Raw genomic sequence first — 57671 nt, forward strand, 5'->3', positions numbered from 1 at the left:
GCCCCGTACGCCAGCAGCGGCGCGATGTCGGGCAGCCCGCGCAGAGGTACGGCCGGCGCGCGGTGAATCACGGCTCAGTCGTCGTGGATCAGCGTGGCGAGCTCGGCGCGGCTGCTGGTGCCAAGTTTCGCGCCGGCTCGATAGAGATGGCCTTCCACGGTCCGCACGGAGACGACCAGCCGATCGGCGATCTCCCGGTTGGGCAGGCCGTGCGCCGCCATCGTGACGATCTCGCGCTCGCGAGGGGTGAGCGGCAATGGCCGAGCCGCGGCGGCCAGCGCGGGCGTGCGGGCGCCGCCGCACAGGTGCGCGAGCCGATGGGCGCGGGCCGCCGCGGACTTGGCCAGGCTGGTCCGGTGGTGTCGGGTGTAGGCCGCCGCCGCCTGCGCGGCGCTGTCCGCGGCGGCCAGCAGATCGCCGAGCTGTTCGAGGTGAGCCGAGGAGGCAAGGAGGCCATCACCGTCGTCGACGGCGAGCGCAGCGGCCTGCGCCGCGGCGGCCGACGCCCGGGGGCCGCCCACGCGGGTGGCCAGGTCGGCGAGCCGGTCGGCGACCGAACCGTCGCCGAGGCAGACCGCGGTGTGCAGCGCCAGAACCTCGTGTGCCGGCTGCCCCTGGGCCGCGGCGACCTCGGCCGCCTCGTGCACGAGGGCGAGGGCCTCGCTCACCGCGCCCTCGGCGGCGGCAACCCACGCTCGGGTCAACAGCATCTCCGGTCGCAGTACCAGCAGTGCCGGATGCTGCCGTTCCCGCAGCTCCGCGAGGGACCGTCGGGCAGCGACCAGATCACCGGAAACGGCAAGCCCTCGCGTCATCGTCAGCAGGCAGAGATACAGAAAGCCACCGGCGTTACCGGCACCTTCCAGGCCGGCGCGGGCTTCGCGGAGCAGACGCAGCGCGGTGGCCACCTGGCCCCGGGAGAGTTCCGCCTCTGCCAGCACGATGTTGGTGAGTTCGACGGCCAACGCGACGTCCCTGGTCGTCTCTTGGCACTCGAGAGCGACCGCGAGCGCCTCGTGCAGGCAACCGGCCAGGCGCAGCCCGTGCACCTGCCAGCCGGCCAGCGGGACGCGGAGGAACGTGAGTTCGGGCGATCGGTCAGCCGCTGCCCGGCCGTCGGCGGCGGCCGGGCCGAGCTCGTCGACGCGGCCCAGTGCGGCGAGCGCGGCGACGAGCCCGCAGCTGGCGAGCGTTGCCGACTCCGCGGGAAGCCCGGGCCAGGCGAGTGCCGTGGCAGCGGCCTGTGCCGCCCGTGCCGGGTGGCCCAGGCCGGCCTCCAGGTAGGCCCGCACCGCGACCAGTTGCAGCCGGGCCACGTCGTCCCGGACCCGGTCCTCCGCGGTGTCCAGGACTGCCGCGGCCTCCGCCGGCCGCTCGGCGAGCCACATCAAGTGGTGTACCTGGGCCACTGTCGCCCTGACCTGCTCGGCGTCGGTGCCGGCCAGCGCGGTGAGCGCGGTGAGCTCAGCCTCGACCTCGGCGTAGCGGCACAGCCCGCTGAGGGCCGCCACGACGGTCATCTGTGCCTGGAACCCGCCGCCCGCGGCCACCGCGGCCCGGCCGATCCGCTCCGCCAGCCGCAGATCGAAGAGCTGAACGGCGTACCCGGCGGCCGCGGTGAACAGCGCCGGGTCGGGTTCGAGGTCCGAGTCGAGGCTGAGCACGGCACGGCGCAACAGGTCGTCGGGGCTGTCCGCGCCGGTCTGGGCCAATGCCGTGGCGATCTGGCCGCGCAGTCGGCGGGCCCGCAGCGTACCGATGCCCGCGCGCCGTACCTCGCCGTAGAGCGGGTGCGCCAGCCGGGTCCGCAGCTCCCGGCCGTCCCGTTCGACGCTCACCAGCCCCCGCACCTCGGCCTCTTCCACGGCTGCCGCGGCGGTGAGCTGAGTCAACAGGCCGGCATCCAGCGGCTCGCCGAGGGCGAGCACGTCCACCACGTCCCGCACCCGTCTGGACAGCCGACCCATCCGGGCCTCCACCAGGTCCGCCAGCTTCGGGGTGACCGTCACCTCCCCCGACCAGCGCCACACCCCGCCGACGGCTCGTAGCCGGCCGGCTTCCAGCTCTCCACCGACCAGATGCCGGAGGAAGAGTGCGTTGCCTCTGGTCAGCGCCGACATGCGCGCCACGGTGGCCCTGTCCACCGGAGCGCCCAACACCGCCGTCAGCAGCGCCCCGGTTTCCGGCTCGGACAGCGGCGGGATATCCAGCCGGGTCAGGTACCCGTCCTTCCACAGGGCACTCACCGCGTCCGCGACCGGCTCTCCCGTGCGGATCGTGACGACCAGGGTGACCGCCTGGTGCAACGCCAGCTGGTGCACCAGCAGTGCCGAGAGCTCGTCAAGAAGGTGGGCGTCGTCCACCGCCACCAGGACCTCGCCGCCCCCCGCCCCGGCGAGCAGCGAGTCGACCGCGTGGCGCAGCACCTGGCCGGGGTCGTCACCGGCGGTGGCGACCAGCCCCGCGAACGCCCCCAACGGCAGGCCGCGCGCGGAGGCGGTGGCGACCACCCATCGGGTCGCGGCTCCTTGCTCGGCGGCCTTGGCCAGGACTTCTTGAGCCAACCGGGTCTTGCCGACCCCGGGCGCCCCGGCCAGGATCACGCCTTTCGGCCCGCCGGGCCGTCTAGCTGCCCGGTCGATCGCCCGGAGCTCCTCGACGCGGCCGGTCAACGGCCAGTCCTGGCCCGCGCCCGGACCGTACAAGCGACACCTAGACCTTCCCCGAGCCGGGCAGCAGGTGTGGGCGGGTCGCCCGGTTGCTGTGGCTCCGGAACCGACCGGAGGATCCTTCACCAGAAGGATGCGGCCTCTCGAGGACACCTGCAAGCATCACCGCACCCGACCGCTTGCTCCTACGTTGACAGGAACAGGTAGTCGACTACTCGTGACGGCGGGGCCTCGATCATGTTGGAGTCCAGCCGTGGGCCGAGAGCGAGCCCGTGGCGAAGGGACGATCAATGAAAATGCTCAGGAAGCTCGGACCGGTCGCGGTCGTCGGCCTTGCGCTCGCCCTGGTGGTGGGGTGCGGAAGTGACGGCGGTTCGAGTTCTCCCGAGTCGGCACAGAGCGCGGGTACGGACGACTCCGCCACCACCCAGGCGAAGGGCGACGAATGCGGACGCCTCACCAAGAGCGAGGTCACCGAGGCGATCGGCCCGAACGATGGCGGCCAGCATGACTACCAGCTCGGCGGATGCGTCTGGACGGCGACCTCGGGCGCCAAGGACGGCATCGTCGAGGCGATCTCCGCGACGGTGCTGACCAAGCCCGAGTACGAGGCCGTCGCCGAGGTGGGGGAGCAGGTGAACGGATCCGCCGAGGGCGCCACCTACGACACCATGCACGGCGAGCTGTGGTTCCCGTGCCGCAGCGGCGACTTCTGCGGGATCAAGGTGAACATCAGCGACCCGGACAAGCGCAGGGAAGTCGCGCTGCGACTGGGCAAGAGCCTGCAGGGCCGCGTGTAGGCCTACCCGACCGCTGCTTCCGGACGGCAGCGAGGACTGCGAGCAGAACGCGCAGGATGCGGAGGCCGCGCCGGCACGGCGTGAGTCTGCACGGTGAGCGCGACGGGGCCCGTGAGGACGGCGGCGGGGCTGCCAGCGCCCCGATGCGCCGGGGGCCGGTCGTAAGTAATCCGCTCGAGAGCGATATGCCTCAGAGGCATAAATATGACTCTGAGGCATATCGGGCTCGGACCAACATCCGGCCGACAGCCCTTCGAGGCATCCGAGCAAGCCCCGACGGTGGGGTGATCTCAGCCGCCCGGCGGGCGGATGGGCACCCGCCACCCGGACGGCGGCGGGGGCGGCTGCTGCTGCGCGCGGCGCGCTGACCGCACCACCGTCCACAGCCAGAGCAGCCCGATGAGCGCCACGATCGCGAGCCCCACCCACTCCAGCACCGTGAACAGCACCACCTGCCCGCCGGTGGGGTGAACGAGTCTGCCGTGGGACACCACTCCCCCGGTGAACAGCAGCGTCAGGATCAGCGCGATCACCCGCATGCCGTCCCAGAAGGCGTGCAGCAGGGACACGCCGAGGTATGCGAGGACGAGCCGGCCGGTGATCGTGAAGTGTTCCCGGGTGCTGGACGCGAAGAGCACCCCGCCGAGAATCGCCGTCCACAGGCCGTGGCCGAACGGCGAGATCACGCTGCGCAGCACCTCGGTCTCCACCAGCTGGGGCACCGACAGCCCGTGGGCGGTGAACAGCGCGGTGAAGGCGTAGCCGGCCGTTTCGAAGGCCGCGAAGCCGAACCCGACGGAGGCGCCGAGGATGATCCCGTCGCGTACCGCCTTGTGGTGCAGGTGCCGGGTCAGGAACGCCAGCACGGCGAGCTTCACGGCCTCCTCGATGAGCCCCACGCCGAGGAACAGCCACCACGACGGGCGCAGCAGGTAGGACTCCAGCAGCGACGCGGCCAGCACGCCGAGCACCCCGCCGGCCAGGAACGTGTTCAGGATCAGGCCCGGGGTGAGTTCGCCGGTCTCCCGCCGCTCGAAGGCCCAGGCCACGAACGTCACGGGGACCAGGAAGCTGCCCAGCAGCACGAGGGTCGGCACGAGGTTGGGGTTGCCGGTCGCGAAGATGACCAGGACGGTGGCCAGCCACAGCACCAGGCCGACCCAGAAGATCCGCAGCCAGGCGCGCCGCCGCACCACTGGGGGCGGCGGCTGGGGGTACGGCTGTGCCAACGCCGCCTCCTCGGAGCTCGTCCGCGGCCTCCGGCACCGCAGGGAATCTGAGAACTCATCGTAAAAGGTACTCAGCGGATAAAAGGCGCGTTAGGAAAGACCGGTCGGAACAGCGGCCGGTACAGCGCGGCGGGCGAGCGTGCCGAACACCAGGGCGGGTGTTGCCGCCGATATCGCCGGAACCGGCCGCTGGCGGGCGCGGACATCCATAGCCTGGCAGGTGGGAGCACGTCGGGAAGCTGTCGGGAGGGCATCGTGGCCAACGCGATCAGGGACGCTCTCGAGGGCGTCAACGAAATCGAGCTCACCACGACCGGGCGGAAGACCGGCCGGCAGATCTCCCACCCGGTGTGGTTCGTGCAGGAGGAAGACAGCGTGTTCCTGGTCCCGGTGACCGGCTCGAACAGCGACTGGTACAAGAACGTGCGGCGCACGCCGATGATCCAGCTGGCCGCCAACGGTACGGCGTTGAGCTCGAGCGCCACCCCGATCACCGACTCGGACCGGGTCCGGCACATCGTGCAGCTGTTCCGCGACAAGTACGGCTCGAACAAGGTGGAGGCGTACTACCCGAAGCGGGACGTCGCCGTCCAGGTGCCCCTCGGGTGACCCGGGCTGGGAGGGCCCGGCGGTGTCGCCGGCCCCTCCCGTGTGCACCTACTCGTTGCGGGCCGTCTCCGGGCCGGTGATCCGGCGCAGCAGCGGCAGCGTGGAGGCGATGATGCCCAGCGACACGGCCAGCCCGCCGGCGACCAGGAGGCAGAACGACCAGCCGGGAGCCAGCAGCGCGTAGTCCAGCTGCGCCCGCAGGAACAGGTGCGCGGCCAGGAAGCCCATCCCGATCGCCACCGCGGCGACCACCAGCAGGGGTACGACGGTCTCCAGCGCGACCACCCGGCGCAGGGTGCGCAGCTGCACCCCGGTGAGTCGCAGCATGCTGAACGGTCGCTTCCGGTCGCTCAGCCCACCGGCCACGCTCACCGCCAGGCTGCAGCCGGCGATCGGCAGGCTGGCCAGCATGACCACGTTGGCCAGCTGCTGGAACTGCACCAGCTGCCGGGCGCCGTTCCCCTCCCAGTCGCCCACGCTGAGCGGGAATCGCCCCTGTGGGAACACGTTGATCAGCATCGTGCGGGCCTGTTCGAGCGCGGAGCGGCTGGTGGTGTTGACGACCACCGACAGGATCGGCTGCTTGTCGACCTCGGTGGCGGGGAGGCCGGCGTCGTCCCAGACGTACGTGTCCTTGGCCAGGTCGTCGAGGGCGCGGGTGCCGATCAGATCGGCGGGCACGGCCGCGACCTGCGCCCCGGCGGGGCAGCTGCCGAACACCGCCAGGCGGTCCAGCTCGGCGCAGGTGACCAGGCCCTGCCACCCGTCCGGGTGGGGGTTGCGGCGCACCAGGGTCACGCTGTGCACCCCGGGGATCGCCGTGAGCCCGGGCGGGATCTGGTCCACCCTCGGCGCGGGACCCTCCTCGGGCCAGAACATCTTCGACAGTGAGGTGGCGGCGATCGAGTCGGTGCGCGGTGCACCGCGGTTGGCGACGAAGGTGGTGATCGTGCCGGTGGCCACGCTGGTCACGAAGAGCGCCACGATCAGCCCGCTGACCGACCGGAAGCCGGCCTGCGGGTTGTCCGCGAGGCGACGCCCCGCGATGAGCGTGGCGGGTCGGCTCGCCCGCCCGGCCAGCAGCCGAGCGCCGACCATGGTCAGCCACGGCCCGGCCAGCAGCAGCCCGGTCAGGATCAGCAGGAACCCGGAGATGAACGCGGTGATCTGGCCGTTGGTCGTCTCGGGGCGCCGGCCGATGAAGTACGTCAGCTCGGTGAGGCCGGCGACCAGCGGGATCAGCCGCCAGGAGCGCGGCGGCTTCGGGGTCACCCGCCGGCTCACGCCCAGCGGCGAGATCTGCACCCGGCGCAACGCCAGCCAGGAGGCGACGACGGCGCCGAGCGGGATGCCGAGCGCGACGGCCAGGACGTCGACGACGGTGAGCGACAGGTCCCCCGCGAAGAACGGTTCACCGGTGAACGGGATCGTGGCCAGGCCCGGCCGGAACGCGAAGAACAGGCCGAACCCGACGGCGGTGCCCACCACGGCGGCCATGGTGGACTCCACGGCCGAGATGACGGAGATCTGCCGTGGGGTGGCGCCGACCAGCCGCATCGCGGCGAACCGCTGCTCCCGGCGGGCCGCGGCCAGCCGGGTCGCGGTGCCGATGAAGACGAGCACCGGGAACAGCAGCGCGGCCGCCACGACGGAGAGGGTGAGCGTCACGGCGTTCGCGTTGAGCCCGACGTAGCAGCCGTCGCAGTGGCTCGGCGAGGTGGTCATGATCTGCGTGACCTGCTGGGCCCCCAGTTGTTCCAGCTCGGCCGGGGTACGGCCGATGACGATCAGCAGCGAGTCCGGGGAGGGTAGCGCCGACCGGCCGATCGTGCCGATCTGGTGGCCGGGGAAGCGGTCACCGAGCTCCGCGGCGGGGGTAGCCCGCAGCAGCTCGCCGAGGGCGGGCGAGACGTAGTACTCCCCCGGCCCGGGCAGGTGCGGGATGCCCGGCGGGACGGGCGCGTCCGGGCCCGCCGCCGCGACCTCGACCCGGCCGATGGACCGACCGTGGTGGTAGTCCTCGCGGATCAGCCACCACAGCGGGTCGACCGACGCCTCGGCGGAGGACGCGGGAGCGACGGCGGTGTTGAGCCAGGCGTACCGCTGGTTCTGCGCGCCGACCGCGTTCAAGCCGGCGAGCGTGGTCAGGAGCATGCCGACGCCGAGCGCCACCGCGGCGGCGATGATGACGAGCCGGGTGGCGGCCTCCCGCCCGCCGGCCACGCACAGCCGTACCGCGAACCGGATCATGAGGCCACCAGCGCGTTCACCCGGCCGTCGCGCACGATGACCTGCCGGTCGGCGTACGCGGCGACGCGGGCGTCGTGGGTGACCAGCACGACGGTCGTACCCTCCTCGCGGGCCGAGGTGACCAGCAGGTCCATCACCTGCTCGCCGGTGAGCGAGTCGAGCGCCCCGGTCGGCTCGTCGGCGAAGAGCGCTCCCGGCCGGGCGACCAGGCCCCGGGCCAGCGCGACCCGCTGCGCCTGGCCGCCGGAGAGCTCACCGGAACGGCGCTGCTCCAACCCGGCCAGGCCGAGCCGCTCGAACCAGGGCCGCGCCGCCTTGAGCGCGGCGGCCCGCTTGACGCCGCCGAGCAGCAGCGGCAGCGCCACGTTCTCCTGCGCGGTCAACTCGGGTACGAGCTGCCCGAACTGGAACACGAACCCGAACTGGTCGCGGCGCAAAAGGCTGCGCTCGTGCTCGTTCAGGGTGTCGATCCGGCGGCCGTCGAAGTGGATCTCGCCCGCGTCGGGCACCAGGATCCCGGCCAGGCAGTGCAGCAGCGTCGACTTTCCGGAACCGCTCGGGCCCATGATGGCGACGATCTCGCCGGGGGCCACCGCGACGCTGGCCCCGCGCAGCGCCGGGGTCTCGCCGAAGGAGAGCTCGACGTCGAGCGCCTCGATCGCCTTCATCCCCGGACCACCTTGCGCAGGGCGTCCAGCCGGGCGACCGTGGTGTCGATCCAGTGCAGGTCGGCGTCCAGGTGGAACAGGCCGTGGTCGGCCAGCATGGTGTCGACCAGGTCGCCGTTGCGTCGCAGCTCGGTCAGCTCCTGCATCCGCCGCAGGTGCGCGGCGCGCTGCCGGTCGAGGTACTCCTCGGCGGGGCGGTCGAGCATGAGGGCCAGCACGACCTTGGTGAAGAGCACCGACTGCAGGTTGGGCTCGGCCTCGACCGGCTCGGTGAGCCACGAGTCGAACTCGGTCGCGCCCCGATCGGTGATGACGTAGCGCTTGCGCTCAGGGCCGACGCCCGGCTCGACGTCGCCGACCACGATCTTGCCGTCGCGGGTGAGCCGGCCGAGGGTCGCGTAGACCTGGCCGAACGGCAGGGGCTTGCCCCGGCTGAAGAAGGAGTCGTAGTCGCGCTTCAGGTCGTAGCCGTGGCAGGGCTCGCGCTCGAGCAGTCCGAGCAGGGTCATGGGAACGCTCATGCCGGCACCATACCCCGAGCGTATACCTCGCGTATATATCCCCGGCGCATATCGGCGCGTATGGCTGACCCGAATGTGCGCGGCAAGAGATGGGGGGCTGCCTACGAGATGCCGCCGAGCACCGCGTTGTCGACCTCGTCGCTCGGATCCGCCCGGCACAGCCGCACGACGGTGCCGTCGCGCTCGGTGAGCACCCACCCTTGGCCGGCGATCTCGTACCCCGCGACCTCTTTGCCCTCCACCACCGTGGACCGCCGGTACGGCCGCAGGAAGACAACCATCTCCTGCGGCGGCTTCAGCGGGCTGCCGAGGGCGGGCCAGACATACACGGTCGGCGTGGCGGCCGCGCCCTTGAGCGTCTCCCGCACCTCAAGCCGCCACACGGTGCCGTCGGTCTGCCCGTCCGTGCCGCTCGCCTCGCCGAGGTAACGGGCTCGGGCGACCAGGGTCGCCTGGCCGGACGCCTCCCGCAGCTCCTGGGTGGTGGGTGGCGCACACGTATCGGTCGCCGTCGGGCTGCCGCAGCCGGCGGTGACGCCCATCAGGAGCGCCACCGCCAGCAACGGCACCGCCTGCCGCGCCCTGACCAGCTCCGCAGCGTCCACCATCTCCCCCGCCTCGTCGCGGCGCCCGCCTGGTCCGTGCCTGGCGGCGCATCACGGTCGGAACATCCTGCCAGGCCTGACCCCGAACGAGGAAGCCGTTCCCGGCCGGCTGCCAAAACGCGGGCAGCGGCTGTTACGGCGCCGGCCGTCCCGGCGATACACCGGCTAAGACCTGGATCCCCGCCGGTCACACCCCCACCGAAAGGATCTCTGCGTGTCAAAGACGACACGGGGCACAATCGCGGCGGCTGGCGCCGCGATGCTGTCCTTACTTCTCACCGGCCCACCGGCCGCCGCCGCCGCTACGCCAGCCTCGGCCACGATCAAGATCAACACTGTCGACGGCAAGCCGGTACGGCAGGGCAAGATTTCCACACCGCTGTCCGGCGCGGTGACCGTCGCCGGAACGGCTGATCCCTCGGCCACGCCCCCGGCACCGGCGCCGCTGATCGCCGACGCCGGTGACAGCGCATTCGTCGCCGCCGGCGATCGGGCCGTTCTGCTCGGCTCCGGCTACGGCGGCACCGCCCCCTACCAGTTCTCGTGGTCGAGCCAGTACGGCAAGCTGCTCAGCGCCGACGCGGCCAGCACGGAGTTGGACACCACCAACCTGGCCGCGGGCAGCTACCAGGTGACGCTGACCGTGCGGGATGCCGCCGGGAAGTCCGCCTCGGACACGGCCCGGGTCGTGGTGTACCAGCCGAGCCAAGCCACGTTGCTCGACCAGACCCGGAGCGACCTCACCCCGGGTACGACGGTGACGGGGGATCGGCTGGAATTCGGCTTCACCGTGCCCGCCGGGACCCGGCGAATCACCACCGACCTCTCCTTCACCAGCCCCGTCAACGACTACGACCTGGAACTGTACGACCCGACCGGCGCTCGGGTGGCGTCGTCGGGGGCGTCGGCCGGGCAGCCGGAGCAGGCCGTGGTGACCTCGCCCCGATCCGGTGCCTGGCGAGCGGTCGCGGTCAAGTTCGCCACCGTGCCGCCCGAGCAGGTGCGCATGGTGGTCACCGGCCTGACCGGAAGCGCCGATCCCCGGCCGGTAGTGAGTTCCGGCGGGCCGTACGCGTTCGCGACGGGCGCCGAGCAGAAGCTCAAGGGCTCGGTCAGTGGTGGCACCGCGCCAGTCACCACCGCCTGGGACCTCGACGGCGACGGGGTGTTCGAGACCGGCGGCGCCTCGGTGACCGGGCACCTGCCGGAGGGGCGGCACCTGGTGACGTTGAAGGCCACGGACGCGGCTGGGCTGGAGCGCCGGGAGACGACGAGTGTCCTGGTCGCCGACCCCTCGGTCATCGCCACGAAGACCGCCCCGCTGACCGTGATCGGCATCGCCGACACCGGCATCAACCCATACCACCTCGAGTTTTCCGCGCAGACCTACCCGGACCCGGACGTCCTCGCGCTGACCAGGAACTTCACCCGGCATCCGAGCGAGTACATTCCCGGCTACCCCAAGGACGCCAAGTCGCTCGACGTCACGCTCGGCCAGGGCTACTTCCCGGCGGCGGACACCAAGCTCTGGTCGGGGAACACCACGATCCAACCCGGGGCGATGTACTGGATCCCGGGCACGAAGATCATCGGAGCGGTGGACGCCGGTGGCTCCACCGGGACCACCTCGGCGGACGACCCGCATCCGATCCTGGACGACAACGGGCACGGATCGGGCTCGGCCTCGGTGTCCACCGGCAACCGGTACGGTTACTGCCCGACCTGCCTCCTGGTCGTGGTCGAGGGGCTGGACGAGTCGGTCGTGGCCCAGTTGCCGTGGGTCGACATCTCCAGCAACTCGTTCGGCTACGTCGGCGGTGCACCCGTCGGTCCGATCACCAACGGCCAGGGAGTCACCAAGCGAGCGGCCGAACGCGGCCAGACCACCCTGTTCGCCGCCGGCAACGGGGTCGGCAACGCATTCGACGTACCCGTCAGCACCTGGCACTCCGACCAGACCGGCCCGGACTGGAACATCACCGTCGGAGCGATCCGGCGCGACAATCAGCGGGCGGTCGTCGGCGACGGCATCCCGGTGCACCTCTCCTCCTGGGGTGACGGCAACCTGCCCTCGGCCTGCCGGACCGGCACCGTGGGCCAGTGCGCCTTCGGCGGCACCTCCGCCGCGACGCCGTACACCGCCGGGGTCTTCGGCACCGTGCTCGGCCAGGTACGTGCGGCCCTCGGCGACGGCGCCGCGGGGCAGCGCCCCGGCCAGGCGGTGGCGGTGGGCGTGCCGCGCGCGGAGAGCGTCTACCTGGCTGACGGCGCCATGACCCGCGACGAACTGCGGCAGGCCGTGCTCAAGAGCGCGCTGCCACTGGGGCACGGCAACACCGGGGCGCCCTACGCGTACCCGCTGACCGCGCCGTACACCGGCGAGCCGAACGTGTTGTTCGAGGGGTACGGCGCGGCCACCCCCGGGGCCGCCGAACGGGCGGTCGCCGTCCTGCTCGGCGAGGCTCAACTGCCCGAGCGGCCGTTCGAGGACCAGTTCTTCGCCTACGACCGGGCGGTGCGGGACACCCTGTGGGGTGGTTTCGACCGGACCGGTGACGGCAAGCCGGACTCCGAGGCGCTCACCGGTGAACTCGACGTCCGCCTCGCCGACGTGGCCACGCCCACCGGCGCGCTGAACGTCCTGCGGAAGGTCGCGGCAGCCGCATCGCCCGCGGCACAGTCCACGCTCCGGCCGCTCGGCAAGAACACGCTGTCGTACTGGCTGCACCGGCGCACGGCGTCGGCTCCCGGCGTGAGCGGCTGCGCCGCGACCGACAACGAGCAGTACCTGGACCGCACCGACAGCGCCGGTGACCTGGAGCCCTGCTTCGAGTCCCGGGTCACCTCGGTGGTCGCCGCGTACCGGCCGGTGGGCATCTTCCCCAGCACCGACAACCTCGATGCCCCGCTGCCCGCCGGATCGGCGGTCAACGTGGAGCTGTACATCGCCGGGGAGACTCCCACCGTCATCCGGCCGGTCGGCGTACTCGTGGCCACCGACCGGGAGATCGGCCAGGGCGAGGGCCTGGCCCAGCCGGTGGTCGGCAGCGGGCCAGCGGGCGCGGTCTGCGCCACCCTGGGCGAAGGCTGCTGGACCCGGTACGCGTTCTCGTTCCGTACCACGCGTCCGGCCTTCACCGGGGAGCAGCTCACCGTGCAGGTGCAGCTGCTCGGGGCGCGCTCGTGGGCGTTCGGGTTCGAGGGCGGGCACGCCTCCCGCGTACAGATCGAGCCCGCGCCGCTGCCACCCACGGGGCTGGACTTCGGCGTCACGATCGACTCGCCGGCCGACCGGGCCTCGGTGTCCGAGCGCGAGTCGGTGCTCGCCGGCGGGCGGTACACGTTCCCGGACCTGGGCGAGGATCCGACCGCTGCGGGCGACCACCCGAGTACGCGCCGGGTCGAGGTGTCGCTCGACGACCCGTCGTTCGCGCAACCGGTGGAGGCGGTGCTCAGCTCGGCCACCGGCACGTGGCGGGTGTCGCTCGGCACCCTGCCGGTCGGTCGGCACACCGTCTACGCCAGAGCACGGCTGAACAGCACGACCTCGGCGGTGACCGCCAGCTCGTTCACGGTGGCGCCGGAGGCGGTCGTGCAGTGGCAGGTGGTGGACCGCAACGGCCAGGCGGACCCGGCTGGGTGGCGGCCGGCATCTGGCCTGGCGGCGTGGACTTTCACCGTCGACACGGATGAGTACGGCCCGGGCCCCAGGATGATCCTGGTCCGCCTTGTCGAGCGGGGGATCGAAACGTCGCGGGACGCCGTGCGGGTCACGATCCATTAGCCGAACGCTGGTTGCCGGCCGATTGCCCGTCCGGCCGGCAACCAGCGGTCATCCCTTACAAACGCCCGATCACGAAGCGCCGGACAGCCAGGCGTCCAAATCACCATCTTGTTGCTACTCATCCCTTGGAGTTCGCATTGCTCACTTCTCGTCGTGGCCGAACAGCGCGCCACATCGTGGCGTCCGGATTCCTCGCGGCCGTCATCCTCGGTACGGCCAGCCCGGCGGCGGCCCACAACGGTCACGGGACCAGCGAGGCATGGAAGGTCAAGCGCCGGCAGTATGTCGAGGGTGTTTCCGTACCGCTGGTCTCGTCCCCGAACGTCCGGTTGGTGACCAACGTTCCTGACGCCTCTGCCATCTCCGGCTGTTTCGCAAAGTCAGCACCGTACTTCTATGTCTCCGGCATGGACGCGATCAGCGTCTTCGACGTCAGCGACCCGGTGGCGCCGAAGCTGGCTGGAGTGCTGGACAACATCCTCTTCGAGAACGAGGCGATGAACTGCGGCGAGCGTACGGCGAACCGGGCCACCACCCGGTTCGTGCTCGCCGGCGTCGACGGTGTTCAGGCGTCGTCGGATGACATCGACCACGTCGGGACGTCCAAGCAGTTCCTGATCGTGGATGTCACCGACCCGGCCAACCCGTTCATCCGGTCCCGGGTCAAGACCACCTCGTCCACGCACACGGTGACCTGCGTGCGGGACACCGCCTGCAACTACGTGTACACCGCCGGCAGCGGTGGTCACTTCTCCATCGTCGACATCACAGATCTGGACGCGCCCCGAGAGGTCGCCACGGCGAAGTCGCCGGCCCTGGACTACAACGCCCAGTTCGGCGGCGGGGCCGGGCACAAGTGGAACTTCGACGACGCCGGGTACGGCATCCACACCGGTTCGGGTGGGGCCGCGATCTTCGATGTCCGCGACCCCGCGAAGCCCCGGCTGATCACGTCGACCGACGCCAACGGCACCGCAGCCGGCTGGAACGACTTCATCCACCACAACTCGATGCGCCCGAACGCGTCGACGTTCAAGCCCGGCGCCCCGCCCCGGGTCGACAACGGCAACGTGCTGTTGGTGACGGAAGAGGACTACCTGAACACCGACTGCGCCAAGGCCGGTTCCTTCCAGACGTGGTACGTGGAGAAGCTCGACGGGACCCCGCGCGCCATCCACCCACTGGACCGGATCAATCCCGTTGACCCCGGCGAGGGTGTCGCATTGCCGAGCATGGCGTTCTGCTCCGCGCACTGGTTCGACTACCACCAGAGCGGCATCGTCGCGCAGGCCTACTACGAGGGTGGCCTCCGCCTGATCGACGTACGCGATCCCGCCAACCTCGTCGAGTGGGGCTACTTCGCGTCCGGGCTGTCGGAGGTCTGGGACGCCTACTGGGTCCCGCAGCGCAACCCGAACGGGGTGGCCACCGGCCGTAAGACCAACATCGTCTACACCACCGACCTGATCCGGGGCCTCGACGTGTTCACCGTCGACCTCCCCAACACCGACAGCACCTCGAACCCGCTGCCCACCCTTCCGGCCACCGTCATGTCCAGCACGAAGACCCAGGCCCCATCGCCGTACCGGGTGGCGGCCGGCGGGCTGATGGTCATCCTGCTGATGTCCGGCCTGCTGCTGGTCGGCCGGCGGTTCCGCGCCCGGAGGCGCTGAGTCTCGGCAACGCCAAATCCCCGCCGCACATCCACGGAGGAAATCCATGTTCCGAACCCGACAGACAAGACTGGCGGCGCTGTGCTGCGCCGCCACCCTGGCCATCGGCACCCTGGGAACGCCGACCGCCACCGCGGCCGGCGTCCTCGACAACAACACCCTGAGCCTCGACGCCGGTACGGCCCTGCCGGTCGGGCTGTCCCGACTGCTCGCCTCGGCCAACCCGACCGGTCGGGGGATCGCGACCTTCGGCACCGTCCCGACCAGCCTGCAGGTGCAGGCGCTGAACTCGCTCGGGCTGACCGTGCAGCCGATGCGCCACCTACCGCTGGCACTGGTCAGCGGCCCGGTGGACGCCATGCGCGCTGCTGTGGCCACCCGGGTGGCCGCCGACGTGTATCCCGACGAGCCGATCCGCCTGCTCGACACCGCCTCGACCGACGCCATGGGCGCCGCGCAACTGCGCGCGGCCGGGCTGACCGGCAAGGGGGTGACGGTCGCGGTCGTCGACTCGGGCTGCGACGCCACCCACCCGGACCTCGCCGATCACGTCGAGCACAACGTGTCGCTGGTGAGCGCGGAGTACGCGAACATCCCGCCGGACTCGTCCAACACGGTCGTCGTACCGATGGACAAAGGTCCCTACAGCAACACCGACATCGGCGGTGGCCACGGAACCCACGTCGCCGGAATCGTCGCCGCCGATTCCAGCAGCGTGACCGACGGCAGCAGGTACGGGGTGGCACCGGACGCCACTCTGGTGTGCTTCGCGATCGGGGAGGTCCTGTTCACGACCGCCGTGGTGACGGCGTACGACTACCTGCTCGATCAGGACGGCATGTGGGGCGTCGACGTCATCAACAACTCGTGGGGCAACAGCTACCGGCAGTTCGACCCGCGCGACCCGGTGGCGGTGGCGACCAAGGCCGTCGCCGACCAGGGCGTGACCGTCGTCTTCGCCGCCGGCAACTCGGGCGGCGACAACGCGGAGATGAGCCTCAACCCGTTCTCGCAGTCGCCCTGGGTCATCTCCGTCGCCGCCGGCACGCTCGACCGCAAGCGCGGCGACTTCTCCTCCAACGGGCTGGTCCACGACAACTCCCAGCCGACGGGGATAACCGCAGGCGGCCACACCGTCTACACCGGCGACCGGATCGGCGTCGTGCACCCGGACGTGACCGCACCCGGCGTCGGCATCTCCTCGACCTGCGACTCCCTCGGCACCGTGATCGGCCCCTGCGCGCCGGGCAGCAACGCCACCGCGTCGGGCACCTCGATGGCGTCTCCGCACGTGGCGGGTGCCGCGGCCATCCTCAAGCAGGCCAACCCCGCGCTCACCCCGGATCAGGTACGCCTCGCTCTCCAGGCCACCGCGTCCGCGGTCGCCACGGATGACGGCGCCGGGCGGCTACCGTTCTGGCAGGTCGGCTACGGATACGTCAACCTCGACCAGGCGGTCACCCTGGTGACCGGGAAGAACTGGGCCAAGAACCTGGCCACGGCCGCGGCCAAGGCTGACGCCAGGGTCCTCGCCGAGGACGGCCGCCAGGTTCCTCGGGCCGACTTCTGGACCTACGACGCGCCCCGGGCGACCGTGGCCGGCACCGACACCCACACCTACGTCGCCCCGGTCGGCACCGGGGTGAGTGCGCTCAAGGTGACCCTCTCCCACCCGTCGCTGGGCACCGTGGGGATCAGCGGCACCAGCTACGTCGTCACGGTCACCGATCCGCAGGGCCGGGTCGTGGGCACGACGACGGAGGCCTTCACCCAGGGCTCGGGCACGGCGACCGCGCTCATCGACCTCGCCGCGGCCGGCGCGGGAGCCGGTGACTACACCTTCACCGTGTCCGGCCGGTACGCCGCGTCCGACCCGGACACGCTGGACAGCGACTCGGCGCTCGGGCGGATGGTGACCCTCCACGTCGCCCAGCTGCGCGTCGGCTGACCGCCTGCACCGGGTCGGGCTCGCTGCCCCCGATGGCCGGCCACCTGTCCAGGTGGCCGGCCATCGACTCCTTGACCCGTGGGTAGGCCTCGTCCCAGCATCTGATGTGCTTGTCCCCTAGCAGGTCGCGGTTCACGGCCGCGTGTCTTAGGGAGAAGGGCGGTGGCGCGGTGCGGACCAACCGGCTGGAGGCGTTCAGTGACGGCGTGCTCGCCATCATCATCACGATCATGGTGCTGGAGCTCAAGGTCCCGACCGGCCACCACCTCTCCGACCTCGTCCACACGAGCGGCGTCGGGCTGCTGACCTATCTCCTCAGCTTCGTCTATGTCGGGATCTACTGGAACAACCACCACCACATGTTCCAACTGGTGCGGCAGGTCCGCGGCGGAGTGCTGTGGGCGAACCTGGCGCTGCTGTTCTGCCTGTCCCTCTTCCCGTTCACCACGGCCTGGGTCGACGATTCACGATTCGAACGGACCCCGGTCGTCATCTACGGCCTGAACCTGCTCAGCGCGGCCATCGCGTACTTCGTGCTGCAGGGGATCATCATCCGGCAGCAGGGGCCGGAGTCGCTGCTGCGGCAGGCCGTCGGCGCCGACATCAAGGGCAAGGTCTCCCCCGTCCTCTACCTCACCGGGATCCTCAGCGCCCTGCTGATCGACGGGCCGGTCGGCGTCGGACTCGCCGAGGCGTGTTACGTCGCCGTGGCGATCATGTGGGTCGTCCCCGACCGCCGCATCGACCGGGTGCTCCGCCAGCACGCGACGCCCGACTAGGGCGCCACCGCGGTCAGCTCGAAATGCACCGTACGTCCGAACCGGCGCCGCCCGAGCCGGTGCATCAACGGCACGAGCATCCGCTGCAGCACCGGATGCTTCCGCGCGAGCGCGCGGGCCGCCGCCCGGTCCTCCACCCCGGTCAACCGTCGGGCCACCGCCGCCACCGCCGGCCCGGTCGGCTTGCCCAGCGCGGTCGACGGCGCCACGGTCACCTGCGGGTTGTTGCGGATGCGCCTGGTCTTCCACGCCTTCTCCCAGCTACGCACGTACGCCCGCGCCCCGACCACCGCGACGCTCACCGCCGTCGGCACGGCCGTCCCGTCCCGCTTGTACGTGGTCAGCACGACCGTCTTCTGCCGCGCCAGCGGCGCCCAGGCCGAATCGGGGGCAGGGTCGACGTACCCGACCACCCAACCGAGCTGCCGCAACCGGGCCACCAGCGCGACCACGGCCAGGGCGCCGGACAGCCCGACGGCCCAGGTCTGCGCCGCGCTGCCGCCGAGGTCCGCGTCGAGCACGTGCGACACCGTGTGCGCCACCCCGCCGACGACATAACCCGCCACGGCCACGGCGAACGCGTCCGCCCAGATCAGCGCCAGCAGCACGGTCGCCCCGATGCCGAGCTGGAACGCCCCGATGTCGTGCGCGAAGTGCTCGTGCGGCGGGAAGTTCACCGCCGAGCTGAACGAATCCGGGCGGGTGAACGCCCACACCCCGACCACCAGCGCCACCGTGCCGAGCAGCGCGGCCACCCCACGTACCAGTGCTCTCATGTGGTTGGGACGGGCCGGCGGCCGGCGACGTGACGGAACGCCGGCCCGCGCTCGATCAGCGACGGCCGGATCAGCGGGGCGTCCTCGTCGGCCGTCCAGCGGACCACTTCGGCCGATCCACCATGAACGGTGGCTCAACGCCCGACAGCAGCTCGTAAGATCAGGTGTTTCCCCAGCTGACCGGCCGTCTGCTGCCGCACAGCGTCGCCCGCCGGCTGGCAGCAGCCAGCCGCGCCGGTACCGGCCGCCCGCAAGCGCCCCGCCTGGCTGATCCCCACCCTCCAAGGTCAGCGTGACCGTCAAGAACGTCACCAAGCGCGCACACACCTTCCACGCCGACGGCACCGTCACCGCTCAGGACGGCTCCGGCCGGGAGTTCGACGTCGACGGCGAAGCCGGGATCTACGGCAACACCGACGGGCAGGGCTTCCTCGACGAGATCAACCCGGGCAACTCGGTGAAGGCGAACGTCTACTTCGATGTGCCGAAGGGCACGAAGCTGAAGACGATCACGTTCGACGCCGGCCTGTTCACCTTCGCCGAGGACGCCGTCGTCACCCTCTGATCGCTCTACGGCGGGCGGGGTGGTGTGCGGCGGGCGAACACCGGCCCGCGGCGGGTTGCGTCCGGGTCCGGGCCCGGTGCGTCAGTGAAGGAAGTCGGTGATGAGAGCGGCGAGTTCCCGCGGGCGTTCCGCGACCATCGCGTGGCTGGCACCGGCGAGGGGCATCACCCGCAGCGACGGATTGTCCAGCGCGGCGAGCCGCTGGGCGGTGGCTCGGCGGTAGGCGGCGTACAACTCGTGGAACGCCTGCTGCTCGGGCAGGTCCTCGGTGGCGAGGACGAGCAGCAGGGGGCAGCGGATGTCCCGGTAGGCGGGGATCAGGTCGAGCGACTCCATCGCCTCCCGCAGCTGCCCGGTCAGCTCCGGGCCGGGGCGCAGCCGGCTACGGCCGTCGTCGGACGGCACGAGGTTGCGCTCGAACGCCGCCACCCAGTCCTCCGGCGCGGCGCCATACCGCTCGGCCATCGCCCGCTGCCCGGCCAGCGCGGCCGCCAACTGGTCGGCGCTGAGCGGCTCGGCCAGCATCGCGGCCATCCCGTCGAAGGCGGCCCGCAGCTTGGCAAGTTCGGTCGCCGCCTGCTCGGGGTCCATCCCGGCGAGCTGCTCCGGGCGGCCCAGCGTCGGGTTGCCGTCCAGGCTGACCGCGCCGGGGCACTCCGGGTGGCGCTGCGCCCACAGCGTCGCCAGCATCCCACCGAGGGAGACGCCGACCACCGCGGGCCGGTCGAGTCCGAGGCCTTCGGCGACAGTGGCCAGGTCGTCCAGCACGTCGTCCCACCGCCACGGGCCGTCTCCGGACCGCCCGTGCCCACGCAGGTCCACGGTGACCACCCGGTACGCCGGCCGCAGCTGCTCGGCCAGGGTGGTCATCTGGGCCAGGTTGCCGCCGGCGCCGTGCAGGAGCAGCAGGGGACGGCTCGAGCCGCCGAAGTCGCGGTAGGCGATCGGCACGGCGCCGGAGCTGATGAAGGTGTCAGGCACGTCGGATTCCCTCCTGGAGCAGTCGGTCGCGGACGGCGGCGGACCGCACCCCGCCCTGGGGGTGGCGGGCGAGCTTGCCGCGCGAGGCCAGGTCGTGGACGCCCTGGCGGGTGATGCCGAGTATGGCGCCGGCCACCGCGTACGACACCGACTCGGCCGTGGGGTGGCCCACCCGTCGCGCGACGATCCGGCCGAGCGGGCTGCGCCACCAGTCGAGGGGCGGGTCGAACGGGCCGTCGCCGGGATAGAGCGTGGAGATCGCTCGCACGATCACCCCGTAGGCCGTCTGATCGTCGCCGTCGATCATGGCGCTGGCCCAGGATCGTGCGCGCTCACGGACGACCGTCCGCAGCGGGTCGATCGCGTCATGGCCGTCGAGCAGGATCTCGAGCGGGTCGAGCAGCCGGATGTCGATCAACCTGATGAGCTGTTCGACCAGTTCTTCCTGACCCGGAGCCATGCCGCCTCCCTCGTTGCTTGACACCCATCGTCAAGCACTTGACGCATGGTGTCAAGCGGCGGCGGATGAGCGTCGGAGTGTCGTAGCCGTCGCATAACCTCGCGCGGTCATCACGGATCGCAGGGAGACGAACATGCTCGACCATTTCTCCGTCATGGTGCGCGACCTGCCGGCCAGCGCCGCCTTCTACGACACGGTGCTCGCCCCGCTGGGCGGTCGCCGGATCATGGAGCCCGGCCCGATCGGCTACGGCGTCGACAGCCCCGACTTCTGGCTGGTGCCCGGGCCGGCCGGGGCCGCGCCGCTGGAGGCGCACATCGCCTTCACCGCCCCCGACCGAGCCGCGGTGCAGGCGTTCCACGACGCCGCGGTCGCGGCCGGCGCGGAGGTGCTGCACGCGCCCCGGGTCTGGCCGGAATACCACCCGACGTACTTCGGCGCGTTCGTCCGGGACCCCGACGGCAACAACGTCGAGGCCGTCTGCCACCGCCCGGAGTAGTCGACGGCAAGCGGTCAGGGCAGCGGGTCGTGGGTGCCGCGCGGCACGTGCGGCCTGCACCGGCGTACCCGGTCGGCGGCCATCCGGCCGCCCACCGCGAGGCCGTGCTTCTCCACCGCCGCGAGCCCGTAGGCGCTGCACGTGGGCGTGTATCGGCACTGGCCGGGCCAGCGGTGCGACAGCCACCGCCGGTAGCCGAGGATGGCGGCGCGGCCAGCCCGGTCCACGATGGGCGTACGGGTGGCGGTGGCGGCGACCGAGCCGAGGGTCAACAGGAACGAGAACAGGCCGAAGTCGCAGCAGTCCGGCCCGTCGCAGGCACAGACGTCGCAGTCGCAGGTGCCCGTGTCGCGCTTCTTCTTCTGGCGCCGCTTGCGCCGCAGGTTGAACACGCCGCCATGATGCGACACCCACGCCACCCCGGTTTCACCTCAGCCGTCACCCGGCGTCGTAGGCGGCCCGGACTCGTTTGGACCTTCGTGAGGTCGACCCGGAGGCCGACAAAGGTTCTCCTCCCGGCCGAACGCCAGGCTTCCTCGTGGGTGGCGTCATCAGCGACGGCAGTCGCCGCCTCCTGCTGGCCGACCGAGAACACCGCCGTCGCCGTGGGCGGTGACCCCGGCGGGCGGAATCGCCGGCGGATTGTCAGGCCGCGTCGGCGGCCGGCGAGAATCGAACGTCGAGCCGCATGTGCAGCGCACGGGCCAACCGCTCGAGGACGACCAACGTGGGGACGGTGCCGCCGGCCTCGAACCGGGCCACCGCGGGCTGGGTCATGCCGGCCGCCCGCGCCAGCTGGCTCTGACTCCAGCCGTTCCGCTCCCGCAGCTCGCGTACGGTCTGCCCGAGCTCGAACGCGATCCGCGCGGCCTCGTACGCCTCATCCGCCCCCGGCTCGGCCATCCGGCGCTCGCGCAGGTCCCGCCAGTCGACTCGTTCCGTCATCGCTCAGCCCCCCTCAACCACGGTGTGCCGCTCCGCCACGCATCGCTCGAGAGCCCGGCGCGCCCGCTCGACCTCGCGGTCTTCCCGCATCCGCGTCTTACGAAAGACCGTCAGCAGGATGCTTTTGCGCTCGGAGGCGATCCCGTACGTAACCGGGTCGCCCCGCTACCCCAGGGGATAACATCCGTGTTATAGGCCCGCCGGCGACTCCCCGCGCAACGCACGCCCGTGTCGCCGATTCCTCACAACAGGCCGCTATGACGGGCCGTTGGTGGTCGACTCATTCGGGGCGGCGACAACCCGATTCACCAGCGCCTGCATACGTGTCCGGTCGGCCGGCGCCGCAGACACCTGCGTAAGGCCAGTCGCGCCGCGAATTCCGAAGAAGCGATGCAGGATGCTCGCGGCAGCGCGGCCGGTAACGCTGGTCGGCCAGGTTTCCGCCGTCAGTCCTGCCGCATGAGCGGCATGGAGGAGGCGCCAGAGGTCGACCGCATCCTTCGCGGCAAAGCGGCCCCGGTAGGCCAGCGCCTTGAGACAGAGCGCCGAGGTTACGTCAGGCAAGGCAACCTGCATCCTGAGCGTGTCGGCATTCGTCAGGCGAACCTCCAAGTGGAGCACCCTCGCTGGGCGATGAAGCGCGAGGATGAGTCCGGGTACTTCATCCACGATCAGATCGCCGTGGCGTTGGTTCGGCACCAACCTGCTCTCGAAGGATGGGGCGAGGATGTCGACGACCAGGTCCAGCGATCCACGGTTGTCGTGATGGCTGCGGATGAAGCGGTTGGCCGCATCCCCGCGTTGGTAACCGCGCTCGGCTAGTGCGCGAGGCAGGCGGGGGTCGGCGATGACAGCAGGCAGCGCCGCGAAGTCGGCGTCAAGCGTCTCCCGCACCGGCACCTGTCCGGCGACACCGTGCGCCGCGATGAGCAGCGTGACCATGTGTCCACCAACGATCCGATGATCCAGGACCAGCGCTGCCGCGATCGAGGACAGATCGGCGAGTGCCAGGAAGCCGGCATCGGCAGCTCGGCTTGTGGAGGCCAGACTCAGGACGCCGGACGGAATCGAACCAGGTGATGCCGGCCCGGTCATGCCGCCTGACTCCCAGTCGCTCGCTGACGACGGTCACGAAGTGCTTTCCGGAGGCGTTGCGTTGCCTCATCAGCATCAGGGCCCGGGGCACGTGTCGCGTCCCAGAGGATCTGCAACGGGTCCGCCAGTGGCCTGCGGCCCAGTGCCTCCTCCGCAGTCGGGCCCGGCCAGACTCCGGGGTCCTTGGGCACGATGAGTTCGACGGTCGCTTCCTCGTCGCCGGCTGGGGTGAAGCCTGCGCTGGCCAGGTCAACGCCGGTCTGGGCGTAGATGACAGCGCGGCGTGGGCTTCGCCACGGCGCGATGAGATCGGCCGCCACATCGCCCGAGATCGCGATCCGCCCAGCGTCGCTGCTTGTCAACACATCAACAACCGCCTCCGCCTGTTTCACCGGCGGCTCCAAGCCGTACCAAAAGCTTCTTATCCCGCCCGGTCCAGGGTACGAGCGCAGCCACCAGTCGAAGACCGAATCAATGTTGGTGACGTCCCACCCGGCCGGCGTGCGCTGCACGAGACCTTGTTCGGCCAACGCGGCGAGGGCCTGTGACACGCGAGGCTGGGAGACGCCAGCTACCGCTGCCAGTTGCTGCTGCCCGGGCCAGGGTTGCCCGGCCAACCGGCGCACCAGCGTGAGGGTGCCCCACGGCACGCGACCCGGCCGGGCCCGTTGAGCGGGCGCAGCGGCCTCGCGTGAATCGATGGGGATCGGCTGCCCTGCCAGCTGAAGGAGACCTGTAACATGCCGCCCGTTGTCGATCAGCCAGGACCAGCCGGCGGCTTCGATCGTGGTTCGAACGGCAGACGTGGCGGACGGCACAGCGAGCAGAATCTTGTCCCGATGCCGGCTTTTCAGGGCGGCGATGTCGCTGGGATTCAGCACAGCCGGCGACGTGACGACTTTCAGCACGCCCCGGTGAGCGCCGCACCGTAGCTCCACGTGGTCGGCATCGAGCGGGACGACCAGGACTCCGGCATCGATCAGAGCGCGCCAAGCTGCCGTCGATATAAGCATCATCCGCTCCCCTCAACTAATACTTATAACACGGTGCTTCCCCTGGCCGCTCGCGTCCACGCAGATACACCTCATGATCCATCGCGGGGCTGACTGAACCTGGCTCGATGAGATCGGGTCGAGCACAGCAGCGGCCCCAGCGTCGGTGGTGGGAAGAGGAAGGAGCGCTGGGTGCTGGAGCGGCTCAATCAGGCCGTGGACCATCTCGAACGGCATCTCGACCAGCCCCTCGACGCAGCCGGGCCGGCTCAGGGATGGCGGGCACGTCGAGCTTCGCTTCGGCGGCGGCCCGGTCGAGGCAGGCGGGCACGTCGGCCGCGTGGTAGGGGTGCTCGCTCGGTTCGATGCCGGCGAGGAACATCGCGTACACGGCGGCCATCCGCAGCGGCGCGACCGGCCGGAGCAGGTCGACGGCGCGTTCCGGGTGGCTGCCGGGCATGTCGGCCCGCCAGCGGGCGGCCCAGGCGCCGAGCAGCGGCGCCGCGGCGGCCGGGTCGAGGGTCTCGGTGAGTCGGAGGATGTCGAAGGCGGGATGCCCGACGAAGGCGTCGCCCCAGTCGATGACGGCCCGCCGCCGGCCGTCGCCGCGCACGTTGCCGGGGTGCAGGTCGCCGTGGACGAGGGTGTCGGGCAGGCCGCAGTCGCGTACCCGGTCGAGCCGGTCGTCGAGCCCGGCGAGCAGGTCGGCGACGGCGGAGAGGTCGTGCGGGGCGAGCCGGTCGCGGATCCAGGCCGTGAGCCCCGGCCCGCGCAGATCCGGTACGCCGGCGGCGACCAGGGCGTCGGCGTAGTCGGCGGCGCGCAGCTGGAGGGTGTGGTGGTCGGCGGCGATGGCGGCGCGTTCGGTGCCGTCGGCGGTGTAACGGTCCTCGCCGGGCACGTGGTCGAGCAGGATCCGGCCGGTGTCGTCGGCGGCGAGCAGGGTCGGCCCGGTGCCGGGCGCGGCGGTGGCGAGCCAGCGCAGCACGGCGGCCTCGTGCCGGAAGAATCGTGGCACCTGCTTGAGCCAGGCGCTGCCGTGCGGGCCGTCGAGCCGCCAGATCGCCGACAGGTTCCAGGTGCGGTGCTGGGCGACGCCGGTCACCGGCCGGCCGAGGCGGTGCAGCTCGGCGGTGGCCCAGGCGAGGCTGCGGGCCGGGCCGCCGGGTTGCGCCCAGGGGGCGCGCAGCGGGTGCGGCGCCAGGTCCACCGCCACCGGTTCCAGAGGTACGGCCGGGGGTGTGGTGACCTGGCCGAGGTAGGTGAGGTGGCCGCCGGGCGGCTCGGGGCGGTCGGCGGCGAGCAGCCGCAGCACGGCCACGTCGAGCCCGTGCCGGCGGCGGGCCTCGGCGACGATCCTCTCGACCTGCTGCCACCAGGGCTCGGGCACCTCGAACCGGGGCAGGGCGCCGAGCGGCCGGCCGGCCTGGTCGACCAGGACGAGGGTGATCACGCGGGTCACGCCCGCGAACGTAGCGCCCCTGCCACCAGGCGGCGAACGGTTATCGAGGGCACCGCGCCGCCTGGAGGGGTGCCGGCCTCACCGGCGTGCCGAGTTCCACGCAGGCCCCGTCGTGCCCTACGACGACGGAGTGGATGGGCGTTCGGAATGCCGCCCATGTTCTTCCCCTTTTGTCCGGGATCAATGGTGGTGTGACGCGGCGGCCGGCAGGGCGGTTCCGCCCGGCGGCCGCCGCGCCACCACGATCAGGACGAGGTGAGGATGCTCGCTCCGTAGAAGGCCAGCGACTGGGTCACGTCCGCGTAGACGAACCGCCAGCTGCAGACCCGGCCGGCCCACACCTCACCGGTGCACGCCACGAACGTGCCGTCGACGCCGCCGGTGATGGTGCCCTTGGCGATGACCCGCCCGTCGTCCGGCGAGGGCAGTTCGAACACGGGGCCGCCGCTGTCGCCCTGACCCGCCGCGCTGAGCCGGTCGATCTGGTCGGCGTACACCATCGGGAAGCGACCGCCCCAGCTCGCGTTGTTGGCGGTGACGCGGATGTTGCAGCGCACGCCTGAGCGGGAGCCCGACGTGCACAGCCAGTTGCCGACGTTGCTGAACGTCGCGCCGCGGACCGCCTTGGTGTAGCTGGTCTCGGTCCACGGGCCGTCCCAGACCCGGCCGTGCCCGCGTACGTCGATCATGTGGGTGTCGCGGGTGTCGTTGTCGTTGATGACGGTGCCCATGAAGTCCCCGCCACCGTCGTAGATGTAGTCGCCGTTGTTGCCGCAGTGGCCGGCGGAGAGGATGCGCGAGTTGCCGTTCCACCAGATCGCGAAGCCGGTGGTGCAGTTCTGCGTGCGGGCGCCACCCCAGTACGGGGACGAGTCGTTCTGCCGGGTGAACAGGATCCCGTCGCCCGCGGTCGTACCCTCGGCGATGACGGCGACCTTCGAGGCCTGGGTGGCCAGCCGGGCGGAGCGACCGGCGGCCTGCTTGACCCGGATTCCGCTCCCGTCGACCATCGGGATGACCTGCGCGTACGCCGGGTCGCTACTGAGCCGCCGCACCTCGGTGAGCATCTCCGCCTCGCTGTAGCGGGCCGGTATGACGCGGACCGGGACGTCCCTGCTCTGCTGGGCGATGACGCGCCGCACCGAGGCGGGTACCTTCCCCCGCCAGTACACCACCAGCTCGCGGTTCTCCGGTGCGGCCACGGTGCTGGCATATCCGCTGTCGGGCAGCGCCCTGGCGGCCTCCTGGATGCGGGTGGCCGCCGCGTTCAGCCGCTGCTGCATCTTCATGACCTCTGCCCAGGAGGAGAAGCCACCGGGGACCGGTGCCTTGTCCAACTCGGTCCAGGCCCGGCTGACCGCGGCCTTGGCCGGGGCGTTGTCCGCCGGGTCGGCCGAGGCCGCGCCGGGTGTACCGGCGAGCCCGAGGGCCACGGCCGCGGCGGCGGCCAGGAAGCCGACAGTTCTGGTTCTGCGCATAGGAAACGAATCCCCCTTGGATTGATCACGGTCTCGTGCCGAGACCGCCGGCAGGCCGGCATTCGCCGGTGAGTGACCAAAGGGTTACGCAGGGCCTACATTACTGTCTGTCAATATGAGGACATCGCCGGTGACAGCTATGTGCGTGCGCTTCGCGACAGCGGCCCCTGCCCCGAGCCGGATCGGGGTCGGTGGTTCAGGGGCGGCTCCGGGAGTGACCCCGATGTCCGACACACGTCCCGCTGACAGGCTGACGCAATGACCATCGACGATGCCCGGACGGCCGGGCGTACCGCGTACCGCTGGCTCCGGCCAACGGCCGTGACCGCGTCGCTGCTGCTGCTCGGCTACGGCGTGCTGCGCCTGATCGGCGGCCTGGACGGGCCCCGCGACAAGTCGGCGTGGCCCTGGATGATCGGGCACACCCTGTTCCTGTTCGGCATCGTCGCGTTCGCGGCGGTGATGGTGGGCCTGCACGGACTGCTGCGCGCCGACTCGTCCCGGCTGTGGGCGGTCGACGACGTCGCGGCGGTGGCCGGCCTGGTCGGCGCGGTCGGCTTCGGGTGGGTGATCCTCGGCGACCTCTTCCCCCGCTTCGCCGACGCGGTGGGCGCGCCCGAGCTGGTGCTGGCGGGCGGCCCGGTGCTGTTCAATCTGGGCCTGCTCACGCTGCTGTTCCGCGCGGCCCGCGTGCGGCTGCTGCCGGTGTGGGGGCCGGTGCTGGTGCTGGTCGGGTTCGTGGCGATCGCGGTGAATCTGGACCTGCTGCCGATCGGCGCCGCACTGGTCCTCGCCGGCCTGTTCCCCCTCGGCCGGTCAGACCGCTGACCCCGCGGTACGGTCCAGACATGGAGCAGCGTGTCAGCCTGATCACCCTCGGCGTGGCCGACCTGGCCCGGGCCCGCACCTTCTACGAGCGTCTGGGCTGGCGCGGCCAGGAGGTCGAGGAGACCGTCTTCTTCCAGGCCGGCGGCCTGGCGGTGGTGCTGTGGGGGCGGGACAAGCTCGCCGCCGACGCCGACCTGACCGACCGGGGCACGGACGGCTTCGGCGGACTGAGCCTGGCGCAGAACGTGCGGACCCGCGAGGAGGTCGACGAGGTGCTGCGCCGGGCGGCCGAGGCCGGGGCGATCGTCACCCGCCCGGCCCGGGAGACCTTCTACGGCGGGTACGCGGGCTGCTTCACCGACCCGGATGGTCACCTGTGGGAGATCGCCTGGAACCCGGGCTTCCCGCTCGGCCCGGACGGCTCGCTGACCGTCCCCGACTTCGCCTGAGCTGTCAGGTCCAGAAGGTACGGCGGAAGCCCTGGTGGCGGCTGCAGGCGTCGCGCTGACCGCCGGCCAGGCTGACCGCCCCGTCGCGGCACTGCACCAACCAGCCCCGCCCGGACCAGAACCCGGGGACGCAGTCGAACCAGTCGCAGACCCCTCGGGCCGGCTTGCGGATCCGCTGGCCGCCGCAGAAGTCGTACCCGAAGGGGTTGGCCGGGGCGCCGCAGCGCCGGTCGACGGCGGGCTGCGGCGAACGGGACGGCCCGGTCGCGGTGGTGGCGCGGGTGCGGTGGGGTTTCGGCGAGGTGCTCGCGCCGATCCGCACCGCGGGGGCGACCGGCGGCGGGGCGGGCGTGGCGGTGGACACGTGGGTGGCGGCGGCAGCCCGCTCCGAGCCGGGCCGCACCGGCGGGTCGGACTCGAACAGCACCGCTGGCACGATCAGCGCGAGGGCGGCACCGACGGCGACGGTCCGCCGGCCGCCCGGGACCCGCGCGGAGATCCGGGCCTGGGCCGGGGTGAGAACCGCCGGCCGGGCCGGTCGCGCCGCGGTGTGTTCCTCGATCAGCTCGTCGAGCTGGGCGACGACCGCCGCCCGCTGCTCGATGGCGTCGGCGAAGGCCAGGGTCAGCTTGAACCGGAAGTCGGCGACCACGCCGGTGGGCAGCAGCAGCCCGGAGGTACGTCGCCGGTCCAGGACCTGGATCAGCGTCACGGGGGTGCCGGGGTCGTGCGACAGCCCGGTCATCCTCCCGTACGCCCAGTCGCGCCGGCCCCGCCCGCCGAGCAGCACCAGCCGCCGGTTGGTGAGCACGGCCAGCCCGGCGTCGACGACCCGCACCCCTTCGGGGCGGCGGGGGCGCAGCACCGGCGGGTCGGGCTCGACGGTCAACTCGGGGGCCGGCAGCACCGCGGTGTGCCGCACCTCGACCAGTTGCGCGGCGGGCAGCGTCCAGAAGACCACCTCGCCGGGGCCGAGCTCCATGGGCAGGCCCGCGCCGGCCTCGACCGAGCCGTGGAAGGACCTGGCGAGGGTACGCAGCCGCCGCAGCTCGTCGTCGCGTCGCTGCCACGCCTCCTCGGCCGCGCGGAAGACCCGCAGCCGCCGGTCGTTCTGCCGGCATGCCCACCGGTACCGCCATGTGGAACCCGTCGAATCAGTCATCGCCACGCCGACTCCTCTGCCGCGCGAGCCCACCGGGTGTGTCCTACCTGTCAACGGTCCTGGAAGGCTGGAAAGACACGCAGAAGTAGCTAATTTGCCTGATCGGGTGATTGACCACCACGTAGGGACGAATCCCTGACGCCGGGCCGCGGCGCGTGGCAGGGTCCGGATGGCGGCGAGGAGGTGCACCGGTGGGCGACCCGGCCGTCGTGGTGGGCGTGGACATCGGCACCACCAGCACCAAGGCCGTCGCGTTCGACACCGGCGGACGGCAGCTCGCCACGCACTCGATCGGCTATCCCCTCGACGAGCCGCACCCCGGCTACGCCGAACAGGACCCCCAGCTCATCCTCGACGCGGTGGTGGGCTCGGTCCGCGCGGTGGTCGACGAACTGCCCGGCCCGGTCGCCGGGCTGTCCTTCAGCAGCGCCCTGCACAGCCTCATCGGCCTCGACGCGCACGGCACCCCGCTCACCCCCTCGATCACCTGGGCCGACTCCCGGGCCGGCGCCCAGGCCGAGCGGCTGCGCGCCGTGCCGTCCGGGCTGGCCCTGCACCGACGCACCGGCACCCCCGTGCACCCCATGGCCCCCCTGCCGAAACTCGTCTGGTTCGCCGAGCAGCGGCCGAGCCTGCACGCACGGGTCGCCCACTGGGTCGGGATCAAGGACTACGTGCTGCTCCGGCTGACCGGGGCGCTCGTCACCGACCACTCGGTCGCCTCCGCCACCGGCCTGCTGGACATCCACCGGCTCGCCTGGGACGCCGAGGCCCTCCGCATCGCCGGGATCACCGAGGCGCGCCTGCCGCGCCTCGTCGCCACCACCGACGTGCTGCCCGGCCTGACCGCCGACGCGGCCCGGGCCACCAATCTGCCCGCCGACACCCCGATCGTGGTCGGCGCCGGCGACGGGCCGCTGGCCAACCTCGGCCTCGGCGCCGTACACCCCGGTGAGGTGGCCTGCTCGATCGGCACCAGCGGCGCCATGCGGGTGACGGTGGAACGCCCCGGCGTCGACCCGCTCGGCGGCGTCTTCTGCTACGCCCTCACCGAAGGCCGGTGGGTGGCCGGCGGCGCGATCAACAACGGCGGCATCGTCCTGCAGTGGGCCGGCGAGACGCTCGCCCCCGAACTCGGCGAACACGCCGAGGAGCAGCTGCTCGACCTGGCCGCCCGAGCGCCGGTCGGCTCCGGCGGTCTGATCATGCTGCCGTACCTGCTCAGCGAGCGGGCACCGCACTGGAGCGCGCTGCCCCGCGGCGCGTACGTCGGGCTCGCCCACGGCCACCGGCGTGAGCACCTGGTCCGGGCCGCGCTGGAGGGCGTCTGCCAGCAGCTCGCCCTCGTCCTGGCCTCGGTGCAGGCCGCCGGCAACGAGGTACACGAGATCCGGGCCAGCGGCGGCTTCGCCCGCAGCTCGCTGTGGCGGCAGATCCTCGCCGACGTGCTCGGCATGCCGGTCAGCTTCCCCGCCGGCCACCAGGGGTCCAGCTTCGGCGCCGCCCTGCTCGGCATGCAGGCCCTCGGCCTGATCTCCTCGATCGAGGTCGCCGCCGACCTGGTCAGGATCGACGAGACGGTACGCCCGGACCCCGCCTCCGCCGCCACCTACGCCGCCCTGCTGCCGCTCTTCTCCGAGCTGCACGACGCGCTCCTGCCCACGTACGCGTCGCTGCGCCGGCTCGCGCCGAGCCTGCCGCCGGAACCACCACCCATCGGCGCTCCCGGCTGAGGGGCGCATGGGCGGCTACCGCAGGTCGGTCAGCGCGACGGCGACCCGGCGCGGGCGCCACCCCGCTCCGGCTATGCTCACCGGCCCGGCCGGGAAACACCGCGGGACCGCCTTTCGAGCTGACGTCACAACCGACTCAGCTCGAAAGGGGCCCCACCGCAAGCTGCCGGGCCACCGGCGACGGAAGCCGGGTCAGGCCCGGTTGATCGCGTTGGCGTGGATGGCCTCGTTCAGGTACGCGGCCATCCCCGGCCGGATCTTCTCGAAGTACGCGGTGAACCGCGGGTCGGCGACGTACATGTCCGCCAGGCCGGTGTGGATCTCGTACGAGCAGTCGTAGAACCAGCGGCTGATCAGCTGCCGGTGCTCCTCGGCCAGCGCCATTGCCGCCGGCGAGTCGGCCGGGGCGCCCGAGGCCATCAGCTCCGTGAGCCGCCGACCCCAGTCCTCGTTCTCCGCCTTGTGCCGGAGCCAGTCCTCCTTCGAGTACCGGCCGACCCGCTCGGCGGACTGCCGGTACGCGTCCGTGCCGCCCCAGCGCCGCTCCGCCTCCTCGGCGTGCGCGTCCGGGTCGAAGTCCCCGAACACCTCGAACCGCTCCTCCGGCGTGAGCCCGATGTTCATTCGTCTCGCCTCCATCGCGATCTCGATCGCCGCCACCATCTCCTGCAACTTGCCGATGCGGCCGGTGAGCAGCTCGTGCTGCCGGCGCAGGTGCGCCACCGGGTCCGCCGCCGGGTCGTCCAGGATCTCGGCGATCTCCTCCAGCGGGAACCCCAGCTCCCGGTAGGCCCGGATGACCTGCAGCCGCTCCAGGTCCGCGTCCGAGTAGCGGCGGTAGCCGGCCGGGGTACGCCCGCTCGGCGACAGCAGCCCGATCTCGTCGTAGTGGTGCAGCGTCCGGACCGTCACCCGGGCCGCCCGCGCCACCTGGCCCACCGTGTACGCCATGGTTTCCCTCCCTTCCGTGACCAAGGCTCCCGCCTCCCGTTGCGTGAGGGTCAAGCCGATTCTGCGGGCACCGGTCAGATGGTGGCCCGTTCCTTCACCCGGAGCAGGAGCAGCGCCGCGCCGAGGTACATGGCCAGGGCGCCCTGCTCGGCCTTGCGGCCGAACTCGCTGAAGCCGTACGAGGTCAGCAGCATGCCGCGCACCGACTCGCCCGAACGGGCCGGTCAGCGGGTCGCGTCGGCCGGGGTGAGCGCGGTGAGCAGCTCGGACAGGCCGGCCGGGCGACCGTAGCGCCAGCCCTGGCCGTGCAGGCAGCCGATCGCGGCGACGGCCGCGTGCTGGGTGCCGGTCTCCACCCCTTCGGCCACCACCGCCAGGTCGAACGCGCCGGCCAGCCGGTTGACCATCTCCACCGTGGCGTACGCCCGCGGGTCGCCGGCGTCCAACCGGGACACGAACGACCGGTCGATCTTCAGCTCGGTGGCCGGGATCCGGTGCAGGTAGCTCAGCGACGAGTAGCCGGTGCCGAAGTCGTCGATGGCGATCCGTACGCCCAGCTCGCGCAGCTGGTGCAGCCGTTCCAGCACCGCGTCGCTGCCGTCGATCAGCGCCGACTCGGTCAGTTCGAGGGTGAGCGCCCGGGGCGCCAGGCCGGCCGCCGCGGTGGCCCCGGTGACCGTCGCGATCAGGTCGGGGCGGCGCACGTGCGCGGCGGCGATGTTGACCGCGACGGTCACCTCGGGCGCGTACGTCCGCCAGGTCGCCGCGGCCCGGCACGCCTGGTGGATCACCCACCGGTCGATCGCCAGGATCAGCCCGGTCTCCTCGGCCAGCGGCAGGAACCGCGCCGGGGGCAGCACCCCGAGCCGGGGGTGCCGCCACCGCACCAGCGCCTCGGCGCTGCGTACCGCGCCGGTGGCCAGGTCGACGATCGGCTGGAACTCCATCAGCAGCTGTCCCTCGTCGACCGCCCGGCGCAGGTCGGCGATCAGCTCGGCCCGGCTCACCGCCGATTCGCGCAGCCCCGGCGTGCAGGTCCGGTACGCCGACTTGCCGGCCGCCTTCGCCGCGTACATGGCGATGTCGGCGTCGCGGAGCAGATCGGTGTAGGAGGTGTGCTGCGGGCCGTACTCGGCGATCCCGATGCTGGCCGACGGGTGTACGCCGAGGTCCTCCTCCCCCGGCTGCGGTTCGAGGGCGGCGAGCAGCCGCGCGGCGAGCGGCTCGGGCGGCACCCGGCCGCCGTCGACCAGCACCGCGAACTCGTCGCCGCCGAGCCGGGCGATCATCCCGTCGCCGCCGACGGCGTCCTGCATCCGTTCCGCGATGGTGGTCAGCAGCCGGTCCCCGGCGGCGTGCCCGAAGCGGTCGTTGACCTGCTTGAAGCCGTCCAGGTCGAGCAGCAGCACGGCGACCGGTGCGCCGTCGCGCAGCGCCCGCCGCAGCCGCCGGTTGAACGTCAGCCGGTTGGCCAGGCCGGTGAGCTGGTCCGAGTACGCGAGCCGGCGCAGCCGGGCGACCAGCCGCAGGTTCTCGTTGGCGGCCAGGCCCTGCCGCAGGGCCAGCACCCCGAGCAGCGCCATCATGGCGACGAAGACCAGATGCGGGGTCTGCCCGGTGGGCCGCCGGGCGAGCACCACGGCGACGATCGCCCCGCCCACCGGCAGGTACGGCAGGGCGACCCGCCACCACGGCGGCAGCGGCGATTCGGCGAACTCCTCACCGTCGTCGCCGCCGGCCGGCGGCAGGTAGCCGGTGGCGGCACCGATCAGCAGGTAGCTCAGCGGCCACCACACGTCGATCGGCTGGCCCGGGACGTAGCTGGAATGCGCGACAAGCGAGACGTAGCTCGCGTCGGCGGTGGCCCGGACGGCGAGGCTGATCCCGATCAGGGTGAGCGCCCGCCACATCGGACGCGCCGGCCCGGCCACCGCCACCAGGATGGTGAGCTGCATCAGGTCGAACATCGGATACAGCAGCCCGAACGTGCGCAGCGGGTCGGCCAGGTCGGCCGAGGCGATGTCGCGGAACACCACCACCCAGCCGATCGGGATGATCGCCAGCCCGACGATCACCCCGTCGAGCAGGGCCCGGGCCTGCCCGACCAGGCTGCGCGGGGCGGCCAGCGAGCAGAGCAGGGCCGCCGTGCCGGTGACGATGCCGGCGGTGAAGAGCACACCGACCAGCGGGCTGTGTGGCAGGCCGTCCCCGCCCAGCCGCTCGACCGTCCACACGATCCGGCCGACCGCGGCGAGCGCCAGGGTCAGCGCCAGCAGCGCCCAGAACCGCCGCAGCAGCGGCGGATGCCGCCGGGCCGCCCGGGCGCAGGCCAGCGTCGCCCAGCTCGCCACCGTCATCGCGCCGACATCGCTGACCAGGGCCGCGCCCGGCAGCCCGGCGGCCAGCCAGGACCCCTCCCCGAGTACGACCAGCGCGGCCGCGACGAGTCCGACGCGGCCGGAGAGCGGGCGACGGGCCGCCGCCATCACGGCGAGGCTCACGTCCTGCTGAGGCACAACGATCTGCTCCGGCTCTCTCCCAGACGTGCGCCTCGACGATGAGGACCGGTTATGGGCGGCGAACGCCGCTAGCGTAGCTACCCCCGGGTATCGCCGCCACAGCGGATCGGCGTCCGCCACCGTCAGGGGGTCCCGGACTGGCAGGGCGCGGCAATCCAACTGTCCTGCATTCGAGGCTCGCAGGTTACGGTGTGTCACGGGTCGGACCCGAACACATCGATCTGGAGGATCCGGAAGGCGCATCACTCCCAGATCTGGTTCAGGCTGTCTCGCGCTTCTTCGGCGTTCGTTGCCGGCACCGCGCCGGGGCCACGAGACGCAGACCGACGCCCCGCACCGCCTGGATCCGCAGCGGGCAGTCCAATTCGTCGACCTTGCGGCGGAGTCGCTTCACCACCGACCGCACGTTGCCCCGGCCGCCGAGGTGGTCGTTGCCCCAGACCGCGCGGTGCAGCGACTCGAAGGTGCAGGTGTGGCCGACTTGTGTCAGCAGAAGGTGCCGAAGCAGGTCGTGCTCGAGGGGTGACAGGGGCACGCTGTGCCCGGACCAGGTTGCCACCCGCCTGTCCGAGTCGACCTCCAAGGCGGCATCAGCCGTTCCTATAGGGGCTCGCGGGAGCGGCTCGACGACGCGTGGACGGACTGACGGGGCTTCAGCGGGCGGGGCGGTGCCGACAAGTAGCGACAGGAGCTCCTCCATCGACGAGACCAGCAGCACCGGAGCGTGGCTGGTCACCAGCGACGCCATGCGCACTCTCTCCTCCGTCGAGGAGGCGACCGCGATGATCACGGCCACGCCGTCGGCCCCCGGTGCGCGTTCCGTCCGGCTGTCCTTGATGGAATTTTCCCCCCGAGCGAGAGTCATCTTCCTTCCTCCTGTGGCCGATTGCGTTCCGCCTACGCCGCGAGCCGGATGTGGAGCCGGAGCAGACGCTGGTCGGACCGGAGCGGTCCGGCGGCGCCCCGGCCACCTGGATGGTGACCGGGCCGCCGTCGTACAGGGCGTGCGTTACGGGACGCGCGCTACGGCGCGCCCCGGGTATGCGCTACCGGAGCGGGTCGAGCGAGAAGTTCGCCGTGACCGTCTGGCCCGCCTTGAGCGTGACCTTCGCCGTCGCAGGCACGTAGCCCTCGACCGCGACGACCAGCGTGAGCGGGCTCACCTTCGTGTCGATCCAGTACTCGTACGTACCGTCGTTCTTGGTGACCAGCGTCTGGCGGTATCCCTTGCCGCCGTTCACCTGGACGATGGCTCCACCGAGCGGCTGGCCGTTTGCCGAGGTGACTCTGCCGGCGATCTTGCCCCACGACTTCGGGGCGGTGACGTTCATCGACACCGGCACCTCGGACACGCGGTACGGCGTGTTGGTGCTGGCACCGATCGCGGCGGAGTACGCACCCGGCTGGTCGACGGCGGCCGACATGGTCGCCGTCACCGTGCGCGACTCGCCCGGCTCGAGCGTGAAGGCCGTCTTGTCGAAGGACACCCAGTCCGCCGCAGCGCCCGAGCTACCCGTCACGTTCATCACGATGTGCATGCCCGGGAAGCCGATCGACGCCGTGTCGGCCGGCTCGGAGATGCCGCAGTCCACCGAGGCGATGTACGACGGCGCAGTCTGGCCGGCGTTGTTCGAGCCGATGAAGAAGTAGCCATCCGCAGGGACCTTCACCTCGACGACCAGGGTGCCGCCGGACGGGACCGTGCCATTGACCGGGACCGTCACCAGCTTGCCGTTACCGGCCGGAACCGTGGCGTTGGCCGAGCCGATGAGCGTCATGTTGGCGTACCGCAGGTCGCCATTGAGCGTGTAGAGGTTGACCGTGAGCGGCTGGCTCCCCTGGTTCACCTCCACCCCGAACGACACGCTCGACACGTCCAGGCCGTTGAGCCCGAAGTCGGCCAGCGTGAACGTCCGCAGGTACGAGTTGTTCCGGGTGCTGGCGCCGTTGTTGCACGACGCCGAGTTGCCGGCCGTGATCGCCTGCGACGCGGAGTGCGTGATGGTGATCTCGTCGGCCGGGATCTGCGCCGCCTGAGGCGTCACCGTCTCGCCCTTGACGCTCGACTGCGACATCGACGGGCCGCCCGCCGACAGCTTCCCCTTCGGGGCCACCGACGCCGGAACGGTCGCCTTACCCTTCACCGCCGTGAGAGCACCCTTGGCGGCCGGCACGAACTGGCCGCCGGCGGCTTTCAGGTCGACCGACGCCGGGGCGGTGCCCTCGTTGGTGATCGTGAGCTTCTCGGTGTGGGAACCGCCCATCGGCAGGTCGGCATGGGTGTCGCCATCAGAAGCGATGGTCACCTTGCCCGCGGCCAGGGCGGCGTCGAACGCCGTGGTGGCGTCCTCGGTGACCATGACCGACCCGGTGGCAGCCTGGTAGTCCGCCGCCGTGATCTTGACCGAGTAGCCACCGGTGACGACCGACGTCGAGTACTTGCCGTCCGCTCCAGTGGTCACGGTCTTGCTCAGGGCCTCGGAGGAGAGCACCACGCTCGCGCCAGAGATCGGCGCACCCGTGTTCCGGTCGGTCACCGTGCCGGCCACCGTGCCCCGCGGCGCGGAGTCGTAGCGGATCGACATTCCGGCGTTGATCGCCGGGGTGTTGTAGGAGAACTGATGGGCGATCGTGCCGTTCGTGTTCTCGATACCCACCGTGGCGGAGCTGCCTGCTGCGGCTCCGCCCGAGTTCGCCCCGTAGCCGAGCACGATCTCACCGTTGGCCAGGAGGGTCACGGAGAAGTTCGTCCGCAGGTTGCGGTTGGCGTAGGTGGTGACATCACGCCACTCGAGCACGAACGCGTCGACCCCACCGACCTGGGTGGCCGCGGTGTACAGACCCGACGAGGCGTCAAAGTACAGGTCGTCCCACATCGGGTAGATCGCCGCGTTGGGTAGGGCACTGTTCGGGATCTGGACGTTGCTCCAGGCCGTCGAGGCCCCGGCGAAGTTCACGTGGCCGTTGGTGGTCACGTACGCCGTGTTGAACTCGCCCTCGTAGTACGGGAACGAGAACGGCAGCGGGACCGTGGCCGCCGCGTCGTCACCGGTCAGGCTCACCCGGCTGTCACCCGTGGCGACCCCGTCGCTGCCGACCGTGCAGAAGTACCCGAAGTCGTCGTACCGCCGGGCGATTTGAGCCGAGACCGACTCGTCGCCGTCAACAACGACCTCCTTCGAGAACTCGCTCGTGCAGGAGCCGCCCTTGACCGAGATCGTGTAGGTGCCCTCAGGCACGGCGGTGAACGCGAACGCGCCGTTGGCGTCGGTGGTGACCGGGGCGATCGGTGCGGAGATGCTCACCGTGGTGCCGGCGAACGGCGCGCCCGTGGCGACGTCTGTGACGGTGCCGGACACGGTGTGGCGCGGCGCCGCATTGAGGTGGATGTCCACCGTGGTGGTCGCGTCGACGGTGACCGTGGCGTCGGCCGGGGTCGACGGCAGGTAGCCGAACGCCGAAGCCGAGACCTTGTAGTCGCCCACGGCGACGCGGACGTTGTACGTGCCGTCCGTGCCGGTGGTGACGGTGCGGTCGTGCTCGCCGTCGATCGTCACGCGCGCCCCGCTGATCGGGTCGCCGTCGGTCTCGGTGACGGTGCCGGTGACGGTACCCATGTCGCCGATTGGCGCAGCGTCGATCAGCGCGGCCAGGTCGAGGGTGCCCTCGCCGTAGACGTTGTTGTTCTCGGCGGTGCCGCCGCACGAGGTGTCGTCGACGTTGTGGGCGGTCCGGTTCAGCAGTTCCCAGGTGCCCGGGATGTCGCCGATCAGTGCCGGTGCGGCGCTCCACACCACGGCGACGGCGCCCGCGAGGTGCGGGGCGGCCATCGAGGTGCCGTTGTAGTTCGCGTACCCACCACCGGGGACCGACGAGCGGACGTTCACGCCCGGGGCCGAGATGTTCGGCTTGATCCCGCCGCCCTCACCGGGACCGCGCGAGGAGAAGGACGCGATGCGGCCCGAGGAGTCGACCGCGCCCGTCGAGTAGTTCGTAGTGTTCGCGCCCGGCGAGGAGGTCGTTCGGCAACCGGGACCGCTGTTGCCCGCCGACCAGGCGCTGAAGATGCCGGCGGCAGCCCACGCGTCGGTGATGTCCTGGTACCAGTCGTCGATGGCCCCGGCGGCGACCGCGCCCCACGAGTTGTTGACGACGTGCGGCCGCTTCGCCGGGTCGGGGTCGGTGCCGTTCGTGCGGGTCGGCGCGGTGATCCACTGACCGGACTCGAGCAGGTCGACGTCCGAGCAGGTGTCGCAGCCGTTGGCCTCGATCCACTGCGCGTCGGGCGCGACACCGATCTGGTTGCCGTGGCCGTCGTCGCCCATCATGGTGCCCATGGTGTGGGTGCCGTGCCCGTTCACGTCGCACGGGTTGCCGGACGAGCCGCACCGTCCGGAGGAGTCGAAGAAGTTGTAGTCGTTGACGATCGTCCCGTCGGGCTGCCGACCGCGGTAACCGTCGGCGAGCGCCGGGTGGTCGAACTGGGTGCCGGTGTCGACGCTCGACACGACGATGCCCTCGCCCGTGAAGCCCTGGGCCCAGACCTCAGGGGCGTGGATGAAGTTGAGGCCCCACTCGACCGTGGCCGGGGCGTTCGCCGGCGCCTTCTCGCGCTTGACCGGTTCGACGAGGTCGAACTTCGTGGTCTCGGTGATCTGGCTGACCTCGGACTGCGCGGCGAGCTCCTTGGCGAGCTCCAGCGTGCCGTCCTCGACGAGGATGCGGTTGCTGATCCAGAAGCTCTTGTAGTCGGCGTCGTTCGCCTCGAGCTGCTTGATCACGCCCGCCTGGGACGTTTTGGCCGTGCGGGTGAGCGCGTCGTAGACGTACTGGCCGCGCTTGCCCCAGTCGGCGATGTCCGGCGCCGCGTCCAGGTTGGCCTTCACCGACAGCTTCACCCAGAAGTCCGCCGAGTCGTGCGTGGTGAGCGTCTTCTCGATGGCCGAGGTGAGCTTGTCGGCCGGGTCGACTGACGGTGCTGTGGCCGATGGCGCGGCGAACGCGGCGTGTCCTGCGCTCGCCATCACTGTCGTGAGAATCGCGAAAGCCGCTGTAACGGCTGACGCGCGTCTCGCATGCCTGGTTCGTGTGTGCACGTAACCTCCACATGTACTAGCGCGCCCCAAAAGGGACAGGACGCGCATGACACCCACGGTCGCGGGCTATAGACCAAGATGGATCATCCGAATGGGGTGGGGCTACCCGGTCCCATCAGCAGTTCGGCAGCAAACCGGCCAACTCGTGGTCAACTCATCGTCAGCGCGTCGTGACCATACGGCGTCGCCGGGTCCTCCGAACCCACGAGACGGCCCTGCCGATCCCGTACCCCTCGGGTCAGGCAGGTGATGGTCTGTCGTGGCGGCGGTAGAGAGCCACCAGGACGCTGTACCGCCACTCCTCCGGGCCCGCTTCCTCGGCGTCGTCGACGAGGCCCTCAAGGGTGGCGCGGAGCCGTTGCGCCTGCACCGGGGTGAGCCGCAGGTGGCGCAGGAGCAGCAGTGGATCGTCGTCGCCGGCCAACTCGTCGGCGACCGCGCCGAGCATTGCGGTGGTGGCGCCGGGGTCGGTCTCGCCGACGAGGCGGTGGAAGGTGCGCTCGTGGTACTGCTCGGTGCCGCCGCGTACCTGTCGGGTGTGGGCGGTCCGGACCATGCCGGCCTCAGTGAGCACCTTGAGGTGGTGGGCGACGGTGCCCTTCGCCGCGTCCAGTCCGGTGGCGAGCTGGCTGATGGTGGCGGGGCCGGCCCCGAGCACGAAGAGCAGCCGCTGGCGGAACGGGTGGGCCAGCGCCTTGAACTGGGCCGTGGTGCGGACCTGCAGTGCGTCGGCGATCTCATCGGTCATCCGGAAAGCGTCTAGTTCTCTTGACGCTTTTGTCAATCGGCTGCTCTACTGACCCTCATCGCGGTGGACCGACGGACGGGGACTTCCGATGCGACAGGACGAGATCACCGAGATCGTCGAGCAGGCGGCGAAGCTGGTCACCGAGCAGTACGTCTTTCCCGACGTCGCCGAACGGATCGCGGCGCACCTGGGCGACCGGCTCCGCGCCGGCCGGTACGCCAACGCCGCCGACCCGGCGGCGCTGGGCGCGCTGGTCACCGAGGACCTCCAGTCGGTCAACAGCGACCTGCACCTGCGCCTCCAGCATCGGGCCACGACCGTGTCCGAGCGCGAGGAGGAACCGGACGAGGAGTTCTGGGCCCGGCAGGCCGTCGTCACCATGGGCGGCGTCGCCCGGGTGGAGCGGCTGGCCGGCAACGTCGGGCTGCTGGACATCCGGCCGGCTCTGTTTCCGCCACAGGTGGCCGGCGACGCCATGATGGCGGCGCTGCGGCTGCTCGGCGGCACCGACGCGCTCCTGCTCGACCTGCGTGGCAACCGGGGCGGCAGCCCGGACATGGTGGCCCTGCTCTGCGGCTGGTTCTTCGCCGAGCCGGCGCACCTGCACACCATGCACGACCGGGCCGGCAAAGCCCGCCAATCCTGGAGCGCCGCGTACCTCCCGGTGCCGCGGTACGCGCCGGACAAGCCGGTGCACGTGCTGACCTCGGCGGAGACGTTCTCCGGCGGCGAGGAGCTGGCGTACGACCTGCAACAGCTCGGCCGGGCCACCGTGATCGGCGAGCGGAGCCGGGGCGGGGCCCATCCCTGCGTCGGGCACCGCATCCACCCGCACCTGGAACTGACCGTGCCGGTGGCCCGGCCGTCCAACCCGCTGACCGGCACCAACTGGGAACGCTGCGGAGTGACGCCGGACGTCGAGGTGGCGGCCGGCGCGGCACGCGACGTGGCGTACCGGAGAGCGTTGGAGGCCCTGCTGGCCACCGACCCGCAGCGACCGACAGCGGACGAGGCGCGCGAGGCCCTGGCCGCCCTCCCCTGATCGGCGCTAGACACGGCGGGCGAGCACGTACAGCCGGCGCGTCTCCACCTCGTGCGGGTAACTCGTCCGCTCCAGCCGCGCCTGCACCGCGAACCCGGCGTCGTCCAGCGCGCCGAGCAGCGTCTCCGCCGCCAAGAAACGGAAATCGACATCCACCGGATGCCCCCACCACTCGTTCAGGTGCCGCACCTCGCTGCCGAGGTGCACCGCGACCAGCAGCGGCGCACCCGGCCGCAGCGCCCGACACGCCTCGGCGAGGGCCGGCCGCAGCTCGTCGGGCGCAAGGTGGATCACCGAGTACAGCGCCACCGCCGCGCCGAACTCGCCGTCCGCGGCCGGCAGCCGCAGGAGGTCACCCTCGCGGAACTCCGCACCCGGGTACGCGTGCCGGGCCACCGCCACCATCTGCGGCGACAGGTCGATCCCCACTGCCGGCACACCCCGACCGGACAGCCAGTCCGTGACGTGCCCCGGCCCGCAACCAAGGTCCGCCACCGGCGTCCCGGGCACCGCCAGCTCGAGCAGGGCGGCCAGCAACGCCCGATCCACTGGCTTGTCCGTCAGCTCGTCGGCCAGCCGCGCATGGTACTCGGCGGCCACAGTGTCGTAGCTGCGCCGAGTCCGCTCGCGCTCATCGTCCGGGTGCCCGACGCTGGCAGGTCCGCTATGGGCAGTCACGACCACTCCTCGACTGGGTCACCGTCGTCGCTCTCCGCCGGGGCGCTGACCGGGGCTGAACCGTCGAGGACGGGCGCGGCCGGCGGGCCGCCGTGGGTCCACGGGGTCTCCTCGGCGGTGGGGAAGTTCCCGGCCGGCAGGAACGCGTCCGCCAGGGTGGTGAAGCAGAGCCGCTCCCCCACCTCCGGCACCGTGCCCGGCGGCGCGGTCAGCCCGCGCCCCATCCCGCCGGAGAGCTCCAGCACCACCTCGGTCTTGCCGTCCGCGCCGGGAGTCAGGAAGACCACCTTCGCCTTCTGGCTCGGCCGGGCCGGCGAGTACAGGGTCGCGCCGACCGGCACCGTCACCGGTTCGGTGGTGACCACCTGGATGCGCGGGCGCAGCACCGGCCGCTTGCCGGTATCGTCCACCCGCTTCGGGTCGGCCAGGGTCACGTCGCCGACGAACGCCTCCCCGGTCAACCGGTGCTCGGCCATGACGAGGGGGTCGTCGTAGGCGCGCTGCACCGCGTACGAGGCCAGCGCCCGCTCCAGCCGGTGCAGCCGCACCGCCGCGGCCACCGCCCCGTCCCGGCGCGGCTGCGGCCCGCCGCCGTCGTCGACGTACTCGGCGTAGCCGGTGAAGGCGTCCTTGTCGCCGTCCCACCGGCCGGCCACCCGCGCCCCGGGCGGCAGCCCGCGCAGCAACCCCAGGCCGCGCCACATCAGCTCCCAGGTGGGCGCGAGCTGGTCGCGCAGCAGCCGCTCCAGCTCCGCGTACGCGCCCGCCCGGGCGGCCGGGTCGGCGTCGGCGTCGGCGTCCGCGTACGCGGCCATCGCCGGGGCCAGCCGCTGGTTGTCGAAGTCCGGGTCGGTGGCCGGACCGGCCGGTGGGCAGAGCCGCGGGTCCTCGGCCCGGGCGGCCGCCTCGGCGCCGGTGAGCCCGGGCGGCGGGTCGATCCAGCCGAGCAGCGCCGGCAGGTGCAGGTCCTCCACGGCGCTCTGCCCGGTCGCCCAGTGCAGGGTCAGCGCCTCGGCCAGCGCGACGAGGGCCGCCGAGCCGGGATGCTCGGCGCGCTCCGCGAAGAAGGTCAGCCAGCGGCCGAGCAGCGGCACCGACGGGTGCACCGGGTGGTCACCGTCCGGGCGACGGAACCGGGTCGAGCGGCCGAGCAGCCGCAGGAAGGTCATCCCAGCCGGGTTGGGCACCAGCAGCTGCGGCGCGTCGGCGTACCGGTACCGCACGTCCCGGCCCCGGTCGACCGGCACCGCCTCGCTGACCTGACGGAACGAGTCCAGGTAGGGCAGCACGATCGCGGCCAGCTCGGCGGCGAACGCGAACCGGTGGTCCCGGTTGCGGGGCTGCGGCACGATCAGCAGCCGCGCCTCGTCCGGGGCGGTGCCGACCAGGGCGGCAAGCGGGGCGTTCGCCTCGCCCGCCATCGCCAGGGGCACCAGCACCAGCGGCCGGTCCGACAGGTGCAGGTGCCGGACGGTGGCCACCGGCTGGGCCACCCCGGCGGCGACCGCCTGCGCCTTGGCGAGGGCGCGCAGGGTGCTCACCCGTACCTCCGGGAGGGGTCGGGCCGGCCGGGCCGGCGGGGCGTACTCATGACGGTTTCCCGGCGAGGGCCTCGGCGCGCAGGCGGGCGGCGGCGCGCAGCAGCGCCGCGGCCTCCGCCTGCTCCGGATCCGGCGCGCGGACGCCGCCGGCCAGCGCCAGCGCCTCCCCGATGTCGTCGATCCCGCCCAGCGCCTCCCGCACCGGCCGGCCCAGCGCGGTGGTGTCGCCGCGCGCCTCGTGCCGGCAGAAGTACGCCAGCTCGCAGGCGGCCAGGCACTCGGGGGCGTAGCGGGCGGGCACCCCGGCGAGCGCGGCGGCCAGGGTCGCCGGGTCGGCGGCCGGGTCGGCGGTGAAACCGGCCGGCACGTCGGCGAGCAGGTCGTCGATCCGGGCCATCCGGTCGAGCTGGCGGCGCAGCATCAGCAACTGCTTGCGTACGTCGAGGAGGCTGGCCACCGGCTGGTTGGCGAAGTCACGGGGGCAGACCAGCACCACCTCGGGCGAGACGAGGTCCGGGTCGTGCCCCGTGGCGGCCAGCAGTTCGCGCAGCGCCAGCACGTAGACGGCGGACTGGATGGCGGCGGCGGAGACCTTCGCCGGGTCGGCCTGCCCGTCGATCACCGGGAAGGACTTGATCTCCACCACGTGGAACCGGCCGCCGAGCCGGGCGGCGACCAGATCCGGCTCCAGGTGCACCCGCCGGCCGGCCACCTCCAGCCCGAGCAGCGGGTGGTCGAAGAACGCCGGCTCGTCACCGCCGCCGGTCAACGCCGCCCGGGACCGCTCGTGCCGGTCCGGCAGGTCGTCGGCGCCGCCCAGGTCCGTCCAGCTCGCCCCCACCGGCACCGGTACGCCCAGCCGCTCCGCGACCAACCGCAGCAGCTCCGCCCCACCCTCGGCCTTCACCTGCGCCTCGAACGCGTTGCCCCGCGTGATGGCGAAGCGGGACTGGCCGAACCGGGCCGGAAACCCGATCCGCTCGGCCAGCTTCGGCTTGTCCACCCCGGCACTGTCCAGCACCGCCCGCCGGGTGCAGCCCGGGTTGCCGGTCAGTGCGGCGATGGTGCGGGCGTTGTGCCGCCGGGGTGGCACGCCACCCCGGATCTCGGCCAGGCGCTGCGCGGTGTCCGTCACGACACGCCACGATAGTCGCCGGCCCCCGTTCGGCCACGGGACCTATGGGCGGTCCCAGTCCCAGGTGAGGAGCTTCTCGCCGGTCGCGCCGAACATCTCCACCCGATGGATCCCGATGTCCTTGCTGCCCACCGACTCCACGCGCAGCAGGAAGGTCCCGTTCTGCGCCGACACCTCGACCTGGTGGCCGCCGTCGGCGTACGCCCGCACCCGGGTCGTCCCGGGCACCGTCGCGCCGTAGGCCAGTACCCAGGAGCTGAGCCGAAGCGGACCGGGCAGGTGCTGCGCGCCACCCTCGCAGGAGGTTGGCGAGACCTGCCCGCAGACCAGCGACGTCTTCCCCGGCGAGAACTCGCCCCAGCCGTTCCGGGACAGCGGCCCGGTCTCGCCCCCGAGGCACAGGCTGAACCGGGTGTCGTTGGCGGTGAGCACGGCTCGGCCCCCGGGCCAGCGCAAAGCGTTGATCAACCGGCCGCCACCCTCCTCCACCGGGCAGCGCGCAGCGAGGTCGTCCGCGACCCCGCTACCGACCGACGCGACCACGACCTCCTGCCGGGCGTTCCGATCGGCCACGCTGTCAACCTGCCAGAACACGCCCCCGGCGAGCAGGAGCACCGCCGTCGCCACGCTGACCGCCACCACCTTCGGCCAACTTCGGCGCGGCGGCCGCTCCGACGCCCGTCGGATTGTCTCGCTCATCGGCGTGACGGTCAGGGCGGCGTCCGGCAGCAGCCGGCCGATCATGTTGCGGATCTGGGGTGTCGGATCAGTCATCGAGGTGCTCCCTCAGCGCGGCGAGTCCACGGTGGATCAGGGTCTTGACGGTGCCGGGGCGGCAGCCGAGCGCTGCGGCGATCTCCCGTTCCGGCAGGTCAAGGTAGAAGCGGAGGAACAGGGCCGCGCGCTGGCGGGGACGGACCCGACGCAGCGCCGCCCGCACCGCCGCGCCCTGCCCGTCCGGCCCGCCGTAACGGCACGGGTTCGGCGAAGGCATGCCGCCGTTCCAGGACCCGCCGCCGCACCCAGGAGGTGCAACGGTTCGCCACCGCCCGGCACAGCCACCGCTGCGGCTGGTGGACCACGTCCCGGTGGCGGTACAGGTCGACGAACGCCTCCTGGACGATGTCCTCCGCGGCGGCGGCACTGCCCGTGGTCAGGTACGCGAACCGCACCATGGCCCGAAAGTGCTGCTCGTACGTCGCCCCGAAGACGTCCTCACCGACGTCCTCGAGGGCGATCCGGCCAGTCATGCGCACTCCGCTTCCCGCCCGCCGTCGGGACGGGCGTCACCGTCGAGGCGCGCGACGGGTGGCTCTGGTTTCAGCCGACCGGAACTTCTTCCCGCTGTTCGATCCGGGCCCGCCGGACCAGCGCGGCGACAGCCACCGCGGCGGCGGCCGCCAGCCCGGCCATCGACCACAGCACCGTACGCAGCCCACCGGTGAAGCCCGGATCGGCGAGCCGGCCGCCGGTGGTGCTGGCCAGCACCGCCCCGACCACGGCGATGGCCACGGTCTCGCTGGTCAACCGCGCCGTGTTGATCATCCCGGCGCCGGTCGCCGCGCGGGCCGGCGCGACGCTGCCGATCGCGATCGCGTCCAGCAGCCCGATGGACAGCCCCACCCCGACGCCGATGGTCAGCAGCGGCCCGGCCAACGTGGCGGTGTCCGCGTGCGGGCCGAGCACAGTGGCCCAGGCCGCGCCGACGGCGACCACGGCCACCGAGACGACGGTGACCGCGGTGGCCGGGACCAGCCGGGTCAGCGCGCCGCTCAGCAGCGGCAGCACCAGGGTCGGGGCGGTGAGCAGGATCAGCGTGACACCGGCCGCGCCGGGGCTGAGCCCGACCACCGTGGTCAGATACGACGGAAGGTAGACCAGCAGCGGCACCAGCACCGCCACGATGGTGGCCGCCGCCAGGCAGATGCCGACAAACCGGGGGCTCGCCAGCAGGGCCAGGTCGAACATCGGCTCGGCGCGGCGACGCTCCACCCGCACGAACACCACCAGCAGGGCCGCCGCGGCGACGAACGCGGCGAGGATCACCGGGGCGGTCCAGCCATAGTCGGGGCCCTGCACGAAGCCGAAGATCGCCAGCAGCAGCGCGGCGGTGAACGAGACGGTGCCCGGCCAGTCGACCCGCCCGGGGTGCGGCTGGCGGGACTCCGGCAGCAGCGGCACGAGGGCGAGCACCGCGCAGGTGGCCAGCGCCGGGGCGGCGAAGACCGCCCGCCAGCCGAAGGCCTCGATGAGCAGCCCGGCGATCGACGGGCCGAAGGCGAGGCCGACCCCGATGGTCGTACCGAAGACCCCGAAGGCGCGGGCCCGGGCCCGCCCGTGGAACGCCCCGGCGAGCAGGGCGGACGCGCTGGTCGCCGCGGCGGCCGCGCCGACACCGGCCAGGACGCGGGCCACGTCGAGCAGCACGATGCCGCCGGCGACCGACGCGAGCATCCCGCCGGCCGCGAAGACGGCCACCCCGATCGCGTAGACCAGGCGGCGGCCGAACAGGTCGGCGAGCGCACCGGTGGCGAGCATGAAGCTGGCGAAGGTGGCGTTGTAGCCGTTCACCACCCACTGCACGCCGGCCAGGCCGGCGTGCAGGTCGTGGCCGATGTCGGGCAGCGCGACGGACGCGCCGGTCAGCGAGACCGGCAGCGCGAGAGTGGACAGCAGGACGGCCACCAGTACGACGGCCGGATGGTTGCGCACGGTGCTCCCCGTTCGGACGGCCGCCCCAGCGTAGTTCGCGCAGCCGGCGGCCACGTCCGCACCTGGTCGAAGATCACAGGCCGGTCAGCGGCCGGCGGAGCGGTTCCAGGGCGTCCGGGGCGACGCGGGGGCGGGCGGGCGGCCGACCAGCAGAGGAAGCGGCACGGCTGTGGCAACGTCGAGAGGGTTGTCGGGTAGGCGACTGCACAATTGCCGGTTACGGCGACCCATCGGTCGAGGTCGCTCGGTGATTGAGCGTCTCCCGGCCAGGCCCGAAGAAGAAATGTCCCGCAACGAATAGCCGATCGGCCAAGTGGGCGAATCCGGGGACCGTTGTACCGTTTAACGACTCTCCGAAACTCTTTCACCGGGGGTCGCCATGGGCATTCTCGATCACCGCAGAACATGGCATTTCACGCTGGCGGCTCCGCCCGACGAGTGCATCAACGCCTTTCTAGGCGGCCTCGCCGGCAAGAAGGGCTTCCAACTCCTCCGCTCGCAGTGGGAACCGCATCGCGGAACCGCCCACGGACTGCCGACGGCAAGTGGCACCTACCGTGGAAGATCAGGCGCGATCGGCGCCGTCACCTCGATGTCGAGACGAGCCACTGAGGAGCAGGAGGCCGCGATCGGATCCGTGCTCAGCTTCCAAGTCACCGGGCATGATTCAAACAGCGGCAGAACCCGATGTTCGATGGCGATGACCCGTACCGGCCGCGTCTTTTTGTTCTTCACGCCGGACGCCCGGTTCTTCCGGGCGGCCATGAACCGGGTCGCGCACCAACTCCGAGCGGTCGACGCGAACCTGACCATGACCAAGAGCTGAACGTACCCGCTTTTCTGATTCCGGCAGTTGGGGTAGCCACATGTTCGTCGGTCGTGACCGCCAAGCTGAGGTTCATCAGCTGGAGGATCTGTTCGACAAGGTTCGGGCGACAGCACAGCCACATCTCACGGTCCTGTCGGCACCGCCCGGCTGGGGCAAGACGAGGGTCGTCCAGGAGTTCTACCGCTCCCTTGCTGCCCGGCAACCGCAGCCGGCCTACTGGCCCTCGACGCTCGTGCCGTCTGTCGACGGCCGGACCAGTGGCTTCGTCGCTCTCACCGCCGAGCGGAAAACGGTGCGGCATCGCGACATCGAGGTCCCACCCGATGCCCACATCCCGTGGCTCTGGCTCGCTCCGGCCTCCGGCCGCCTCGGCGACGGCTCACCCGCTCCCGTGCTGGACAACCTGACCAACCAGATCAGCCGGCACCTGCCGCACCTCATCCGGCGGCTTGAGCGCCGGCAGCTTCTCGTCCGTTCGACGTACCGGCTGATCGGCGCTGCCCTGCCGTTGCCGGACCTCCTCGAACTCGCGGAGACGGTGCTGGACATGGGGGAGGAACTGATCCAGGCGCACACCGAGTGGCGCCGAGAGCGGCGCAGGAGCAGGGAATCCCGCCACATCGACTACGGGGATGAGATCGATCGGGGAGCGCAGGTGTACGAGCTCCTGCGTACGCTCATCCAATCCGGCCGGGGCGAGGAGAGCCTTCCCATCGTGCTCGTCCTGGATGACGCACACAATCTCGACCCGGCCGCCGTCTCGCTTGTCGAGAACGCTCTCGCCTCCGACCTGCCGCTGCTGGCGATCGCGACCACCTGGCCGGACCGGCTGACCGCTTCCGACGAGCCGTTCCCGCGCTACCTGCGTGAGGCGAGCAGCTCGGCGCAGATCAGGAAGGTGGAGCTGGACCGGCTGACCGACGACGATCTCATCGCCTACGTCATGTCGCTGCACCCGAGGACCGATCCGCAGATCGCCGCCCGCCTGGCCGAACGTGCGGACGGCAACCCCTACGCGCTGCGACTGCTGCTGGACGCGCCTCGACTCCGGGCGCTGACGCGCGAAGGGCGGATCGCCCTGGGCGCGGACGAGGTTGCTCGGCTCGACGGCGGTTTGAACAGTCTGCTCGCCCAACACTGGGCCGAGCTGTCGCTGGGTGTGCGTCAGGTCCTGGTGGCCGCCTCGCTGCTGGGTGAATCATTCCTCGACAACGTGCTGGTGGCCGGTCTGGGCCGGGTGCAGTCGTCCGAAGGGCTCGATGCGGCCCTCGCCTCGTCCTGGATCCGCTCCACGGGCAATACCACTGGAACAATCGAGTTCGTCGAACGGCTGCGGTTCCGCATCGCGAAGGACAACGTGGAGGACACGCTGTCCCCCGAGGAACGCACGGGCATCCTGACCGGCGCACTGTCGGCGGTGCGGACGCTGTTGGCCGAGGAGGATCTGTCCGACGGGCGACGGATCCTGCTGACCCTGCACATAACCCTTGCCGTTGCCGGCATTGAGACGGACCTTCGGGCGGCGGCAGCGAGCGCGAGCGAGATCGCCGATGTCATGCGCAGCGAACACCGCCGAACGGAGGCGATCCGGTACCTCCAGCAGGCCGAGTCGTGGCTGGCGCAGGCCGGCCGAGCGAACAGCCGAGAGCGGGTTCAGTGTCTCATCGACCTGAGCACGGTCCTCCGCACGGAGTACGGGCGGGAGGACGGAGAACCTGCCGCCGAGCAGGCACTGCGCATCGCCGACGAGCATCTCGCGGAAGACGACGAGCTGCGGATCTTCGCGCGGTGCGCGTTGGCCTGGGCTCGCCGTCGCCGGGCCGAAACCACCGCTTATGCCTCCGCGACGAAGCTTGTCGAGGAGGCGAAGAGCATGCTCGAGAAGCTGCCGGAAGCGTCACCGTCCATCATCCGCGCCGTCCTCTCGGTCCGGGCCGGCCTGGCCGCGAGCGACGGCGACAACCAGGCCGCCCTCGCGCTCCACCGCGTCGTGCTCGCGCACTGCGAGAACGAGTTCGGGCGGTTGCACCGCCACACTCTCGGCGCCCTGGAGGAGGTGGGATACCAGTCCTTGCGGGTCGGTGCCGTCAACGACGCGGTGGCCACGCGCCGCCAGGTGCTGGCCCGGCGAACCGAGCTGATCGGGCGGTTGGGCCAGCTCCAGACGACGGCCTCGCGCAACAACCTCGCCTTCACGCTGCTGCAGCTCGGCGACGACCGTTCACTGGCGGAGGCGGAACAGCTGACCTCCGAGGCGTACGAGGCGTGGTGCCGGGCTTACGGTGCGGAGGGCCGCCCCACACAACGGGCCCGGCTCGTACGCTCCCAGCTCTGGCTCCGGCAGGGGTTGCGCGCTGAGGTTCGGGGCGACCAGGAAACAGCGGCCAAGCTGTTCGCCCGGGCGGCGGAGGAGAGCGGGGCGGTCGTCGAACTGCGGCGCGGTCGTGGGCCCGAGCCGCTGACGCTCGCGCTGCAGCGGCATGGTGCGGCGCTCGCCGGGCAACGTGACCCGGCTGCCGTTCCCCACTTCGAGCGGGCCCTCGACCTTCACCAGCGCGAGCTGCGCAGGAACCGCTCCTTCTGGGTCGTCCGCCGCTGCGCCGCCGAACTGCACTGGGCGCACCTACGGCTGGGACGCCAGGCGGAAGCGCAGGCGGTGGCCCGGCTGTACCGACTCGACGAGAACGACGCTCCGTTTCCGCTCTGACCGGATCGGGCGGGAGCAGCCCGCGGCGCAGCGTCGTCCGGCCGTGGGCGCCGTCGCGGACGGCCGTCGGGTCGATCCGGCCGGCGCTGGTGAGGTTGCTGGTCATCGTCACTCCCTGTTTGGGCCGCACTCGGCGGCCGGTGGCGTCTCGGGTGCTGACGATGCCGTGCGCCCCGGCTGCGCGATCCCGGCCTCATCCCGTTCGTCCTCGGGCCGCTGATCGGCGTGCTCGCGGTCGTGCAGACCACCCTGGACCCGTTCTTCGGGGACGTCGCGGTCGCCACCTGGGCATCGGGCGTGCTCCTCGGCGGCGGGATCGTCCTCGCGCGGTGGTTCCCCGCGGATGCCGCTCAGCCATGGCGGCGGGACGTGGGCTCCGGGCGCAGGCCGTCGTGTACGCCTACGAGAGCGGCCTGGTCCGGCCCGGTCAGCGGTGAACTGGACGAACGGACAGCAATCCGCCGGCTGTTGGGGCGAGACACCCGAGTTGTTCATCCGTTCGTCGAAACCGGCCGCGGATCGCTTCACCTGGCCCTCGTAGCGTCGCCGGCGCGTCCGCGGTCGCGGACTCGCTCCGCTGGGAGGAATGCAACGATGCACATCATGTCCAAGCGCCGGCTGTCTGCCGTCGCGATCGCCGGCGTGGCCGCCCTGGCCGTCGGCAGCGCCGCGTCGGCGGCGCCGGGCGGCTCGACCGGCCCGAGCAGCAGCGACGCGCCGTACCTCGTCCGCGCCACGCCCGGCGTCACCCTGACGTCGCTGCTCACCACCGGCGACTCGGTCGGCGGCTACCGGATGGCCGGGATCCCCGACGGCCTCGGTGCGTTCGACAACGGCGACGGCACCTTCACCGTCCTGATGAACCACGAACTCGCCAACACCGTCGGCGTCGTCCGGGCGCACGGGGCCAAGGGCGCCTTCATCTCCAAGTGGGTCATCGACAAGAAGACCCTGCGGGTGCTGTCGGGCGGCGACCTCGTCCGCAAGGTCTTCCTGGCCGGCAACGGGCAGTACGTCGACACCCCGGGTGCGGTGTTCAACCGGCTCTGTTCGGCCGACCTCGCCGCCCGGACCGCCTACTTCAACCCGGCCACCGGCAAGGGCTACGACGGTCGGATCTTCACCAACGGCGAGGAGTCGACCGGCGGGCGCGCCTTCGGCCACGTCGTCGAGACCGGCGAGTCCTACGAGCTGCCCGGCTTCGGCACTGGGAGCTGGGAGAACATCGTCGCCAACCCGGCCAGCGGCGACAAGACCGTGGTGATGGGCACCAGCGACGGCGGGGCGGGCGAGGTCACGCTCTACGTCGGCGACAAGAAGACCGCCGGGAACCCGGTGGAGAAGGCCGGCCTCGCCGGCGGCAAGAGCTACACCATCTCCGTGCCGGGCATGGCGGCGGAGGACAGCACCAAGGCGTGGACCAGGGGCTCGCTGCCCTTCACGCTGTCGTCCACCGGCGGCACCAGCTTCGACCGGCCCGAGGACGGCGCCTGGGACCCGAACAACCCGAACGACTTCTACTTCGCCACCACCGCCAGCATGAGCAAGCACAGCCGGCTGTGGCGGTTGTCGTTCAACGACGTGACCGACCCGACCAAGGGCGGCACGCTCACGATGGTGCTCGAGGGCCCGGCGGGCCAGGCCAGCGGCCCGAAGATGATGGACAACATCACCATCAACCACCGCGGCCAGGTGCTCATGCAGGAGGACCCGGGCAACCAGGGCTACCTGGCCGGTGTCTACCAGTACGACATCGCCTCGGGCGCGGTGCGCCGGATCGTCGACGAGGACCCGCAGCGCTTCCTGCCCGGCGGCGCGTACTTCGACACCACCGACGAGGAGTCGTCGGGCATCATCCCGGCGCCGTTCCTCGGTGCCGGCAAGTACCTGCTGGACGTGCAGAACCACACCAAGTCCGCGGACCCGGAGCTGGTCGAGAAGGGCCAGCTGCTGGTCCTGACCGTGCCCCCGGGCCAGCCGGTCCGGTAATCGACCGGGACCCGGGCAGCCGTGTTGTCGTCTGCCCGGGTCCCCTGGTCCCGGAGCCGGCCCGCCGCTCGGGGCTGGTCAGCGGGCTGAGCTGCCGGCCGGCAGCTCATCGGCGAGCCAGATCGGCTGCCAGTCCGGCACCTCGTGGTAGCGCCGCAGCTCGGACAGGCCGGCCACCGACCCGCTCCACGCCGCGTACGGCGGCTTGGCCTCGTCGAAGCCGCTCTGCACGAAGGTCAGCCGGGTCTTTCCGCCGGATTCGGCCAGCTCCCAGGTGGTGACGCCGGTCGGTCCCCAGTCGACGGACATCCTGCGCCCCGGCTCCAGGTCGACCACCTTGGCCGCGTACCCGGCCTCGAAGCCGCCCATCGCGTAGCGGCCGCCGACCCAGGGCTCGATGCCGATCGGGTACCCGAACCAGGCGCTGGCCTGCTCGGAGTCGGTCAGCGAGGTCCACACCTGGTCCATCGGCGCGGCGATCGTCAGCTCGCCGCGCAGGTCGGCCGAGGTGAAGTCGGTGCGGGGCAGCAGCGGGCGCCCCTCCAGGTGGGCGTTGAGGTTGGCCAGCGTCAGACTCCACCAGGTCTGGAGCACGCCCCGGATGGTGCTGCCGTCGAGGGCCTCGGTGAAGACGAAATGGCTCTGCCGCAGGGTCAGCTCGGAGTGCTCCCCCGCCGGCGTCACCTCGATCTCGCTGGTGGTCTCCACGCCGTCGAGCAGCCAGGCGAAGCGCAGGCTCCGCTCGTCGGCGTGCAGCAGCCGCTGGTGCGGGGCGTCCCCCTCCGGCGTGTAGCGGCCCCAGAACGCGTACCGGTGCGGCAGCTCGACCTCGGCGTGCTGAGCGAACCAGACGTGCAGCTCGGCGGGGTCGGTCAGCGCGCGCCAGACGCGCTCCGCCGGAGCGGCGAGCCGGACGCGGATGGTCAGCAGGTCACTCATGTTTGTCACCCTTCGGGTAGCAGGCCACGGCGAGCTTGAAGGCGTCTCCCTCGGCGCCCCCGTAGCGCGTGAACAGGTCCTGCAGCGTCGCCTGCAGGTCGTGCAGGAACTCCTGCCGGCGCTCGGCCGGCACCCGGATCTCGCCGGAGACGCCGATCGAAGGCAGTTCCGGCGCGGTCCGGTCGAGCCCGGCTATGTCGGCCTGGACCTCCTCCATCAGGTCGAGCAGGTAGCCCAGGCTCAGCTCGTCCTGCGCCCGGCGCGTCCCGCCGATCCGTCCAACGAGGCGGGGTGACAGCCAGTACGACCGGGCGACGGCCTGGTAGATGCCCTCGGTGATGCCGCGCACCCGCCGCTCGGACACCTGCTCGGCCAGCCCGGCCGCGACCAACTGCTTGACGTGGTAGTAGACGCGTTGCGGCGTCTGCTCCAGCCGGGCGGCGACCTCGGTGCAGGTGCGCGGCTCGGCCAGCTGCCGCAGCACCTCGATGCGCTGCGGCTTGAGCAGGGCCTCCGCCTGCTCGCGCTCTTCCAGGTACAGGACGTCTCTCATGACAAAATCAGTTTGTACGTACAAAACTTCTTTGTCAATGGGTTCGACGAAAGGCCGCGCGACCCCGCGCGGCCTTTCGCGCCTACTTGCCCATGACGAGGGCGTCGGCCGGCGCCTCGACCTTCACCGGCAGGCCGTATTCGGAGAGTTCCACCAGCACGTGCAGGTGGTAGGTGTGTTCCGGGCCTCGGGCGTTCCACCGCACCGCACGGTCGTACGCCACCGTCCTGATCCGGCCGTCCGCATCGATCGTCACGTCACCGACCAGCCGGTCGGCGGCGATCCCCTGGGTCGCATCCTGCACCGTGACCTCGAAGTGGTAGCCACCGCCGGGGTTCTGGGTCACCTTGGCGCCGGCCTGCCGCAGCATCCGGAACAGCTGCTCCGGATCCGCCGAGGTGCCCAGCCCGCCGCCCAGCGCGTCGTCGTAGTCCAGGCTCGTCTGCCTGCCCTCCGGATACCGGGACCACACGATCTTTCCGCTGTCGGGGTCGGCGCCGTCCAGGCCACCGAAGTATCGGACGCCATCGACCAGGCGCTCCTCCACCCAGCCGATCGACATGGGCGGACGCAGCCCGGTCCTCGGCGACTCCAGGTAGCCGGTGGCCGTCGCCGGATCGAACGCGCCCTTCGTCACCCAGGTCCTGGCCACCGGCTCGGGCAGCTCGCCCTTCGGCGGGAGCTTGTCCTTGTTGGTGGTGGTGACCTTCACCCGGTAACTGATGTTCTCGCTGGCCGCCGCGGCGGCAGCCAACCGCAGCTGCGGCGACTCCGGGCTCGCCGCAGTCGCGGGCCGCTCGGCGACCGGCCCGGGCGACCCTCCCGTGCCGGCGGGAGCACCGGAGCCGACGGCCAGGGCCGCGGCCAGCGCCCCGGCCACCCCCACCACCCCCGCCGTGTACGCGCCGCGGTGCAGGGCGGTGCGCCGCCGGTGGCGGCGGGTGGCCTCCCCCAGCACATCCCGGGTGTACCCCAGGCCGGAGACCTCGTCCCGCATCCCGGCCATCAGCTGGTCTTCAAGATCAGACTTCATCTACCTGCTCCGTTCATGCCCGCGCCTTCCAGTGCCCAGTCGGCGGTCAGCTCTCGTAGCCGGGTCAGCCCCCGTGAGGCGGTCGACTTGACGGTGCCGACCGAGCAGCCGAGCATCTCGGCGGCTTCCGCTTCGCTGAACTGCTCCCAGTAGCGGAGCACCAGCACGGCCCGCTGCCGGGGCGGCAGCAGGCCCAGCGCCTGGATGAGCGCCTGCCGAAGGTGCAGGGCGTCCGTCCCGTCCGGCTGGCCCGGCGGCTCGATCTCGGCCAGCACCTCCGGCCGGCGTCGGCGCAGCCGCCACCGGTCCACCGCCAGGTGGTACAGGGTGCGGCGCAGGTATCCCTCCCTGTCGCCGTGCACCCGATGCCAGTTCCGCATCAGCCGCTCCAGCGCCACCTGCACCAGGTCCTCCCCGGCTGCCCGGCTACCGGTCAACAGCACCGCCGTCGCGAGTAGCGCACTGCCGCGTTCCGCGACGAGGACGTCCAGCCCCTCGAAGCGCTTCTTCCGCCACACCGGCTCTCCTTTCGTCGCCACCAAGGACGACGGGTGCGGCCCGGAGGTTGACCGGCCGGACCAACAAATCTCACGACGACGAAAGGCCGCGCGAACCGCGCGGCCTTTCGTCGATCGGACAGGTCAGGGCGTCCAGTCGGGGCGCAGCGGGTAGCCGTTGACCCCCTGCGGGCCGTTGTGGGTGGCGAGCACCTGGTGCAGCTGGATCTCGTTACGCTCGAACGCCAGCCGGGCGCCCGCCATGTAGAGCCCCCAGACCCGGGCCGTGCCCGGACCCACCTCGCCGACGCAGAAGTCCCAGTGCTCGACCAGGTTGCGGCACCAGCCGGCCAGTGTCAGCGCGTAGTGCTGGCGCAGGTTCTCCTCATGGTGCACCTCCAGCCCGGCGTCGTGGATCTCGCTGATCAGCCGGCCCGGCCCGGCCAGCTCCCCGTCCGGGAAGACGTACCGGTCGATGAAGGCGCCGGAGCGGTGCGGGGCGCGGTTGTCGGCCCGGGTGATGCAGTGGTTGAGCAACCGCCCGCCCGGCTTGAGCCGGCTGCGCAGGGCCCCGAAGTACGCGGGATAGTTGCGCACCCCGATGTGCTCGGTGAGCCCGATCGACGAGATCGCGTCGAACTGCTCGCGCGGCGCATCCCGGTAGTCCAGGTGCCGGACCTCGGCCAGCTCACCCAGCCCCTCCCGCTCGATGGCCGCCTGCGCCCACTCGGCCTGTGCCCTCGAGAGGGTCACCCCGAGCGCCTTCACGCCGTACTCGCGGGCCGCGTGCCGGACCATGCCGCCCCACCCGCAGCCCACGTCGAGCAGCCGCATCCCCGGCTTGAGCGCCAGCTTGCCGGCGACCAGGTCGTACTTGGCCCGCTGCGCCTGCTCCAGGCTGTCGTCCGGGCTGTGGAACACCGCGCAGGTGTACGTCATCGACGGGCCGAGCACCTTCTCGTAGAAGGCGTTCGAGACGTCGTAGTGGTGGGAGATCGCGCTGCTGTCCCGGTTGCGCGAGTGCCGCAACCCGTTCATCACCCGCTTCCAGCGCGGCGCGGCCTCCTGCGGCGGGGGCGGCGGCGGCAGCAGCCGCTCCCAACCGAGCCCCCGGACCAGGGCCAACGCCTCGCCCATCGGCGGGATCCGCAGGTGCAACTCGTCCTTGAGCACCTCGAACGCCTCGTACGGGTCGCCCGGGTGCACCCCCTCCAACCCCAGGTCACCGCTGACGTACGCCCGGGCCATGCCCAGGTCGCCGGGTGCGGTCAGCAGATAGGACAGCCCTCGCTCGGAGCGGACCGTCAGGGTGATCCCGGCGTCGGTCGGGCCGATCGCGCTGCCGTCGTACCCGGTGATGCGGATGGGCAGGTCGCCGGTGGTCACCGTGCGGATGATGTCCGCCACGGTCGGTCCGGTACGTCGGCCACCCGCCGGCGGGTCGGCCGGGGCGCTCGCCGCCCCCTTCTCGCGGTCGATCAGACTCATGCTCGCGTTACCGCCTTCTCGTACAGTCCGGTAAGCCGGTGGTCCGGGTCGTAGCGGTCCTTCACGGCGCGCCAGGTCTCCCCGCCGTAGAGCCGGTCGAAAGCCGCCCGGTCGTAGTACGCGTCGGAGTAGAGCGACTTGTGCCCGCCCGCCTCCGACACCGCGCGCTCGATCTCCCGATTGACGTCGCCGTCGGCGGCACCCTCGGCGATCGGCACGCTCCCCCAGAAACCGATGTTCACATAGGTCTCGCC

The 57671-nt window shown here is 71.8% G+C and carries 48 protein-coding genes and 1 pseudogene (1 of these 49 running past the window's edge); 15 read left to right on the plus strand and 34 right to left on the minus strand.

Translation table 11 applies throughout. From position 1 onward, the window contains the following. Positions 1–74 precede the first annotated feature (74 nt). Positions 75–2672, minus strand: coding sequence for a LuxR C-terminal-related transcriptional regulator (locus ABZ570_RS15590; protein WP_358062891.1), 2598 nt, complete (start codon positions 2670–2672; stop codon positions 75–77). A 269-nt stretch (positions 2673–2941) separates the two neighbouring features. Between ABZ570_RS15590 and ABZ570_RS15595 the strand changes: the two genes are divergently transcribed. After that, the gene (locus tag ABZ570_RS15595) at positions 2942–3469 is read left to right on the plus strand and encodes a hypothetical protein (RefSeq protein ID WP_358062895.1); all 528 of its coding nucleotides are present in this window, start codon (positions 2942–2944) and stop codon (positions 3467–3469) included. A 290-nt stretch (positions 3470–3759) separates the two neighbouring features. Here the strand turns inward: ABZ570_RS15595 and ABZ570_RS15600 are convergent, their stop codons facing one another. Then, a complete protein-coding gene (locus ABZ570_RS15600) occupies positions 3760–4698 on the minus strand; it encodes a PrsW family glutamic-type intramembrane protease (RefSeq protein WP_358062898.1) in 939 nt (312 codons plus the stop codon). A 255-nt stretch (positions 4699–4953) separates the two neighbouring features. On the opposite strand from ABZ570_RS15600, the gene ABZ570_RS15605 reads away from it, so the two are divergent. Continuing rightward, positions 4954–5307 (plus strand): nitroreductase/quinone reductase family protein, encoded by a 354-nt coding sequence (locus ABZ570_RS15605; RefSeq protein ID WP_358062901.1) that lies wholly within the window; start codon positions 4954–4956, stop codon positions 5305–5307. Between the two features lie 48 nt (positions 5308–5355). Here ABZ570_RS15605 and ABZ570_RS15610 read toward each other — a convergent pair whose 3' ends face one another. The 4 genes from ABZ570_RS15610 to ABZ570_RS15625 form a co-directional block, all read right to left on the minus strand. Next, positions 5356–7557: an FtsX-like permease family protein gene (locus ABZ570_RS15610; RefSeq protein ID WP_358062904.1), complete on the minus strand. Its 2202-nt coding sequence runs from the start codon at positions 7555–7557 to the stop codon at positions 5356–5358. Further along, positions 7554–8225, minus strand: coding sequence for an ABC transporter ATP-binding protein (locus ABZ570_RS15615; protein WP_358062907.1), 672 nt, complete (start codon positions 8223–8225; stop codon positions 7554–7556). Before ABZ570_RS15615 ends, ABZ570_RS15610 begins: the two co-directional genes overlap by 4 nt. Beyond that, a complete protein-coding gene (locus ABZ570_RS15620) occupies positions 8222–8746 on the minus strand; it encodes a PadR family transcriptional regulator (protein WP_358062910.1) in 525 nt (174 codons plus the stop codon). The genes ABZ570_RS15615 and ABZ570_RS15620 overlap by 4 nt, the downstream gene beginning before the upstream one ends. A 101-nt stretch (positions 8747–8847) precedes the next feature. After that, positions 8848–9354 (minus strand): hypothetical protein, encoded by a 507-nt coding sequence (locus ABZ570_RS15625; protein WP_358062913.1) that lies wholly within the window; start codon positions 9352–9354, stop codon positions 8848–8850. A 256-nt stretch (positions 9355–9610) separates the two neighbouring features. On the opposite strand from ABZ570_RS15625, the gene ABZ570_RS15630 reads away from it, so the two are divergent. The 4 genes from ABZ570_RS15630 (at position 9611) to ABZ570_RS15645 (ending at position 17535) form a co-directional block, all read left to right on the plus strand. Continuing rightward, positions 9611–13135 (plus strand): S8 family serine peptidase, encoded by a 3525-nt coding sequence (locus tag ABZ570_RS15630; RefSeq protein ID WP_358062916.1) that lies wholly within the window; start codon positions 9611–9613, stop codon positions 13133–13135. 176 nt (positions 13136–13311) lie between these two features. Further along, positions 13312–14808, plus strand: a complete 1497-nt coding sequence (locus tag ABZ570_RS15635; protein WP_358062919.1) for a hypothetical protein — start codon at positions 13312–13314, stop codon at positions 14806–14808. A gap of 46 nt (positions 14809–14854) precedes the next feature. Next, the gene (locus tag ABZ570_RS15640) at positions 14855–16756 is read left to right on the plus strand and encodes a S8 family serine peptidase (RefSeq protein WP_358062922.1); all 1902 of its coding nucleotides are present in this window, start codon (positions 14855–14857) and stop codon (positions 16754–16756) included. Between the two features lie 170 nt (positions 16757–16926). Beyond that, complete coding sequence (locus ABZ570_RS15645) at positions 16927–17535, plus strand: TMEM175 family protein (RefSeq protein WP_358062925.1); 609 nt, start codon at positions 16927–16929, stop codon at positions 17533–17535. Here ABZ570_RS15645 and ABZ570_RS15650 read toward each other — a convergent pair. Further along, on the minus strand, positions 17532–18311 hold the full coding sequence (locus tag ABZ570_RS15650) for a PPOX class F420-dependent oxidoreductase (protein WP_358062928.1): 780 nt from the start codon (positions 18309–18311) through the stop codon (positions 17532–17534). The genes ABZ570_RS15645 and ABZ570_RS15650 overlap by 4 nt on opposite strands. A 292-nt stretch (positions 18312–18603) precedes the next feature. Between ABZ570_RS15650 and ABZ570_RS15655 the strand changes: the two genes are divergently transcribed. Beyond that, the gene (locus ABZ570_RS15655) at positions 18604–18876 is read left to right on the plus strand and encodes a DUF4352 domain-containing protein (protein ID WP_358062931.1); all 273 of its coding nucleotides are present in this window, start codon (positions 18604–18606) and stop codon (positions 18874–18876) included. A gap of 81 nt (positions 18877–18957) precedes the next feature. Here the strand turns inward: ABZ570_RS15655 and ABZ570_RS15660 are convergent, their stop codons facing one another. After that, complete coding sequence (locus ABZ570_RS15660; RefSeq protein ID WP_358062934.1) at positions 18958–19857, minus strand: alpha/beta hydrolase; 900 nt, start codon at positions 19855–19857, stop codon at positions 18958–18960. After that, entirely contained in the window at positions 19850–20317 is a 468-nt protein-coding gene (locus ABZ570_RS15665; protein ID WP_358062937.1) for a hypothetical protein, read from the minus strand. The genes ABZ570_RS15660 and ABZ570_RS15665 overlap by 8 nt, the downstream gene beginning before the upstream one ends. Positions 20318–20450: 133 nt before the next feature. Between ABZ570_RS15665 and ABZ570_RS15670 the strand changes: the two genes are divergently transcribed. Next, positions 20451–20816, plus strand: a complete 366-nt coding sequence (locus tag ABZ570_RS15670; RefSeq protein WP_358062940.1) for a VOC family protein — start codon at positions 20451–20453, stop codon at positions 20814–20816. Positions 20817–20830: 14 nt separating this feature from the next. Here ABZ570_RS15670 and yidD read toward each other — a convergent pair whose 3' ends face one another. The 6 genes from yidD to ABZ570_RS15700 form a co-directional block, all read right to left on the minus strand. Further along, complete coding sequence (gene yidD, locus ABZ570_RS15675) at positions 20831–21208, minus strand: membrane protein insertion efficiency factor YidD (RefSeq protein WP_358062943.1); 378 nt, start codon at positions 21206–21208, stop codon at positions 20831–20833. A 253-nt stretch (positions 21209–21461) separates the two neighbouring features. After that, entirely contained in the window at positions 21462–21761 is a 300-nt protein-coding gene (locus ABZ570_RS15680) for a helix-turn-helix transcriptional regulator (protein WP_358062946.1), read from the minus strand. Positions 21762–22016: 255 nt separating this feature from the next. Next, the gene (locus tag ABZ570_RS15685) at positions 22017–22856 is read right to left on the minus strand and encodes a hypothetical protein (protein WP_358062949.1); all 840 of its coding nucleotides are present in this window, start codon (positions 22854–22856) and stop codon (positions 22017–22019) included. Further along, positions 22853–23869 carry a hypothetical protein gene (locus tag ABZ570_RS15690; protein WP_358062951.1) on the minus strand — a complete coding sequence of 339 codons (1017 nt, stop codon included), beginning with the start codon at positions 23867–23869 and terminating at the stop codon, positions 22853–22855. The genes ABZ570_RS15685 and ABZ570_RS15690 overlap by 4 nt, the downstream gene beginning before the upstream one ends. Positions 23870–24053: 184 nt before the next feature. After that, positions 24054–25310, minus strand: coding sequence for an aminoglycoside phosphotransferase family protein (locus ABZ570_RS15695; protein WP_358062954.1), 1257 nt, complete (start codon positions 25308–25310; stop codon positions 24054–24056). Between the two features lie 245 nt (positions 25311–25555). Then, entirely contained in the window at positions 25556–26788 is a 1233-nt protein-coding gene (locus tag ABZ570_RS15700; protein ID WP_358062956.1) for a hypothetical protein, read from the minus strand. 258 nt (positions 26789–27046) lie between these two features. Between ABZ570_RS15700 and ABZ570_RS15705 the strand changes: the two genes are divergently transcribed. Both ABZ570_RS15705 and ABZ570_RS15710 read left to right on the plus strand, forming a co-directional pair. Continuing rightward, positions 27047–27616: a hypothetical protein gene (locus tag ABZ570_RS15705; RefSeq protein ID WP_358062959.1), complete on the plus strand. Its 570-nt coding sequence runs from the start codon at positions 27047–27049 to the stop codon at positions 27614–27616. Positions 27617–27636: 20 nt separating this feature from the next. Then, the gene (locus ABZ570_RS15710; RefSeq protein WP_358062961.1) at positions 27637–28065 is read left to right on the plus strand and encodes a VOC family protein; all 429 of its coding nucleotides are present in this window, start codon (positions 27637–27639) and stop codon (positions 28063–28065) included. A gap of 4 nt (positions 28066–28069) precedes the next feature. Here the strand turns inward: ABZ570_RS15710 and ABZ570_RS15715 are convergent, their stop codons facing one another. Beyond that, a complete protein-coding gene (locus tag ABZ570_RS15715; RefSeq protein WP_358062964.1) occupies positions 28070–29233 on the minus strand; it encodes a hypothetical protein in 1164 nt (387 codons plus the stop codon). Positions 29234–29418: 185 nt separating this feature from the next. Between ABZ570_RS15715 and ABZ570_RS15720 the strand changes: the two genes are divergently transcribed. Beyond that, positions 29419–30960, plus strand: a complete 1542-nt coding sequence (locus tag ABZ570_RS15720; protein ID WP_358062967.1) for a gluconokinase — start codon at positions 29419–29421, stop codon at positions 30958–30960. Between the two features lie 192 nt (positions 30961–31152). On the opposite strand, the gene ABZ570_RS15725 is transcribed toward ABZ570_RS15720, so the two are convergent. The 5 genes from ABZ570_RS15725 to ABZ570_RS15745 all read right to left on the minus strand — a co-directional run bounded on the left by ABZ570_RS15725 (position 31153) and on the right by ABZ570_RS15745 (position 40274). Next, positions 31153–31911, minus strand: coding sequence for a MerR family transcriptional regulator (locus ABZ570_RS15725; RefSeq protein WP_358062970.1), 759 nt, complete (start codon positions 31909–31911; stop codon positions 31153–31155). Positions 31912–32135: 224 nt separating this feature from the next. Beyond that, positions 32136–34427 carry an EAL domain-containing protein gene (locus ABZ570_RS15730; RefSeq protein ID WP_358062973.1) on the minus strand — a complete coding sequence of 764 codons (2292 nt, stop codon included), beginning with the start codon at positions 34425–34427 and terminating at the stop codon, positions 32136–32138. Positions 34428–34689: 262 nt separating this feature from the next. Then, complete coding sequence (locus ABZ570_RS15735) at positions 34690–35295, minus strand: winged helix-turn-helix domain-containing protein (RefSeq protein WP_358062976.1); 606 nt, start codon at positions 35293–35295, stop codon at positions 34690–34692. 181 nt (positions 35296–35476) lie between these two features. Next, positions 35477–39454 (minus strand): carboxypeptidase regulatory-like domain-containing protein, encoded by a 3978-nt coding sequence (locus ABZ570_RS15740; protein ID WP_358062979.1) that lies wholly within the window; start codon positions 39452–39454, stop codon positions 35477–35479. Between the two features lie 310 nt (positions 39455–39764). Then, on the minus strand, positions 39765–40274 hold the full coding sequence (locus tag ABZ570_RS15745) for a helix-turn-helix domain-containing protein (protein ID WP_358062982.1): 510 nt from the start codon (positions 40272–40274) through the stop codon (positions 39765–39767). Positions 40275–40362: 88 nt separating this feature from the next. On the opposite strand from ABZ570_RS15745, the gene ABZ570_RS15750 reads away from it, so the two are divergent. Beyond that, complete coding sequence (locus tag ABZ570_RS15750; RefSeq protein WP_358062985.1) at positions 40363–41316, plus strand: S41 family peptidase; 954 nt, start codon at positions 40363–40365, stop codon at positions 41314–41316. Between the two features lie 6 nt (positions 41317–41322). Here the strand turns inward: ABZ570_RS15750 and ABZ570_RS15755 are convergent, their stop codons facing one another. The 7 genes and pseudogenes from ABZ570_RS15755 to ABZ570_RS15785 form a co-directional block, all read right to left on the minus strand. After that, positions 41323–41994: a class I SAM-dependent methyltransferase gene (locus ABZ570_RS15755; protein ID WP_358062988.1), complete on the minus strand. Its 672-nt coding sequence runs from the start codon at positions 41992–41994 to the stop codon at positions 41323–41325. After that, positions 41991–43535: a hypothetical protein gene (locus ABZ570_RS15760; RefSeq protein ID WP_358062991.1), complete on the minus strand. Its 1545-nt coding sequence runs from the start codon at positions 43533–43535 to the stop codon at positions 41991–41993. Before ABZ570_RS15760 ends, ABZ570_RS15755 begins: the two co-directional genes overlap by 4 nt. A gap of 46 nt (positions 43536–43581) precedes the next feature. Beyond that, positions 43582–44670, minus strand: a complete 1089-nt coding sequence (locus tag ABZ570_RS15765; RefSeq protein WP_358062994.1) for a hypothetical protein — start codon at positions 44668–44670, stop codon at positions 43582–43584. 42 nt (positions 44671–44712) lie between these two features. Further along, positions 44713–45444: a hypothetical protein gene (locus ABZ570_RS15770; RefSeq protein WP_358062997.1), complete on the minus strand. Its 732-nt coding sequence runs from the start codon at positions 45442–45444 to the stop codon at positions 44713–44715. Further along, entirely contained in the window at positions 45437–45664 is a 228-nt protein-coding gene (locus tag ABZ570_RS15775; protein WP_358063000.1) for a sigma factor-like helix-turn-helix DNA-binding protein, read from the minus strand. The genes ABZ570_RS15770 and ABZ570_RS15775 overlap by 8 nt, the downstream gene beginning before the upstream one ends. Positions 45665–45740: 76 nt before the next feature. Beyond that, positions 45741–45920 (minus strand): annotated as a pseudogene (locus ABZ570_RS15780) (sigma factor); the annotation flags it as partial. A gap of 70 nt (positions 45921–45990) precedes the next feature. Further along, positions 45991–47382: an MFS transporter gene (locus ABZ570_RS15785; RefSeq protein WP_358063003.1), complete on the minus strand. Its 1392-nt coding sequence runs from the start codon at positions 47380–47382 to the stop codon at positions 45991–45993. Positions 47383–47761: 379 nt separating this feature from the next. Between ABZ570_RS15785 and ABZ570_RS15790 the strand changes: the two genes are divergently transcribed. The 3 genes from ABZ570_RS15790 (at position 47762) to ABZ570_RS15800 (ending at position 52907) form a co-directional block, all read left to right on the plus strand. Then, positions 47762–48208 carry a hypothetical protein gene (locus ABZ570_RS15790; RefSeq protein ID WP_358063006.1) on the plus strand — a complete coding sequence of 149 codons (447 nt, stop codon included), beginning with the start codon at positions 47762–47764 and terminating at the stop codon, positions 48206–48208. A gap of 40 nt (positions 48209–48248) precedes the next feature. Then, positions 48249–50918, plus strand: a complete 2670-nt coding sequence (locus ABZ570_RS15795; RefSeq protein WP_358063009.1) for an AAA family ATPase — start codon at positions 48249–48251, stop codon at positions 50916–50918. A 594-nt stretch (positions 50919–51512) separates the two neighbouring features. After that, positions 51513–52907: a hypothetical protein gene (locus ABZ570_RS15800; protein ID WP_358063011.1), complete on the plus strand. Its 1395-nt coding sequence runs from the start codon at positions 51513–51515 to the stop codon at positions 52905–52907. A 78-nt stretch (positions 52908–52985) separates the two neighbouring features. Here ABZ570_RS15800 and ABZ570_RS15805 read toward each other — a convergent pair whose 3' ends face one another. From ABZ570_RS15805 to ABZ570_RS15830, 6 genes are all read right to left on the minus strand, one after another. Further along, on the minus strand, positions 52986–53846 hold the full coding sequence (locus ABZ570_RS15805; protein ID WP_358063014.1) for an SRPBCC domain-containing protein: 861 nt from the start codon (positions 53844–53846) through the stop codon (positions 52986–52988). Beyond that, a complete protein-coding gene (locus ABZ570_RS15810) occupies positions 53839–54399 on the minus strand; it encodes a helix-turn-helix domain-containing protein (protein WP_358063017.1) in 561 nt (186 codons plus the stop codon). Before ABZ570_RS15810 ends, ABZ570_RS15805 begins: the two co-directional genes overlap by 8 nt. 82 nt (positions 54400–54481) lie before the next feature. Beyond that, a complete protein-coding gene (locus ABZ570_RS15815) occupies positions 54482–55432 on the minus strand; it encodes a hypothetical protein (protein WP_358063020.1) in 951 nt (316 codons plus the stop codon). Beyond that, on the minus strand, positions 55429–55950 hold the full coding sequence (locus ABZ570_RS15820; RefSeq protein WP_358063023.1) for a SigE family RNA polymerase sigma factor: 522 nt from the start codon (positions 55948–55950) through the stop codon (positions 55429–55431). The genes ABZ570_RS15815 and ABZ570_RS15820 overlap by 4 nt, the downstream gene beginning before the upstream one ends. A 123-nt stretch (positions 55951–56073) precedes the next feature. Next, positions 56074–57417: a class I SAM-dependent methyltransferase gene (locus ABZ570_RS15825; RefSeq protein WP_358063026.1), complete on the minus strand. Its 1344-nt coding sequence runs from the start codon at positions 57415–57417 to the stop codon at positions 56074–56076. Next, a protein-coding gene (locus tag ABZ570_RS15830; protein WP_358063029.1) for an FAD-binding oxidoreductase crosses the window boundary here: on the minus strand, positions 57414–57671 show its end. It continues 1146 nt past the right edge of the window; the window shows 258 of its 1404 coding nt (coding positions 1147–1404); its start codon lies beyond the right edge, outside the window — the gene reads right to left on this strand; the stop codon is at positions 57414–57416. The genes ABZ570_RS15825 and ABZ570_RS15830 overlap by 4 nt, the downstream gene beginning before the upstream one ends.

Source organism: Micromonospora sp. NPDC007271 (genome assembly GCF_040634005.1).
Taxonomy (GTDB): Bacteria; Actinomycetota; Actinomycetes; order Mycobacteriales; family Micromonosporaceae; genus Micromonospora.

Bases quoted from the DNA above. Each gene is read 5' to 3' on its own strand.
- ABZ570_RS15610 (WP_358062904.1), bottom strand. From the start codon at position 7,557: ATGATCCGGTTCGCGGTACGGCTGTGCGTGGCCGGCGGGCGGGAGGCC.
- ABZ570_RS15615 (WP_358062907.1), bottom strand. From the start codon at position 8,225: ATGAAGGCGATCGAGGCGCTCGACGTCGAGCTCTCCTTCGGCGAGACC.
- ABZ570_RS15620 (WP_358062910.1), bottom strand. From the start codon at position 8,746: ATGAGCGTTCCCATGACCCTGCTCGGACTGCTCGAGCGCGAGCCCTGC.
- ABZ570_RS15625 (WP_358062913.1), bottom strand. From the start codon at position 9,354: ATGGTGGACGCTGCGGAGCTGGTCAGGGCGCGGCAGGCGGTGCCGTTG.
- ABZ570_RS15630 (WP_358062916.1), top strand. From the start codon at position 9,611: ATGCTGTCCTTACTTCTCACCGGCCCACCGGCCGCCGCCGCCGCTACG.
- ABZ570_RS15640 (WP_358062922.1), top strand. From the start codon at position 14,855: ATGTTCCGAACCCGACAGACAAGACTGGCGGCGCTGTGCTGCGCCGCC.
- ABZ570_RS15650 (WP_358062928.1), bottom strand. From the start codon at position 18,311: ATGAGAGCACTGGTACGTGGGGTGGCCGCGCTGCTCGGCACGGTGGCG.
- ABZ570_RS15665 (WP_358062937.1), bottom strand. From the start codon at position 20,317: ATGGCTCCGGGTCAGGAAGAACTGGTCGAACAGCTCATCAGGTTGATC.
- ABZ570_RS15670 (WP_358062940.1), top strand. From the start codon at position 20,451: ATGCTCGACCATTTCTCCGTCATGGTGCGCGACCTGCCGGCCAGCGCC.
- ABZ570_RS15680 (WP_358062946.1), bottom strand. From the start codon at position 21,761: ATGACGGAACGAGTCGACTGGCGGGACCTGCGCGAGCGCCGGATGGCC.
- ABZ570_RS15685 (WP_358062949.1), bottom strand. From the start codon at position 22,856: ATGACCGGGCCGGCATCACCTGGTTCGATTCCGTCCGGCGTCCTGAGT.
- ABZ570_RS15690 (WP_358062951.1), bottom strand. From the start codon at position 23,869: ATGCTTATATCGACGGCAGCTTGGCGCGCTCTGATCGATGCCGGAGTC.
- ABZ570_RS15700 (WP_358062956.1), bottom strand. From the start codon at position 26,788: ATGCGCAGAACCAGAACTGTCGGCTTCCTGGCCGCCGCCGCGGCCGTG.
- ABZ570_RS15705 (WP_358062959.1), top strand. From the start codon at position 27,047: ATGACCATCGACGATGCCCGGACGGCCGGGCGTACCGCGTACCGCTGG.
- ABZ570_RS15710 (WP_358062961.1), top strand. From the start codon at position 27,637: ATGGAGCAGCGTGTCAGCCTGATCACCCTCGGCGTGGCCGACCTGGCC.
- ABZ570_RS15725 (WP_358062970.1), bottom strand. From the start codon at position 31,911: ATGGCGTACACGGTGGGCCAGGTGGCGCGGGCGGCCCGGGTGACGGTC.
- ABZ570_RS15735 (WP_358062976.1), bottom strand. From the start codon at position 35,295: ATGACTCTCGCTCGGGGGGAAAATTCCATCAAGGACAGCCGGACGGAA.
- ABZ570_RS15740 (WP_358062979.1), bottom strand. From the start codon at position 39,454: ATGGCGAGCGCAGGACACGCCGCGTTCGCCGCGCCATCGGCCACAGCA.
- ABZ570_RS15745 (WP_358062982.1), bottom strand. From the start codon at position 40,274: ATGACCGATGAGATCGCCGACGCACTGCAGGTCCGCACCACGGCCCAG.
- ABZ570_RS15750 (WP_358062985.1), top strand. From the start codon at position 40,363: ATGCGACAGGACGAGATCACCGAGATCGTCGAGCAGGCGGCGAAGCTG.
- ABZ570_RS15770 (WP_358062997.1), bottom strand. From the start codon at position 45,444: ATGACTGATCCGACACCCCAGATCCGCAACATGATCGGCCGGCTGCTG.
- ABZ570_RS15775 (WP_358063000.1), bottom strand. From the start codon at position 45,664: ATGCCTTCGCCGAACCCGTGCCGTTACGGCGGGCCGGACGGGCAGGGC.
- ABZ570_RS15790 (WP_358063006.1), top strand. From the start codon at position 47,762: ATGGGCATTCTCGATCACCGCAGAACATGGCATTTCACGCTGGCGGCT.
- ABZ570_RS15795 (WP_358063009.1), top strand. From the start codon at position 48,249: ATGTTCGTCGGTCGTGACCGCCAAGCTGAGGTTCATCAGCTGGAGGAT.
- ABZ570_RS15800 (WP_358063011.1), top strand. From the start codon at position 51,513: ATGCACATCATGTCCAAGCGCCGGCTGTCTGCCGTCGCGATCGCCGGC.
- ABZ570_RS15805 (WP_358063014.1), bottom strand. From the start codon at position 53,846: ATGAGTGACCTGCTGACCATCCGCGTCCGGCTCGCCGCTCCGGCGGAG.
- ABZ570_RS15810 (WP_358063017.1), bottom strand. From the start codon at position 54,399: ATGAGAGACGTCCTGTACCTGGAAGAGCGCGAGCAGGCGGAGGCCCTG.
- ABZ570_RS15815 (WP_358063020.1), bottom strand. From the start codon at position 55,432: ATGAAGTCTGATCTTGAAGACCAGCTGATGGCCGGGATGCGGGACGAG.
- ABZ570_RS15825 (WP_358063026.1), bottom strand. From the start codon at position 57,417: ATGAGTCTGATCGACCGCGAGAAGGGGGCGGCGAGCGCCCCGGCCGAC.